The organism is Rhodoblastus acidophilus, assembly GCF_009720655.1.
Lineage (GTDB): Bacteria > Pseudomonadota > Alphaproteobacteria > Rhizobiales > Beijerinckiaceae > Rhodoblastus > Rhodoblastus acidophilus_A.
This window is the reverse complement of the sequence record NZ_WNKS01000012.1, coordinates 1-54,937: the sequence shown is the minus strand read 5'-3', so window position 1 is coordinate 54,937 and position 54,937 is coordinate 1. Positions and strand designations below refer to the sequence as shown.

Sequence of the window (54,937 nt, the reverse complement as noted above, 5' to 3'; positions counted from 1 at the left end):
CGATTTCGAGCGCGAGGAATGGGCGAACGCTGTTGCGCAAGCCCGAGCGCGGCGCGAGAGCCCCACCGCCAGCTATCTGCTGGGCGAACCTTTGTTGCCGGAATATCTTGAAGAGGCGCTCGACGCTCTTGGTTATTCCCACAGCGATTTCACGCCCGACGAGGATCGGGAATCCTAAATTTCTTTTGGGCTGTTGCGCGCCGGCGATAGTTTGAGACGGGCGGTCGTGCGAAATGTCAGGCTGGAGGTTCGGCCTGACAATGAACAGAATCCTGTCTTCCCTCGCCCTGTGCGCGCTGCTCGGCGCCTGCGCAGCTCCCACGGAGCCGTATCGCGTGATGGCCGTCGCGAACGAAAAAGTCAGCGACGCCAAATTCGCCAGGGACGACGCCGCCTGCAAGGCCAAAACCCGAGCCGTGACCGACCCCCAGGCCGCCAACGGTCAACTCGACGTGCAGAACGATTTCGACCGGCTCTACGCCGACTGCATGCTCGACAAAGGCTACGAAGTGGAGGAATTGCGCCGCCGCGCCGTGTACTACGGCCCCTATTACGGCCCCGGCCCCTGGGGCCCTTACTGGGGTGCGTCGGGCTTCTATTATGGGGCGGGATGGGGCTTCCGCCGCTGGTGAGCCCCGGGCGAAACAATCACCCGAGGCAGGACACGCAGAAAATCGCCGTCGGCAAGGCTTTCAGCCGTTTGGGGTCGATGTCGTCGCCGCATTTGGCGCAAATCCCGTACTGGCCGTCGGCGATGCGCTGCAACGCCGCGCGAATCTGCTGAATCTCTCTCAGCTTCTGCTTTTCGATGCCTTCCAGCGCGTCCTGGCCCTCAAGCTGGGTGGCCTGCTCCTCCCAATCGGCGGGCAGGGCGCTGCGCAATTCCTGATCGATCTCGGCGACCTCTTTCGACAGCTCCGCGAGCCGGTGTTCGAGCGTCCTGGCGATGTCCTCGTTCATTGTTCTTGTCGCCCGCGTCTGCGGCGTTCGGCGCAAGCCGACCCGCTTCCCCAGCGTCCGCCGGCTTTTGGCCGGAATCCGCCTTTCCAATAGATTAGGACTGAACGAGCCGCTTGCAAGCCCGCTTTTCGTCAAGGCCTCACGCGCAGGGCGGACGGTCGCCCAGGCGTCCCCGCCGCGCGCGAACCACGGCGTCGAGCATTAGCTTGCGCAGCGCGTCGGCCTCCTCGACCACCAGCGCAACCGGCAGGGCTTCCGGCTGCGGCAGATCCTGCCAGACGCCGGGCAGCAGTGGCGCGATCTTCACCATGTCCTTCTCGGTGGTCATCAGCAGCGCATCCATGGCGGCGGCCTGCCGTTGCAGCGCGGCGATCTCCGAGGGACGATAAAGGTGATGGTCGGGCAAGGCGTGGCGGGCGACGATCCGCGCGCCGCAGGCTTCAAGCGAAGCAAAGAATTTTGAGGGCCGTCCGATCCCGGCGAAGGCGACCACCCGCGCCCCCAGGACGCGCAGCGCCGCATGGGCGTCGGGCGCCAGCCGGCCATGGAAGACGGGCTTTCCCGCTTCGCGCAGAATCGTCTCGGCGGCGTCGCCCGCCTCGCCCTCGCCGATGATCAGGCCGGCGTCGGTGCGCGCGAGTTGCACGTCGAGCGGCGCGCGCAAGGGACCGGCGGGAATCAGGCGGCCATTGCCGAAACCGACGCCGCCATCGACGACGGCGAGGGTGAAATCGCGGGCGAGGCTGGGGTTTTGCAGGCCGTCGTCCATCACGATCATGGAGGCGCCGCCCGCCAGCGCCAGCAGAGCGCCGCTCGGCCGGTCGCGCGCCACCACCGTCGAGGCGACGCGGGCGAGCAGCAGCGGCTCGTCTCCGGTTTCGGCCGCGCCATGGCGGCGGCGGTCGACCAGATGCGCGCCGCCGTCCGCGGACAGCGCGCCGCCATAGCCGCGGGTGAGGAAGGCCGGGGTTTCGCCGTTGCGCTTGAACCATTTGGCGACGGCCAAGGCGGTGGGGGTCTTGCCGGCGCCTCCGACGACGAAATTGCCGATACAGATCACGGGCGCGTTGACCCGCGCGCCCTCCTGGTTCATGCGGCGCACGGCCAGCCGGCCGTAGAGCGCCGCGAACGGCGTCAGCGCCGCGCGGACGAGGCGTTGAAAAGGACCGGGCTCCACGGACCACCAGAAATCCGGCGCGCGCATCGTTTCCCCACTTGGCCAAGGCTTTTCAACTTAAACCCGCGCGAAGGGCAAAGGGAATGCGGCGGACGAAAAATAATCCGGCTTGGCCATCCGGGAGATTACTGTCCCGAGACGATCATGGCGGCGATATAGGGCTCGATGGCGCGCATCACCCGGTCCGAGGCCCCGCCGAGCGCGTCCACCGACTGGCGCGAAAAATCGGCCGCCTGGCGCAACAGGCCGGGATTGCTGAACAGGAAGGCCAGACGGCGCGCCAGTTCGTCGGCGTCGTTGACGACGAAGGCGCCGCCGCCCTGATCCAGCGCCGCGTAGACATCGACGAAATTGCCGACATGCGGCCCGTGGAGAATGGCGGAGCCGAGTTTTGCCGGCTCGATGGGGTTCTGGCCGCCACGTCCCGCCAGCGATTTTCCCACGAAAATCACGCTGGCCAGCCGGTAGAACAGCCCGAGTTCGCCCATCGTGTCGGCGACATAGACCTCTGTCGTGCGGGTCGGGGCTTCGTCGCGCGAGCGCTGCGCCGTTTCCAGCCCGGCTTCGCGGGCCAGAGCGGTGATTTCGTCGCCGCGCGCGACGTGGCGGGGCGCGAGCACGGTGAGCAGATGGGGGAACTGCCGGGCGAGCGTCTTGTGCGCCAGCAGCGCCAAGGCCTCTTCCCCAGCATGGGTCGAGGCCGCGACCCAGACCGGGCGCGGCCCGATCGCTGCAACCAGAGCGTCCAGACGCGCGGGGTCGGCCGGCGGCGCCTCCACGTCATATTTGAGATTGCCGGCGGCGTGGACGCGGGGCGCGCCGAGTTGGAGCAGCCGGCCGGCGTCGTCGTCGCTCTGGGCGAGGCAGATGTCGATACGGCCGAGCAGCGCGCCGATGAAGCCGGGCGCCATCTGCCAGCGGCTGAACGAGCGCAGCGACAGCCGCGCGTTGACCGAGGCGATGGGAATGCCGCGCGCATGGACGGCGCAGATCATGTTCGGCCACAGTTCGGATTCCGCCAGCAGGAACAGGTCGGGCCGCCAATGGTCGAGGAAGGTGGCGATGAAGCCGGGGGCGTCGAGCGGGGCATATTGATGGAAGGCGCCTGAGGGCAGGCGTTGCGCCAGGATGCGCGCGGAGGTGACCGTGCCCGTGGTCACCAGCACATGCAGGCCCTTGTCGATCAGGCGGTCGACCAGCGGCAGGAGGGCGAGGCCCTCGCCGACGCTGGCGCCGTGCAGCCAGGCCAGACGGCCCTCGGGGCGTTCGAGGCCGGGCTGGCCGCGCCGCTCGCCGAGCCGGGAAACATCTTCCTTGCCGCGCTGCGCCCGGCGGCGCAGGAACAGGCCGCTGAACGGCGCGAGCGATTGGGCGGCGATGCGATAGACGGGGAGAAACATTCGCGTTTTCATCGCTTCCCCCTTGCCCGGCTTCCCGCCGTGTTGTCAGCCGCCGCGACGGCCTTGGGTTGATGTGTCCGAGCGCCGTTTTTTAAACAAGCGGCTCTCGGCCGTAAAGTCACGCCCCAGTTTCAAGCCTGAGGCCCGAGCGCTGGCCGCTGCCTATCCGCCAGTTGTGGCGAAAAGCGGGCGTCGTTCAAGCGTCCGAGGGGTCGAGCACGCGATGCAGGTGGACGATGAAATAGCGCATCTGCGCATTGTCCACGGTCGATTGCGCCTTGGCCTTCCAGGCGGCCTTGGCGCTGGCGAAATCCGGGAACATGCCGACGAGGTCGATCTTGCTCAGATCCTTGAACTCCGTGGTGGCGAGATCCTTGAGTTCGCCGCCAAAGACCAGATGCAGCAGCTGCTTGGGTTCGACTTCGTGAGACATGGCATTCCTTCCGTTGCGAGACGTTCAGACCGGACGTTTCCCTCGTCGCGCGGCGGCGATCAGTTCACGCTGGAGGCCGGGAGGGCCGGCCGCCAGCGCCGGATGTTTTGTGTCCGCGCGATTGTAGATGGGCGTGCGTCCCTCGAAATCGGTGAGGACGCCGCCCGCTTCATGCAGGATGAGGTCGGCCGCCGCAATGTCCCAGTCGCAGGCGTTGTGCCGGGCCAGCGCGCCGTCCAGGCCGCCCTCAGCGACGCGCAGCAGGCGCATGGCGAGCGAGGGCAGGCGCGGCTTTGGGGCGAAGGCGAGGCCGGAGCGACTGAGATCGGCCAGAAGGCCGTCGGGCGCCGCCAGCCGCGCGCCGGAAATGTCTTCGCGGGTCGAGACCGAGATTTTCTCGCCGTTGCAGGTGGCGCCGCCGCCGCGCAAGGCCATGAAAGTCTGGTCCAAGGCGGGCGCGTGGACGAGGCCCAGCAACGGGCGCCCCTGGCTGACGAGGGCGATGCAGATGGCGAAGCAGGGGTCACCGGAGACGAAGCCGCGCGTGCCGTCAATGGGATCGACGATGAACACCAGATCGCGATCCAGCCGTTCCGGATTGTCGACCATCTCCTCCGACAGCCAGCCGCAGCCGGGCGCGAGCGCCGGCAGGTTTGCGTGCAAAAAGGCGTCGATGCGCAGATCCGCTTCGCTGACCGGGCTGCCGCATGCCTTGTTGGTCACTTCCGCCGCCGCCGTCTGGCCGGGACGGAAGTGGTCGAGCGCGATGCGCCCGGCGTCGCGGAGGATCGCTTCGACGCGCGGCGCCAGTGCGGCGGGATCGAAAGTCTGGGGCAAGTCGCAGAATCGTCGTTGATGTCGAGCTGATGTAAAGGCGCGGCGCCGCGAGCGCAAGAGTTTTCGGCTTTGCTGCGCGAATGCCGACAATTTTTCGCAATCTCTTGGCGTGTTGTTCGCCGCGTCGCGCCGTGGGGGCGATTGCGTACAATTTTCAGCAAATTCTTAGGCCGGCGGAGGCGTGGCGGCGGGAAGATGAGGCCAGACCAAAGTTTTGGGAGCCCGCCATGTCGTTTCACGCCCCTCTCGCCTGCATTGTGGCCATGGATCCGCGCGCTGACGGCGGCCAGCGCCGGATCACCCTGGGCGCCGACACGATCCGCATCGACCGCAGCCTCGCCGGCGTGCGCATGAGGCTCGCTTTGCCGGTGTGCGCCTATCGCGGCGTCGCGCTGTCGGTCGTGGAGGAGGCCCGGGAAACCTGGTATCGCCTCGAACTCGACCATTCGGACCCCGAATTGCGGGTGACGCTGGCGGAAAACCGCGATCCCGAGGCGCTGGTCGCGGAATGGCGCGGCTGGGCCAAATTTTTTGGGCTGCCGCGCCTCGCTCAGGGAGCGGGCGAACTCCAGGTGGCGCTTGATGGCCGCCTGGGCGCGCTGGTGCTCGGCGCCGCGCAGCCGCGCAAGCGCGGCTGGCCGCTCAAGCGCCGGCGCTCGCGCATGTCCGCGTTCCGCAAGCCGGTGCGGACCGGCGCGCAGGCTGTGCATCGCGACGAACGCGAGATCATCTGCTACGAGTGAGCGAAGCGAAGAAATCCGTTTGCCCGCGAAGCCTCCCCATCCGTCAGTGGCGGTGGTGGCGGTGATGACGATGGCGGCGGCAATTGCTCCGCATCGCGCAGGATATGCTCGGGCCCGCCGAGTAGCCGATCACGCCGCCCGCCACGAGGCCGACGGGCCCGCCGACCAGCGCGCCGGCGCCCGCGCCGAGAACGCCGTCCACCACGCGACTGTCGGCGCGGGCCTCGAAGGCGACGAGCGAAAGCGCGAGCGCCGAAGCGGCGAGGCAACCCATCCTGATCATGCCGGACCTTTCATTTTTGAACGTGAACGGCATTGCCGAAAAGCCATGTTCAAAATGAGGCGTCCATCAGGCGGCCAAGCGCTCGGCCCGTCGGTTCAGACGAAAAGGAACAGCAGGTTTTCAGCGAGCAGTCCGCCGAACAGCAGGAAGCCAGCCGCGCCGTTCGACCGGAACAGTTTGAGCGCTTCCTTCTCGTCGGCGCCGACGAGACGACGCACCTGACGGGCGAGATGGACGCCGAAGGCGACCAGCCCGGCTTGCGCCAACAATCCCGCGCCCGCCTTGAGCAGCGCCACCTCCGCCAGAACCACCGCGCCGAAATAGAGCAGGGCGACCACGGGGACGAGGTACTCGCCGAACAGCAAAGCGGTGGATTTCACGCCCGCCTCAATGTCGTCGCGGCGGTCCTGGACGGCATAGATCGTGTCATAGCCGATGGTCCAGAGAATGCACGAAGCGTAAAGCCAAAAGGCCGGCGCGGCGAGCTCGCCGGTCACGGCGGACCAGCCGATCAGCGCGCCCCAGGAGAAGGCGAGACCGAGCACCGCCTGCGGCCAGGAGGTGATCCGCTTCATGAACGGATAGATGGCGACGGGCAGCAGCGAGGCGAAGCCGACGAAGATCGAGAACAGGTTCAGCGACAGCAGCACATAGAGCCCGACCAGGCACTGCGCCATCAGGAAGATCGCCGCGGCCAGGGGCGTGACCCGGCCCGACGCCAGCGGGCGCTGTCGTGTGCGCTCGACCTTGGCGTCGATGTTGCGGTCGATGAAATCGTTGAAGGTGGAGCCCGCGCCGCGCATGGCGATGGCGCCGAGCGTGAACAGGATGAGAAGGTCGAAACGCGGTTTTTCCGCATGAGCGATGGCGGCGAGGCAGGTCGAGGACAGGCAGGGCGCCAGGAGCAATTGCCAGCCGACGGGACGGTCGAGCCGGGCCAGTTGCACATAGGGCATCCACGACGCCGGCAGCCTGCTCCAGATCCCGTGGGCGCTGGAATCGGGAAGGAGGGCCGCCCCCGACATGGTTTAAAGCGGCCCGCCGGGCAGCTTTACGGGCGGCGGCGCGGCGGCGGCGCCCATGCCGCCGTTCTGCTGCATTTGCTTGACCTTGGCGGCGAGGTCGCAGGCCTGCTTGGCCATGCCGCCGGTGCGCGCCGTTCCCGTCTTGAAATTGTTGAGAAAATCTTCGGGAATGTTGCACCATTCCTTGTTCTTGACGAGGTAGGCGCCCATTTGCGCCTCAACCGCGCTCAAGTTTTTCAACGCCGGGCAGGCCGCGATCGGATCGAGCTTGCCGCCATGCGCTTTCGAGATCGCGTTGAGCGCCTGGATGGCCGCGTTGCGCTTCTGGCCGAAGGCGGCGATGTCCTCGTTGCAGCTCTGCGCATGCGCCGAGGGGGCCAGCGCCAACAGCCCGGCAAGAGCGACAAGTGAGAGAGCAAACAGCCGCAGAGCGGCGAAATCGAGCCTGAACATCCGTGATCCGTTTTTTCGCCGCATACACTTAGCTCAAGCGGGCGCAAGCAGGCAAGGACCCTAAAATTTGGGCTTTTCCGGGGCGGGCCGCTTGAGGAAGGGGGCCATGCCCGCCCGCGCCAGGGCGTCGGCCCGCTCATTCATGGGGTCGCCGGCATGGCCCTTCACCCAATGCCAGTCGACATCGTGGCGGTTGGCGGCCTCGTCAAGGCGCTTCCACAGGTCGTCGTTTTTCACTGGTTTTTTGTCCGCCGTGCGCCAGCCGTTGCGCTTCCAGTTGTGCACCCAGCCGGTCACGCCCTGGCGCACATATTGCGAATCCGTGTGCACATCGACGGCGCAGGAGCGGGTGAGGGCCTCAAGCGCCGAGATGGCCGCGAGCAGCTCCATGCGGTTGTTGGTCGTCTGCGGCTCGCCGCCGCAAAACTCTTTTTCCGCCCCGTTGAAGGTGAGAATGGCGCCCCAGCCGCCGGGTCCGGGATTGCCGGAACAGGCGCCGTCGGTCCAGATCGCGACGCGTTTGGTCAAACGTCCAGTCCATATTCGGAGGAGGAGGTTATCCGCTGGTGAAAGCGCAGCCGGGTGAGGTAGTCGAGCGGGTTCTTCGGCTTGACCAGCGCGCCGGGCGGCACGTTGAGCCAGTCGTAGAGCCGGGTCAGCAGGAAGCGCATGGCGGCGCCGCGCGACAGGATCGGCAGGGCGGCGCGCTCCCCGGCGTCGAGCCGCCGCAGGCCCTCATAGCCTTGCAGCAGCGCCCGGCCCTTGGTGGCGTTGAAGGCGCCGCCGGGCTCGAAGCACCAGGCGTTCAGGCAGATCGCCAGATCATAGGCGTAGGAATCGTCGCAGGCGAAGTAGAAGTCGATCAGCCCCGACAGTTTCTTGCCGATGAAGAACACGTTGTCGGGAAACAGGTCGGCGTGAATGATGCCTTTTGGCAGGTCGTGTGGCCAGTCGGCCTCCAGCGCGTCGAGTTCGCGCGTGATCTCACCGGCGAGGCCGGGGGCGACTGTGTCGGCTTTTTCGCGAGCGGCGTCGAACAGGGGCCGCCAGTGGGGCAGCGCCAGCGCATTGTCGCGGTGAAGCTCAAAACCGTCGCCGGCGAGATGAAGCCGCGCCAGCGCGCGGCCGGTTTCGAGGCAATGGTTTGCGTCGGGTTTTCTGGTCGAAACGCCGTCGAGAAACGTGACCAGCGCCGCCGGCCGTCCCGCCAGTTCGCCCAGCGCCCCGCCGTCGCGGCGCTGGACCGGCACGGGGCAGGTGAGCCCTCGCGCGGAAAGATGCTCCATCAGGCCGAGGAAGAAGGGGAGATCGGCCGGGTTCACCCGCTTTTCATAGAGGGTGAGGATGAAATAGCCGGCCTCGCAATGGAGGAGGTAGTTGGAGTTTTCCACCCCCTCGGCGATGCCCTTGAAGGACAGGGCCGGGCCGAGATTGTAATCGGTGAGAAAGGCGTAAAGGGCCTCGTCCGTGACATCGGTGTAAACGGCCATGGCCCCGACTCTTTTTTTGCGCGCTGTCGCCCCCTGTTAAATCCGCGGGGGCGGCGCGTCAAACGTATCATCTCCCTCTCTCCGGGAACGGGGAGAGGGTTGAGGTGAGGGGGAGATTCCGAATTGGGCTCGTTCTTCGTTACTGCTTCCGGCAATCGCAAGGTCGCGGGAAGCCCCTCACCCTGTCCCTCTAATCGCTAAAGCGGGGCGAGGGGACGCGCGGCCGCCGCGAGGGACATGCCCGTTAGCCAACCGGCTTCAAGCTCACCCCCGCCGGAACCGGCGTGTCCTCCGGCACGAAAAAGTCGGGCGCGAGCGGCGAGGTCGGGTCGACGCGGTAAACATCGAAATCCGTCACGCCCCGGCTCGCCAGCAGCACGTCGTCGATGAAAAACTGTCCGGTCGTCTCCCGGCTCGGCGAGACGAAAATCGCATGCGCGGCGTCGCCCATGATCTCAGGTTGGCGCGAGGCGCGCATCAGTTGCGCCCCTCCCAAAAGATTGTTGACGGCGGCGGTGGCGATGGTGGTGCGCGGCCACAGCGCGTTGACGGCGATCCCCTTGGCGCGCAACTCGCCGGCCAGCCCCAGCACCGCGAGGCTCATGCCGAACTTGGCCATGGAATAGGCCGTATGCGCCGCAAACCATTTTTCCTTCATGTCGAGCGGCGGCGACAGCATCAGGATGTGCGGGTTTTCCGCTTTCGCCAGATAGGGAACGGCGAGCTTTGCCGTCATGTAGGAGCCGCGCGCGTTGATCTGCTGCATCAGGTCAAAACGCTTCATGTCGATGGTCTGGCTGTCGCCGAGCGCAATGGCCGAGGCGTTGTTGACGACAATGTCCAGTCCGCCAAATTTTTCCACTGTCTGCGCCAGGGCGGCGGCGACCTGCGCCTCGTCGCGCACATCGACCGCCAGCGGCAGCGCCTTGCCGCCCGCCGCCTCGATTTCTTCCGCCGCCGTGAAAATCGTGCCGGGCAGTTTGGGATGCGGCTCCGTGGTCTTGGCCGCGATCGCGACATTGGCGCCGTCGCGCGCGGCGCGCAGCGCAATGGCGAGGCCGATGCCGCGCGAGGCGCCGGTGATGAAAAGGGTTTTGCCAACCAGCGAGGTCATTGGGACTCCTGTTTGCTCTTGGCGAGGAAGGCGGCGAACACGGCCTGGGTTTGCGGCGAGCGCAGCGCGGCGACGAAGGACTTGAACTCCTCCTCCATGCGCGCGGAAATCTCTGAGGCGTCGCCGCGCAGCAGCCGCCGCGACTCCATCAGCGCCGCGCGCGGTTTTGAGGCCAGCCTTCTCGCCTTTTCGCGCGCGACGCCCGCCAGTTCGTCGTCGGCGACCACGCCATTGACCAGTCCGGCCTCCTTCGCCTCGCGCGCGTCCATTGTCTCGGCCAGCAGCAGCATGGCGCTGGCCCGCGCCATGCCGATGCGGCGCGGCAGCAGCAGCGACGAACCCGCCTCCGGCGGCAGGCCGAGATCGACGAAGGGCAGGGAAAACCGCGCCGCTTCGCTCGCATAGACAAGGTCGCAATGCAGCAACAGCGTGCAGCCGACGCCGACCGCCAGCCCGTTCACCGCCGCCACCAGCGGTTTGGGAAAACTGGCGAGTTTGCGCACGAAATCCGCCGCCGCGAGCCCGTGGCCCTTCTGGACGGCGGAGATGAAATCGCCGATGTCGTTGCCGGCGGAAAACACGTCGCCTTTCGCCCGGATCAGGACAGCGCCGATGCTGTCGTCCGCCTCGGCCTTGGCGAAACCCTCGAGCATGGCCAGATACATGGCCTCGGTCAGCGCGTTTTTCTTCGCCGGCCGATTGAGTGTGAATTCCAGCACGCCGTCGGCGACGGTCGTTTCGATGTCCATGAGCCTCCCCCCGCTTGCCAGCAGCCCGGCCTGATGTCATGCACTTCTTGTCGCCGGATTTGGTTTAGATATGAACCAAGCCTGCCCATCAGTCAATGGATCACGCATGATACACGCCCGAACGACGCTGCGCCTTCAAGCCGATGCGGCGGGCGAGGCGCAGGCGGCGCGAATTCTGCGGGAGGGCGGCCTCGTCGCCTTTCCCACCGAGACCGTTTACGGCCTCGGCGCCGACGCGACCAATCCGCGCGCCGTCGCCGGCATTTACGAGGCCAAGGGCCGCCCGCGCTTCAACCCGCTGATCGCGCACGTCGCCAGTCTTGAGCAGGCGCGGCGCGAGGGCACGTTTTCGCCGCTGGCGGAAAAGCTGGCGCAAAAATTCTGGCCTGGGCCGCTCACCCTGGTCGTGCCGCTGGCCGAAACCGCGAGCGTCTGCGACCTCGCCCGCGCCGGGCTGCCGAGCATCGGCCTGCGCATGCCCGCCGCAAACATCGCGCGCGACCTGATCGCCGCGGCGGGGCGCCCGATCGCCGCGCCGTCCGCCAATCGCTCTGGCCATGTCAGCCCGGCGACGGCGGACCATGTGCTCGCCGATCTCGAGGACCGCATCGACGCGGTCCTGGATGGCGGCGCCTGCGCGGTCGGCGTCGAATCGACCATTGTCGCGCTGCTCGACGACACGCCGCGCCTGCTCCGCCCCGGGGGCGTCGCTCGCGAAGACATCGAGGTCTTTTTGGGAATGGGGCTCGCCGGCGCTGAACCAGGTGATTCGCAGCCGCTGGCCCCTGGCCTGCTCGCCTCGCATTACGCGCCGGGCGCCAGCGTGCGCCTCAACGCCCGCGAACTGGAGCCCGGCGAGACCGGCCTCGATTTCGCCGGCCAGTTCGCCGGCGCCTTCGATCTCTCGCCATCGGGCGATCTGGAGGAGGCCGCGGCCAATCTCTTCAGCGCCTTAAGGACGCTCGACGCGAGCGGCGCGATGCGCATCGCGGTGGCGCCGATCCCCAACCAGGGCCTTGGCGAGGCGATCAACGACCGGCTCGCCCGCGCCGCCGCGCCGCGCCCTTGAAAACCGCCCAAAAGTCCTTACCCTGGCGGCAATGAACCAGATTTCTTGGGACGATTTCCGCCTCGTTCGGGGGATAGCCGAATCCGGCTCCCTGGTTGGGGCGGCGGCGGCCTTGAACCTCAACCATTCCACCGTATTCCGCCGCCTCGGCGCGCTCGAGACGGCGATCGGCGCCAAACTTTTCGAGCGCTCGCGCAACGGCTATGCCGCCACCGCCGCCGGGCAAGAGATGATCGCGCTCGCCGAGCGCATGGGCCGCGACGTCACCGACTTCGAGCGCCGCATCGCCGGCCGCGACGAAAAGCCATCGGGCCTGCTGCGCGTCACCACCAACGACGCCCTGTTCAGCTACCTGCTCGCCCCCGTCCTCACCAGTTTTCGAAAAGCCTATCCCGACATCCATCTCGACGTGCTGGTGATGAACCAGCCCCTGAACCTGTCGCGACGCGACGCCGACATCGCCGTGCGCTCGACCTACGCCCCGCCGGAAACCCTTGTTGGCCGGCGCATCGGCGCGTCGGTGTGGGGGCGCTACATCGCCAAATTTCTGCACAAGCCGGGCTTCAATCCCAATGCGGATGACCATGCTTACATCGGCTTCAACGAGCATTTCGGCGGCGTCGAGGTTTTGGACTGGATTGAAAAAAGCATCCCGCGCCACCGCATCGCCATGCGCGTCAACACGGTCGTCGGCCTCGCCCGCTGCATCGGCGAGGGCCTTGGCGTCGGTTTCCTGCCGCGCTTCGTCGGCGACCAGCATCCCGAAATCGTCTGCATCGACGAACCGATGAGCGGGCGCGGCGCGGACCTGTGGCTGTTGACCCACCCGGACCTGCGCCATGCGGCGCGCGTGCGCGCCTTCATGGACCATGCGGGCGCGGCGCTGAGCAAGCGCAAGAACCTGCTCAACGGCGGCAACGGCGAATAAACTACTCGAACGCCACGTCGCGGCGCCGCGCCAAAAGGTGCTCGCCGCCGTCGAGCGGGAACAGCGCGCCGGGCATGTCGGGATGGTCCAGCAAAAAGCCGATGAGCGCGCAGAGGTCCCCGGGCGGCAGCGCGCGCCCCGTGGGGATTTTGGCTGAATCCGCAACAAAACGCTCGTCGCTCTGCGGCCCCGAGGGAAACATCAGGCCGGGCAGCAGGCCGAAGACGCGCACGTCGTCACGCCCCGCGCGCCCCCAGATTTCGGTCATCGTCATCAGGCCGGATTTGCCCAGCGTATAGGAATAATAGTCCGGATTGAGATTGAGCAGTTTTTGATCGAGGATGTTGAACACGCTGAGTTTTTGTTCCGCGCGCTTTGCCTTGCAGGCCGTCTCCAGAATCATGAAGGGCGCGAGCATGTGGACCAGAAAGCTTTCCGCCAACAGGTCTGCGTTGCCGGCGCCGGGAAAATCGTGGACGAAATTCGAGGCGTTGTTGACGATCGCCTCCGGGAACCCGAACGGTTCGGCCATTCGCGCGCAGAAAATCTCGATATTGGCGCGCTCGGCGAAATCATGCGTCATGACCTCGACCGTCGCGCCCTGGTCGCGCAGGTCCTCGGCGAGGGCCGCAACATTTTTGCGCGGCCGGCGCTGGTGCAGCAGCAGGGCGTAGCCGCGCCCGGCAAAAAAGCGCGCCAGCGGCGACGCCAGCCGGCTGGAGGCGCCGGTTATGAGAGCCGCCTTTACGGCCTTCAAGCCGGAGGGCTCCAGCGTTCGCGCGTTCGAAACAGGTTTATGCCCGCGCCGCGCGTCTCGTTGTAAATGTCGGGCTTGCGCACGCAGACCTGGCAGGCGACGACGCGCTTGTCGCCGAAACAGGCGTCGACCACGCGGTCCGCCACGGTCTCCAGCAGATCGATATGGCCGTCCTTCTCCAGCGCCAGGATGCGGTTGCGCACCTTGTCATAGTCGATGATCTTCATCTGCTCGGCGCGCGCGGTGGCGAGCGGCGCGAACAGGCGCACGGAGATAATCAGCCGCGTCGGGCGCTCGGGATGGCGCTCCCAGGGATGCAGGCCGCAGGACACGTTCACGCTGACGTCGTCGAGAGCCAGAACGATATGGTCTTCGCCGTTGAAAAAATCCTTCATGATGTCCCTATCCTTCGCGCGCCTTCATAAGCCCTGGACCATAGCGTTTTCAAGCGAAGTGGCTGCCGGTTCGCGTGAAGAAAACGCGTCGGACAGGACCAGGCCGAGATCGGTGAACGGAAGTTCGCCGATCTTGGCCGGGGCCAAGCAATTGGGCTTGCTCCTGGGGGCGCCCGGTGGTTCATATGCGCCATGACGGCAAAAATTGTTCTGGCGACTCTCGGTTCACACGGAGACATTCATCCCTTCATCGCACTCGGAAAGGCGCTGCAAGAAAGGGGTTTCGAGGTGGTCGCGGCGACCAGCGGCCACTATCGCCCGCTGTTCGAGCGCGAGGGACTGAGTTTTTCGGGAATCGGCCCTGACGAGGGCGACGCCTTGCGCCTGATGGGCGTGAGCGCCGACGCCTTCGTCAAGGAACTGCTCACCGACGATCTCGCCGTCGTCCGCTTCTCGCAGGACTTTCTCGCCGAAAGCGTGCGCGATCTCATGCCGATCGTCGCCGGCGCCGATCTGGTGGTCTGCCACCACATCGCCTATGCCGCTCAACTGGCGGCCGAAAATTTTGGCGTGCCTTACGTCCATGTGCTGCTGTCGCCGACCCTGCTGCTACAGCCCGAGGACCCGCCGATTCTGGGAACCGCGCCCTTCGTGCGCGCGCCGGGAAAAATCGGCCAGATGTGGAACCGCTCGCTGGCGTCTTCGCTGCGTCTCGCCTTTCGTCCGTTCACCCGGCGCGCGCGCCGCCTGCGCGCCGCCATGGGCCTGCCGTCGGCGCGCGATCTGCCTTTCCTCGATCCGGGAGACGCCCTCGACGTCCTTGGGCTGTTCTCGCCGCTGCTCATGACGGCGCCCAAGGGCTCGCTTGGCCTGGGCGCCACCTTTCACGATGGCGGCGAGACCCAAGAACTCGCCCCGGAGGTCGAAGCCTTTCTCGCCGCCGGGGCGCCGCCGGTCGTGCTCACGCTGGGCAGTTTCGCCGCGCTTGGCGGCGCCGATGTCTTGCGCGATGGCGTCGCGGCGGCCCGCGCGCTCGGGCGCCGCGCGCTGGTGATCGCCGGGCGCGATGACGCCCGCGGCATTGGCGCGCCCGAGGGCGACGACCTGCTGATCTGGGGCTACGCCCCGCATTCCCGGGTTTTCGCCCGCGCCGCGGCGATCCTGCATCATGGCGGCGCCGGAACCGCCGTCCAGGCCTTGCGCGCGGGAAAACCGCAACTGATCGCGCCCTTCTTCGCTGACCAGCCCGACAATGCGGCGCGCATTGCGCGGCTGGGCGTCGCGCGCGTGCTGCCGCGCGCGAAATTTTCAGCTGTTGGGGCCGTCGAGGCGCTGCGCCACCTGCTGGAAACGCCGGATTACGCGCTGCGCGCCGGTGAGATGGCCGCGCGGATCGGCGCGGAGGATGGGGCCGCGGCGGCGGCGGACATCATTGCAAGGCTGATCCAGCAAAAGAAAACGCCGCCGGAAACGGCGGCGCACTCTTCGCGGACCTGAAGCCAGCCTTATTGCGGGTCGCCCTTCTTGGCGCCGGAGCGATCGTACTGGCCGATATAGGCGATGACGTCGGCGATTTCCTTGTCGCTCTTGATCCCGGCGAAGGTCATGTAGGTCTTGGGCACGTCATGCTGGGGCTGGCGCAGATAGGAGGTCAGCGTCGGCACGTCCCAGGTTTTGCCCGAAGTCTTGTTGGCCTCGGAGTAATTGTAGCCGGGCACGGAGCCGGCGGGCCGGCCGATCAGGCCGTTGAGCACCGGGCCATAAAAATTGGTCGCGCCGCGGCCGATGTGGTGGCACTGACGGCAAACGCGGAAAACCTTTTCGCCGGCTGCGGGATCGCCCACGATGGGGGCGGCCGCCGTCGGAGCGGGCGCGGCGCCGGTCTGCGCCAGCGCCCCGGCGGCGCCGCCGAGGATGAGAGACGCGGAAAGGGTGAGAATTTTGCCGTTCATGGCCTGTTTGCTCCGCTAGAATCTTGCGGCCTGACTGGCGTCAAGCTCTTGGTGATCCCGTCGTCCCTCGTTATTGCGCAAGATCGAGCGACGGAAAATGACACGGAGCAATTAAACCACCGCGAGCGCGGCTTTTCCCACTCTCAATAAGTCCTATTTCCTTTGTCGGGCGGTTTTGCGGCGGCGCAAGGGCGCGCGTGTCGCGTTTCGCCTTCAGGGCGTCGATGCGCCTGGACGCTTCACAGGAGCCGGTTTCCCGGTTCAGCGCCGGCGCGCCAGCGCGGCGAGCGCTTCCTCGGCCGCGCGCCAGCCGCTGGCGTAGGCGCCGTGGGCGGCGGTGAAATCCCGGGGGTCGGTGGCCTCGCCAGCGAAAAAAAACCTGTCTTCGAAGGGTCTCGCGAGTTTTTCGCGCGACCCTGCGCAGCCGGGCAGGGCGTAACTGTAGGCGCCGCCGATGCGCGGGTCGCGGCCCCAATGGGTGGCGACAAGCGGCCTCAGCGCGCGGCGGACGTCCGCGCCGAACAGCCGGACGAGCGCGTCCAGCGCGTTGGAAAAAGCGCTGGCGGGGCCATCCCGCTCCATCGCCAGAGCGCTGGCGCCGCCCAAAAAACATTCGATCACGGGCCGGCCAAACGGCCTTATGTCATAGGCGGCGGTCGCGGGATCGCGCGGATCGCCGATCAGATGCGTGTCGGCCTCAAAACAGCGGTCGTCGAGGATTTCGAAGAACAGTTTTTCGTTGCGCCCGAGCGGCAGATGGGCGGCGGCTTCGCGCCAGGGGGCGAATTCGCGGGGCCAGCGGATCGACACGCCCGCGAGCACGTCGGTTGAGACGGTGCAGACCACAGTCCGCGCGAAAATCCTGCCGGCGCGGGTGGAGAGCGCGACGCCGCCCGGCGGCAGCGTCACCGACGTGACGGCGGTCGCCAGCCGCAGCGGAATTTTTTCGGGCCATGCGGCGGCGGTCAGCGCCCCAAAACCCTCGAAGATGCGCCAGTTGTCGGAGGTCGAGGCCTCGTCATAGGCGGCGTAATCGCGCGCCGACATGGCTTCGAGTTCCGCGCCGCTGACGTAACCGGCGATGGCGCGGATATAGCCGCTCCACGCGCTTTCGGGCGCCAAAACTTTCGCCGCGCAATCCCCGGGCGCGCCAGCAAGCGCCTCGCTCCAGGCGGCATAGGCCGCGCCCGCCGCCGCCTGCTCCTCGACGGAAAAGCCGAGGTTTTTGTATTGCATCCACCAGTTGGCGCGGCGCCGGTCGAGCGCGAAGCCCAGGCGTCCGGCCATATCGGTCCAGGGATTGCGGGCGGCTGAATGCAGCCATTCCGCGCCAAAGTCGAGATGCATATCCTTGATCTGGGTCGTGAAGACGCGTCCGCCGACGCGAGGCGCCGCCTCCAGCGCCAGAACAGAAAAATTTTCGCCGGCCAGACGCCGCGCGGCGCCAACCCCCGCCGCACCCGCTCCAATAATGACGAGATCGAATTCAGCGCTCACGCAAAAACTCCCGGCGGCGCAGGATAGCGCCGCCGGGAGACAGTTGGAAGCCTAAGGCTTACGCAGCCTTCTGGATGAACCGCCGCGTCACGGAATCGAGTTGGCTCGACAGCCAGTCCGCCATGGCATGCTCTTCCTCGCAGGATTGCCGCAGCGGTCCGATGGCGCCGGTTTCGCCCAAGGCTTCCGCTATGGAAATCAAGGAGTTATATGCGGCCGTCTCGTAGTTTTCGAAGGCGAAGCTGGCGAAGGCGTTTTTGAGCACCTCGTCGTCCGCGGGCATGTGCGCCACCGCCGCCAGATTGCCGAACAGCGACATGGCCGCGTCCTTCAGCGTGGAGGCGGTTTCGCCATAATTTTCCAGGATCGCGTCGATGCGCCGCTGCTGGGTGTAGGTCTCCTCCAGATGCTCCTCAAGGCGCATCTTAATATCCGGAAAATCGTCGAGGCGCTCAATCTGGCGCTTGAGCAGTTGCTCGGCCTGCGCCTCCATCGCATGGGCGTTGCTCAGTCCGGCGATGAACAGATTTTGTAAGGCTTCATGCGGCATGGACGATTTCCTTCTTTTCAGTGACGGACTTCGGAGCCGAGGTTCGCGCCGGTGGTGGCTGCGTATCGGGATCGGAGCGTGCGGGGGCTGTAGGCCGAGATCAACCGATCCTCTTCCGAACTGAGCTGCGCCTCGGCCCTGCCGCTGCCGCAGCTTCTTGTTGTGAATGACCATTTTTGTCCTCAGCACGCATCCGGTCGCGGGAGAACGGTTGCGGCGCGCCGGCGTTCCCGGAAAACGCAAATTTTTACAGAGGGTTTGGTCGCGGCTGGGGTATAGCGGCGGCGTTCCGGTTTACGACTGACATGCCGCGCTTGCGTTATTTCGACGCCCGAATGGCGTTCTGAACTTGGCGCGTCGATGATATCAGTTGTGCCGAATCAGTCGTGCTCGCCAGGCGGATGGGATCCTCATGAACTCGTGGTTTTTTCGCATCTCGCCAACGGAGATCGACGACGTGGCGCAACACTTGTTGGCGCGGCACGGCGCGGGCGCGCGCGACGAAGCGATCCGCCTGGCCGACGTTGGCCGACGCATAGGGTCACGCCGGAACAGCAGGATGTTTCGACTGGCGGCGCAGCGCCTTGACGGTGAACGCGGCCCGGCCGTCCATGCCCGGGGAAAGACGGATTGGCTGGCAAGGATCAAGGCCAGCATCGCCGAGTTCGGCGCGCCTTTGACCCCGCTGCCCTGAAGCTCACGTCAGCAGAAACGACAGCAGCGACCGCATCTCCGCCGGACGAACCGGCTTGCGCAGCATTTCCAGCCCCGCCGCGCGCACCTCTTCCTCGGACTTCGCCGAATGGTCGGCGGTGACGATCAGCGCGGGGACTTCCGATCCCAGCGTCGCCCGGACCCGCGAAATCGCCTGGGTGCCGCGCTCGTCATTGTTGAGGTGCAGGTCGGCGATGACAATGTGCGGCGCCGTCGGCAGGGCGCGCAAGCGCTCGAGCGCCTCGTCGCCGGAGGTCGCCACCGCCACGTCGCAGCCCCAGCGCTCCAGAAGCGCAACCATGGCCTCGCTCACCGAGGGCTCGTTCTCGATCAGCAGGATTTTCGCGCCCGCGACGGGGGAGTGGAACAGCCGCATCAGCGGCGGCGGGGCGGGCAGATCTTTGGGCGCAGGCGCAGCCCCCGGCAGGCGCACAGAAAAAGTCGAGCCGCGCCCAATGTTCGAGGCGAGCCGGATCGGATGGTCGAGCGCCTGGGCGAAGCGGCGCACGATGGCCAGCCCCAAGCCAAACCCGGTCTCGCCGGGAATGTCGCTGTGGGCGCGCTTGAATTCCTGGAAAATCGCCTCGCGCTTGGCTTCCGGAATGCCCGGCCCGGTGTCGGACACCTGCACCATCACCCGGTCGCCGCGCCGTCGCGCGCCCACCAGGACGCCGCCATGCGCGGTGTAGCGCAAGGCGTTGGCGAGCAGGTTTTGCAGGATGCGCCGCAGCATGGACGGGTCGGAGCGGACATAAAGTTTTGAGGGAAAAATTTTGAGTTTCAGTCCGCGTTTCTGCGCGAAATAGGCGAAATCCCGCGCCAGCGGCTCCAGCACTTCGTTCAGCTCGAAATCGCGCAGATCCGGCTTCATCACGCCGGCGTCGAGTTTCGACAGGTCGAGCAGGGTGCGGATCAAATCCTCCAGCGCGACGAGGCTGCGATCGACCTGCTCGACCAGCACGCTCGCTTCCGGCGCGGCCGGGAGTTCGCCGAGCGCCGACAGGGCGAGCCGCGCGGCGTTCAACGGCTGCAACAGATCGTGGCCGACCGAGGTGACAAACGTCGTCTTCAGCGAGGAGGCGGCTTCGGCCTGGCGCTTGGCCTTTTCCAGCGAGCGCATCGCCTGCGACAGTTCCGCGGTGCGGCGGCGCACCTGATGATCGAGCGAAATGGCCGTTTCGAACAGTGAGAAAGCGTTGAACTGGCTGTCCACCGAGCGCTCAACCCGCGACATCAGCGCGCTGTTGATCTTTTCCAGCTTGGCGATGCGCCGTTGCAGCTCCTCAACACTCTCGCGACCGTGCAGGTTCATGTTCATTCCGCCGCATCCCCCCGGTCGCGTTTGCCCAGCGCGATTCCGGTGAAGGTTTGATTGACGTGCATGGAGCGGAATTGTTCTCCATAAGTGTTGAACCCAATCACTTTTCTGGCGCGGTAGAGCTCGGAAAGGCGGCGCGAAATCTGCCGGCGCTCGGCGTCGAGCCGGCGCAGCACGCAATCGAAGCCGATGTAGAGCGACACCGGGCCGATCTGCTCCTCCATGCTTTCGAACGTCGCGAGCGTGCTTTCATAGGGGTCGCGCGGCCGGGCGACCGTGAGCACCAGTCCCTCGTCGATGGCGCAGAAGAAGGACAGCGAGCCGTCAGGGTTCACTTTTTGAATGGAGCGGGCGTAATATTGGCCGCCGACGCCCACCAGAACGGGATGCGAGGCGAAGGAGGAAGGCTCCAGCTTGCTCTCCATCACCCCCACCGCGCGGGCATATTCGGTCGCCGCCGGTTCGGCGTTGAGTTCGCGGACGATGCGCGCTTCCGTGTCGGCGTCCGTCACCACCATCTTGTTCTGCGTCGGCTCGAAATAATCGCATTTGAACGGCGCGAACCGCAGGTCGGTATGGAACAGCAGCAGCAGGGCGGCGTCCCGGTGCACCTTTCCGCCGCTGATCATGAAAGTCTTGTCGAAGCTCAAGGAGTCGCCCGCCGAACCGCCGACCACGGGAATTTCGTCGAGCGCGGAATAGAGGGCGGAAATCACCGCCTCCTCGCGCCGGCACAGGCCGTCGATCAGCAGCAGGCCGAAACAGTGTTCCGGCTCGATGCGCGGGTTGCTGGCGATCAGCGCGTCGCGCGTCTCGGTGAAGGCGGCGCGCCCCGCCTCGACGGAAAAATGGGACAAGTCCTCGACGAGCTGTGCGGCCAGTGTGAAATCGCGACGCAGGAAACCAAGCGCCACAATGGAATTCGAGGTCCAGCCCTCCGGGGCGAGTTCGCCCGCCGTGGTGCAGCCGTAGATCTCTACGCCCGGCAGCGCCGTTTCGATCTCGGCGGCGAACAGGGCGGCGTCATAACAGGCGCAGACAAAGCAGACGAGGCCGGCCAGCGCCTCGGCCGGCGTCTCGCCGGGCGCTAATTGCGCGACGACCTGCGCGGCGATCTCGCGGGCGGCCCGTTCGGCGCCGACCGCGCCGCTGGAGGCGATCACCACGCCCTCGGCGCGATCCACCACCCTTTCGCTCACTCCCAACCGACGCTCCCTTCGCCCGAAGGCGGATTTTTTGCGTCTTCGGACCCGTTTTGCCGCTGTTGCGGGCGGGGCCGCGCGCAATTGTGAGAAAGTACTATAGGCGATGTTTTCCGCCTCGCACAACCTTTGCCGGCCTGATCCCGGCCCGACTTGGTTCGCCGGATCTGGCGAACAACAGCGCGAAATGCGCGGGTGAGGGTGGGAATGCCGATCAGGAGAAGGCGCGGGGCATGGCTCTCCGCGCGTGTGGGCGCGGCTTTGCTGCTGCTGGGCTGGTGGAGCTCGGCCGTGGCGGGAACCCTTGATCGCGCCGGCGTCGAAACCCTGTTTCCCAAGCCCTTCATCGTCCACGACCGCGATCCCGCCCTGCCGGTCTGGCCGATCTACAAGCAGAGCTACAACGACGACGTCCTCGTCGCCTATCTCTTTGAATCCGAGGATTTCCAGCCGATCCCCGGCTTTTCCGGAACGCCGGTCAACCTGGCCATCGCCCTGCGGCCCAATGGCGCTCTGCTGAGCGTGCGCGTGCTGTCGCAGCACGAGCCGGTGTTCGTCGACGGGCTCGGGCCGGAGCCGCTCAACGATTTCGTCAAGCAATATGAGGGCTTGTCCCTCAACCAGTCGATCAAGATCGTCCCGCCCGGCCGTGTCGCCGCGAAAAACCGCGAGGGCGTGGCGGCGGAAATCGACGGCGTGTCAAAAGCCACGGCCTCCGTGCGCATCATCAACGAGACCATCGTCAATTCGGCCTTGCAGGTGGCGCGCGAAAAACTTGGCTTTTCGAAAGGGCGCGACCCCAACCGGGTCGCCCGCATCAAGGAAGAGATTTTCGAGCCGTTGACTTTTGGCCAGTTGCTGGAGCGCGGCTATGTCCGTCGCCTTAGCGTGAGCAATGCGGAGGTGGAGAACGCTTTTAAGGGCACGGAGGGCGAAAGGCTCGACGACGAGGCGCTAAGAGCCCCGAACGACGCCTTCGCCGACATCTATTTGGCCGAGGCCGATGTCCCCATCGTCGGGCGCAATCTGCTGGGTGAGGCCAACTGGCGCAAGCTGATGGACCAGCTCGACGGCGCCCCCGCCATGATGGTGATTTCGGCGGGACGCTGGACGTTCATGCCGGAAAATTTCGTGCCCGGCGCCACGCCCGACCTGATCGGCCTCGCCCAAGGCGACGCGCCCGTCGCCTGGCGCGATTTCGTCTGGCGCGACCGGCTCGATCTCCCGGAATTTTCGAATGCCGACGCAGCGGTGATGCGCATCGCGCCGGAAGCCGCCTTCGATCCGGCGACGCCTTCGCAATTTTCGATCCGCGTCATTCGCGAAAAGGGCATCGTCTATCCCGAAAAATTCTCGCGTGATTTCAAGCTGGACTACAGCCTGCCGCAAGAGCTTTTCGACCTTCCGCCAGAGGACAAGGGCCTCGGTCTCGGCTCGATCTGGGCGAGCCGGGCGCGCGACATTTCCATTCTGGCGGGCGGTCTCGTCGTGCTCGCCTTCGCCCTGGCGCGGCAAAAATGGCTGGCGCGTTCGCCGCGCGCGTTCAAAATTTTTCGCTTGGCCTTCCTCGCCTTCACGCTCGTTTTCATCGGCTGGATCGCGCAGGCGCAGCTTTCCATTGTCTGGCTGTTCGGCCTGGTCAAGGCGATCAGGGGGGAGGGGACGTTCCAGTTCTTCCTCTGGGATCCGCCGACGCTGATGGTGACCGTGTTCGGTCTCGTCGCCCTGTTCATCTGGGGGCGCGGAACCTTTTGCGGCTGGCTGTGCCCGTTCGGCGCCTTGCAGGAGTTTTTTGGCGAGATCGCGCGCGTGACCAAGCTGCGGCAGTTTTCATTGCCGCAGCGCTACGAGCGGCTGGCGCGGCTGCCGAAATTCTTGGTGCTGGCTGTCATTCTGGTCACAGCGCTCGTCTTCTCGTCTCAGGCGGAAAAGGTCGCTGAGATCGAGCCGTTCAAGACCTCCATCACGTTGATCTTCATCCGCTCCGCGCCGTTCGTGCTCTACGCGGTCGCGCTTCTGATCCTCGGCATGTTCCACTACAAATTCTTCTGCCGCTACCTGTGCCCGCTCGGCGCGACCTTTTCCGCGTTGAGTTTTGTCAGGCGCTGGAACTGGATTCCGCGCCGCAAGGAATGCGGCTCGCCCTGCCAGATGTGCCGGGTCAAATGCCGCTATGGCGCCATCGAGCGCGGCGGCGACGTGGTCTATGCCGAATGTTTCCAGTGCATGGATTGCGTGGTGATCCATGACGATCCCCGGCAATGCGTGCCGCTGGTGCTGGCGGCGAAGAAGGCGCGCGGCGCCGCGCGCAGGCTGGAACACGCGCAATGACGTCGAGACGGCCCGCCGATCACCAGACAGTCGAGCATGGCTCCCTCCCGGGAGCACAACGCTCTCGCCCGCTCTTAAGTCTCACGGAAAGGTTGGCGGCGCGTTTTCCGTCGCGACGGGGATGACGTCCACCGCCACGGACACGTCCTGCCCGCCCGTGAACAGGATCACCCCCTCGATCGGCGCCACATCCGCGTAATCGCGGCCTTCCGCCAGGATGATATGGTCGTCGCCGACCAGAATGTTGTTGGTCGGGTCGAGGCCGACCCAGCCGTCGAACGGGCCGCACCAGATGGCGACCCAGGCGTGGGTGGCGTCGGCGCCCTCAAGCCGCTCCTTGCCGGGCGGCGGCACGGTGCGCAGATAGCCGCTGACATAGCGCGCCGGCAGGCCCAATCCGCGCAAACCGGCGATCATGATGTGAGCGAAATCCTGGCACACCCCCTTCTTTTTCATAAAAGCTTCGCCGAGCGGGGTCGAGACCAGCGTCGCCTTGGGGTCGTAATCAAAATCCTCCCAGATGCGCCGCATCAGGTCGCGGGCGCCCGCCAGAATTTCGCAGCCGGGCGGAAAACTTTCGCGCGCATAGGCGACCACGGGCTCGTCGAGCGACACGGTGCGGCTGGCATAGATGAAATGGGCGGGCGATTGCGCCCCGAGGTCGTGAACGCCAAACGCCTGCTGGCGCACCTCTTCCCAGGGCGGGGTGACCGCGGGCGGCTCCGGCCGCGCCACCGCGATCCGCGCCGTCGCCGACACCTTCAGGGCGCGATGTTCATCGTCGATGCGGACGATTTCAAAGGAATTGCCGAAAAAGCAGGAGCGCGACGTGCGCTGCGCGGCCGGCGGATCGAGCTCCACCGCCACGGACAAGACTTTTTGGCCGGCGCGGCTGGTCGGGCGCAGCCGCAGGGCGCAGAGGGAAAAGGCCACCGGCGACTGGTAGGCGTAGGTGGTGATGTGGCGGATGTCGTAAATCACGCGAGGCCCACCTGTTTTTCGGCCTGCGCCGCGTTCGCGCCCTGCAGGAAGTAGCGCGCGCCGATGGCGTCGGCGAGCGCCATCAGCCGCCGCTCGACCGACAGCACGAATTCGCTCGTCACTTCCGCCGCCTTGGTGGTGCGCAGGTCGGCGTCCACATTGACGGCGATGCGGTTCGGCTCCTCCATCATGCCGTCCTGGCGCAGCAGCGGCAGGGTGGCGATGTGCTCGGCCAGACGCTCCACCTGAAACGCGACGGAGCGGGGATTGTAGGGGTCGAGCAGGGCGATGTCGCGCACGGGATAGGGGGCGACGCCGATGAGATAGCGCGAGCGATAGGTGATCTGGGAATCGATGAGATCCAGGAGCACGTCGAAATCGGCGCCGCGCGCCTGCTCCATGCCGAAGATGCGGATGAAGCGGCAGGTGTTGACGCCACGCTCCAGCCTGCGCCCCATTTCCAGGAAGCGCCAGCCGGCGACGCGGTTCATATTCTCCTGCGCCAGCCCGGAAATGCTGGCGATCGCCTGAAGCGCGATGTCCGCCTGCTCCAGAAGCTCCGCCTCGTCGAGCGGCGGGCGGCAGTTTTGCAGGCCCTGCACCAGCTCGACAATGATGCGCCAGGTGTCGGCGGACAGGCGCTCGCGGATCACCGCCGCGGTGCGCTGCGCGTTCTGCGCCAGCGAGATGGCCGAGCCGAATTCGTCGACATTGAACAGGGAGGTGTTCAAGAACCCCTGTGGCGTCAGCGCGATCTTCGGCTTCGCGGGAACGGACCCCCAGTCGGTGAGCAGTTTGCGCAAGCGCGTCACGGTGGCCGCGCCCTCGGCGGTCAAATCCTCGTTCTCGATGACGCGCTTGCCCAGGCAGCGGATCAGCCGCAGCGTCGCCTCGGCGCGCTCCAGATAGCGGCCGAGCCAGAACAGATTGTCGGCGGCGCGGCTGGGCAGATTGCCCATGATGCGGCGAATGGAAACGTTTTCGGTCTGCGGCAGCAGCGTGGTCTGCTCCACCGGCCTGTTGGCGACGATCCAGACGTCGGTGGTCTGCACGCCCGCGCCCATGGCGACGGCGCGGGAATCGAGCCGGTCGGAAATGCGGCAGAACCCGCCGGGCATGACGTGGAATTTCCCGTCCGCGTCGAGCGCGGCGAACACGCGCAGCACGAAGGGGCGCGGTTCGAGTTTCGAGCCCACCCAGGTGGGCGTGGTGGACAGGCTCGCCACCTCCTGCCCGACGTAATCGGCGCCGCGCGCCCGGATCGCGGCGGCCAGCCGTTCGCGCTGGGCGGGCGTCAGTTCGCCGCCGACCACGGAGCCGCCGAGGAACGAGCGCGTCGGCGCCGCGCCAAAGGCGGGGGCGATGGCCATGTCCTGCAAGCGCGACAGCACATGTTCGCGCTCGCGCGCCTGCCCGCACCACCATGTGGCGATATTGGGCAACAGCAGTTTTTCACCGAGCAACCGGCCGGCGAGCGCTGGGATAAAACCGAGCAGGGCGGGGGTTTCGGCGACGCCCGAGCCGAGCGCGTTGGCCACGGCGACATTGCCCTGGCGAATCGTCTCGACCAGACCGGGCACGCCGAGCTGCGAGCGGCTTTTCAGTTCGAGCGGGTCGGCGAAATCGGCGTCGATGCGCCGCCAGATCACATCGGCGCGCTTCAGGCCGGCGATGGTGCGGACATGGGCGAGCCCGTCGCGCGCGACGAGATCGGCGCCCTCCACCAGCACGAAGCCCAGGTAACGGGCGAGATAGGCCTGTTCGTAATAGGTCTCGGAATAGGGGCCGGGGGTATAGAGGCAGATGCGCGGGTCCGAGCGCGAGGCGAGCGCGGCCAGGCCGCCGCGAAACGCCTGGAAGAACGGGGCGAGGCGGCGCACGTTCATGTCGCGATAGATGGCCTGGAAGGCGCGGGTCAGGTTCAGGCGGTTTTCGAGCGCATAGCCAAGGCCGGAAGGGGCCTGAACGCGGTCGGACAGCACCCACCATTGCCCGTCCGGCCCGCGCCCGAGGTCGGCGGCGTAGAGGCTGAGCCAGCGCCCGCCGCGCGGCTTCACCCCGACCATGGGATGCAGGAAATCGGAGCTGCCGGTGACGGCGGCGGCGGGCAGGAATCCGTTGCGGACCAGATCGCCCTTGCCATAGAGGTCGGCGAGCAGGGCGTCGAAAATTTCGGCGCGCTGGGTGACGCCGGCCTCGATGACCGCCCAGTCCCGTTCCGAGATCAGCAGCGGCATGTGGCTCAGCGGCCAGATGCGCTCGGTGGTTTCGCCATAGGCGCGGTAGGACACGCCCTGTTCGCGGATGGAGCGTTCGATGGTTTCGAATCGGCGGGCGATGTCGGCGGCGCCCAAGCCGGCCATTTTGTCGAAGAATTCGAGCCAATGGCCGCGCGGATGGTCATCGGCGCCGATGAACTCATCGGGCGACCCCTCGAACGGCCGATAGGCCGCGGTCATCTCCACCAGCCGCCGCGCTTTGGCGCTGGAGGATTTTTCGGTCGCATGGCCAGCCATTCCCACCCCGGAAGATACGCTGCGCAGTCTGACGCAAGTCTTGAAAGAAAAAAACCCGTTTGGACCCCGGATTTCAGCAAGTGATGCAATGCAGCAACAGATTTGCAGCTCCGCGTCTCAGATGTCGTGCGTTCCCTCACCCCGCGCAAGCGGGGCAAGGGGCAGAGCGAAGGACAATACGGGTGAAAATATGTTCATGATATGTTCCACGTGAAACAATGTTTTGCAAGCCTCTGATTAAGAATAATTTTATGCGAAAAACAGCCCCGCCGCCGCAGCGCAACCCAAAGGTTGTATCTATGAAAACACTCAGGAAATTCGCGCCGTTTTGCACGAAACCTGCAGAAAAACGCGCGAAATACGTCGTTTTTTCACATCGATTCACAACCTGGAATTGATTTTCTTCTATGGCTCGGGGTCGCCTTCCTTCTCCCCTTGCGGGAGAAGGTGGATCGGCGCGCAGCGCCGAGACGGATGAGGGGGCGCGCTTCAATCGGCTTCAGTTTCGTCCGAAAACGTCGCCGTCCCGTCGTCATGCGCGGCGCGTCGCAAGTTCAGACTCGCCCCGGGAACGCCTTTCCAGTCCACGCGTTCCCGCCATATCTCGCCTAAGCTGGATTTCCGAAAAGTGGCTACCGGTTTTCGGATGAAAATCCTGCGAAAACAAAGGAACCTGAGCAATCATTCGTTGGGCGACCAACGAATGATTGCCTAGGCCGATGTCTTCGGCCGCACCGTCCGCACGACCTCCGGATTGGTATCCAGCCACGCCCCGCCGATCAGCTCCACGCAATAGGGCACGGCGGGAAACACGGCGGACAGGCACAAATCGATGGAGCGCGGACTTCCCGGCAGGTTCACCACCAGACATGCCCCGCGATGGGCGGCGGTCTGGCGCGACAGAATCGCGGTCGGCGTCTGCTCCAGGCTCTTCGCCCTCATCAACTCGCCGAAACCCGGCAGTTCGCGATGGCAGGCGGCGAGCGTGGCCTCGGGGGTGAGGTCGCGCGGCGCCGGCCCGGTCCCCCCGGTGGTCAGCACGAGGCAGCAGCCGGAGACATCGGCCATGTCGATCAGCGCATCGCGCACGCGCTCAAACCCGTCGGGGATGACGCGCATGTCGAGTTCAAAAGGCACGCTCAGCGCCCGGGCCAGCCAATCGCGAATGGCGGGTCCCGAAACATCCTCGTAAACCCCGGCGCTGGCGCGGTCGGAAATGGTGAGAACGCCGATCTTGGCGGGCGTCATGCTGTGTCCTGGTTCGTGACTCGTAGGTTTCGGAAGAGTATCCTGCGCCCGGAACGAGGAAACAAGTCATGGCCGAGCCCCTCCACCGCAAATGGACAGTCCGGGAGTTCTTCGCCTGGCAGGAGAAGCAGGCCGACCGCTACGAACTGGTCGACGGATTCCCGCTCAGGATGATGGCCGGCGCCAAAAACGTTCATGATGATATCGTCGTGAACCTCGTCGCCGAACTCCGCACGCGACTCAGGGGCGGACCATGCCGGCCCTTCACCGGCGACGGCGCCGTCGAAACGCGACCCGGACAGATCAGGCGGCCCGATGTTGGCGTCGATTGCGGCTCACGCGACCCCGAGGGAACCACAGCCGCGCTGCCGAAACTCATCATCGAAGTGCTCTCGCCAAGCACGCGCGATTTCGACACGTTCAAGAAACTTGACGAATACAAAGCGTTGACGAGCGTGGACGCGATCATTCTGATCGAGCCCAATGAGCCGCTCGCGCTGGCTTGGATGCGAGACGACGCGGCGCAATGGCGTGAACAGCGCGTGCGCGGCATGGAGGCGGTCATCGACTTGCCGAATCTGAAAATCAGCCTGCCGATGGCGGCGATTTTTGATGGCGTCAAATTCCCGTCCGCCCCGCGTCTCGTCGCCGACGAAGCGGCCTCTTGAACTAACCATCCGCCTGCGTCCTCGGCGGCCCCATCAACGCAGGCTGAAAAAACACGGCGGCGCACAGCGTTGTCGCCAGCGACAGGGCCAAAAGCTTGCCCATGCTCGACGTGCCCGGATGGTTCGACAGATAAAGACTGCCGAACGCCGTCGCCGTGGTCATGGCGGAGAAGAAGATCGCCCGCGTCAGGCTGGTTTGCAGCAGTTCGGCGGCCCCCGCGCGCCAAGCCATCACATAATAGATCTTGAAGGCGACGCCGAGCCCCAGCAGCAGCGGCAGGGCGATGATATTGGCGAAATTCAGTTTGAGATCGATCAGGACGCAGATTTCCATCGTATAGACGCCCGCGAGCAGCAGCGGCGCCAGGGTCAGCGCCACGTCGCCAAAACGCCGCAGCGCCAGCCACAGCAGCAGCGTGATCGAGATCAGCGCCAGAGCCCCGGCCTGCGCGAAAGCCTTGATCACCGTGTCGCCGGACTCGAGGATCGACACCGCCGCGCCCGCCGCCTCCGGCGCGACTTTTCGAACCGCGTCCGAAAATTCGCGCAGGTTGTTAAAATCGTTGCGGTCGCCGCGCGCCCAAAGCTCGACCCGCGCCCGCCCGTCCCGGGCGATCCAGTCGCGCGAAAACGCGTTGGGAAGATCCTCGACCGCGATGGGCGCGGCGTCCAGCGCCTTTTTCAAGTCGCCGAGCAGCGCCAGCATTGGCGCAATCACGTCGCGGCGCGCCCGTTCGCGCGCCTCCGGCGGCGAAGCGGCGAGATCGCCGAGCGCCCGCGCCATCGGCTCCAGGCCGGGCGCCAGCGCCAGGTGTTGGGCCGCCTGCCGCAACGCCTCGACATCCTCGGAATCGCCGGGCGCCGGCAGCGGTTTGACCGACAGGCTCGTTCCCAGCAGGTCGCGCGCGTCCCAAATGGCCGCGAGTTTTGTTTGCTGGTCCTCGGGCACGAAGCTCGACAGCGTGGACACGGTTTCGACTTCGGGCAGGGCGCGCAGTCTTGCCGCCAGCGCGTCGGCCTCCGCGAGATTTTGCGCCAAAATTTCGATGGAATTGGGCGCGTTGCGCGGGTCGCTGGCCAATTCCAATATGGTGGCGACGGATTCGACCTTGGCGCTGCGCAGGTTCAGCGGATTGATGTCGAAGCGCACTTGCGTCAACAGCGGCGCGCCCAGAACCGCGAGGCCGAGCGCGGCGCCGACGATCAGCTTTCGGTGGCTGGTCTGAAAGCGGTCGATCGGAGCCAAAAACGCGTAGCCCACGGGCGCCGTTTCCGCCGGCGGCTTTAAAATCGCCAGCAGGGCGGGGAGCAGCGTGACAGACGAACAAAACGCCAGGATCATGCCGACCCCGGCGATCAGGCCGAGTTCGGACACGCCGCGATAGGCGGTGGGTATGAAGGAGAAAAAGCCCGCGGCGGTGGCCGCTGCGGCCAGCGACAGCGGCAGGCTCGCCCCCGAGCCGGCCCTGTCGAGCGCCTTGTCCAGGCCCAGATGCTGGAACCGCTCCTCGCGGTAGCGCACGGCGAATTGGATGCCGAAATCGACGCCAATGCCGACGAACAGCACGGCGAAGGCGACGGAAATCGGATTGAGCACGCCCACCATGGCCAGGCCGGCGGCGGCGGTCAGCGCGAGGCCGACGATCATGTTGGCCATGACCGCGACAATGAGCCGCCCCCAGCGCAAGGCGCGCCACAGGATGAGCAGCACGGCGGCGACCATCAGGCCATTGTTGAGCGCGGCGCCCTCGGCGAGCGTGCCGAATTCCTCGTCCTGCATGGCGACGTCGCCGGTCAGGCGCAGGCGATAGCCGTGCTCGGGCGTGAGCTCCAACCGCCGCGCGGTCGCGCGCAAGGCGTCGCTTGCGGCGGCGCCCGGTTGCAATTCCGAATAGTCGAGTTTCGGGCTGATCTGGAGAAACCGCCGCTTGTCCTGGACGCTGGGCGGCGCGCCCGAAAACAGCGCGGACCACGAAAACTCACTCGCCTTGCCGGCGCGCGCGGCTTGCAGCGCCTCGGCCACGGCGGCGAGCGGCTTGGCCAGGTCAGCCGTTCCGGACAGCGATGCTTCAGCCGGCGGCTTCGCCATCAGCCCGAGCGCGCCGGAAAGGCCGCGCAAGCTGGGGTCCCGCGCCAGCGCGCCCAAAAAAGGCTGGGCGTCGATCAACTGCGACATGCGCGCCGACACATCGGCCGTCGGCAGATACAACAACCCCTGGCGCGCGAAAAAATCCGAGGTTTCGAGCGAGCGAACGTCGGAAAAATGCTCGGTTTGCGCCTGTAGGGCGGCCTGCAGCCCGCGCGCCGCCTCATTGGCGTGTTCGGGGCTCGGCGCGTCGAGCACGGCGAGCAGCGTGTCCTGCCGCTGCGGAAACGCCTTGCTCAGCGCCATCTCGCGTTTGCGCCAGGGCAAATCCTGCGAAATCAGCGTGTTGAGATCGGTGGACATGGCGAAATGCCCGGCCGTGTACCAACTCGCGGCAAAAGTCAGCGCCAGCGAAACCAGCAGGGTGATCCACTTGCGCCGGGCGCAGAGGGCCACCAGCCGCGCGACAAGACGGATTTCCTCGGGCTTGGGCTGCGGCGCGGGGGAGGGCGAATTCATGAACGGGCGTTTCGAGTCATTCCAGCCCAACCTGCGATATTTCCTTAGGAAAGAAAACCATGTCGCGGCGTTTTTCCCCGTTGTCCCCCGGCGTGGGCCGGTTTTTGCTTGCGACCAAACCGGGGTGAGCCTATGGCTTTGCCCGAACTTTTTTCAGGCGGCGTTGTTTCAAAAGCGCCGCGCATCGCTAGCAATCCGTGTCGATTTGGCATCGTCACAGGAGAAACCGGAGAGACAAACCGTATGGGTATACCGGTGCTCGAGGGCGCGCGCATTGGCGCCTATATCGTCAAGCAGCATCTTTTGGGACGCAAGCGCTATCCTCTCGTCCTGATGCTGGAGCCGTTGTTCCGCTGCAATCTCGCTTGCGCGGGGTGCGGCAAGATCGATTATCCCGACAAGATCCTCAACCAGCGCCTGCCCTATGAAGATTGCATGGAGGCGATCGACGAGTGCGGCGCGCCCGTGGTCGTGATCGCCGGCGGCGAACCGCTGCTGCACAAGGACCTGCCCCGCATCGTCAGGGGCGCCCTCGACCGCAAAAAATTCGTTACCGTCTGCACCAACGCGCTGCTGCTGGAAAAACGGCTCGGCGAATTCGAGCCGAGTTCCGCCTTCAACTGGTCGGTCCATCTCGACGGCGACCGCGAGATGCACGACAAGTCGGTGTGCCAGGACGGGGTTTACGACCGCGCGGTGAAAGCCATCGCCGCCGCTAGGGCTCGTGGGTTCAAAGTCAGCATCAACTGCACCCTGTTCAACGACGCCGATCCCGCGCGCGTCGCCAATTTCCTCGACACGCTCAAGGGCCTGGGCGTCAACGGCGGCGCCACGGTCGCGCCGGGCTACGCCTACGAGCGCGCGCCCAACCAGCAGCATTTCTTGAACCGCGCCAAGACCAAGGAATTGTTCCGCGCCATTTTCAGGCGGGGCAACGGCGGCAAGAGCTGGGATTTCTTCCAAAGCTCGGTGTTCCTCGATTTCCTCGCGGGCAACCAGACCTTTGAATGTACGCCCTGGGGCAATCCGGCGCGCACCGTCTTCGGCTGGCAGCGGCCCTGCTATCTGCTCAACGAAGGCTACGCCAGCACTTTTAAAGAGCTGATGGAAACCACGGATTGGGACGCCTATGGCGTCGGCAATTACGAGAAATGCGCGGATTGCATGGTGCACTGCGGCTTCGAGCCGAGCGCGGTCAAGCACGCCATCACCCGTCCCTGGGACGCGATCCGGACGGCTCTGTTCGGCGTGAACACCGAGGGCCCGATGAAGCCCGAAATTCCGCTCGACAAACAGCGGCCGGCGCAATTCATCTTCGCCGCCCAGGTCGAGGAGCAGCTGAACGCCGTGGTCGAAGCCGAAAAACTCGCCAAGCAGGCGGCGGAGTAGCGCTCCGCCCTATACGATTTCCGAACGATCCGTTCGGAAATCGTATTCCAATCGCGCAGAAATCCGCCCTTCGCCTGGAGGATTTCCGCGCGATTGCGTTTTCGCGGATCGCGAAGCGGTCTTGCGGAAACCGTATCAGGCCGGGCGGATCGCCCGGCCGCGGCGGACTTTATTCGGCGTCCAGACCGAGGGCGCCGGGAAGCCCGAAATTGCCTTCGGCGAACAGCGGCCGGCGCGCTTCATTCTTGCCGCTCAGGTGGAGATGCGGCTGGACGCCGTGGTCGAAGCCGAAAAACTCGCCGAGCAGGCGGCGGCAGCGGACGAGCGCCCGCATGGCGGCGCCGGCCTCGCGCGCCGTCAGGATCAGGCCGGGCAGATCCCCCGGCCGTCGCGCCAAAGCGCGCAGCACGGCCGGCACATTGGTGGAGCCGTCGGGATTCATGCCGACCAGAGCGGAGCCGGGCAAGGCCCGGTGGTGCGGATCGGCCACGGCGCGCAGGGCGATGAACGGAATGCCGCGCTCTTGCGCATAGCGCGCCGCGCCGTGCGATTCCATGTCGACGGCGAGACCCCCGGTTTCCTTGTGCAGCCGCGCCTTGTGGTGGCGGCAGCCGATCATTTCGTCGACGCCGACCAGGGCGCCGACGCGCGTGTCGGGAATTTTCCGCGAAAGGGCCGCGAGCCAGCGGGGATCGGCGGAAAAAATCTCGCCGGCGATCACCTTGTCCGCCAGGATGACGTCGCCCGGTTTTTGGCCGGGGGCGATGCCGCCGGCGATGCCGAAGCTCATCACGGCGTCGATCGGTCCGGCGCGATCGAGAAGCTGGTAGGTGCGTTTGGCGCACCCACCGCCGACGACGGTGAGAGGGGTGGCTGCGGCTCGAGCTTCTTGCTTGAGGCCGACGACGAGGGCGATGCGTGGGGGCACGAGACTCTCCGTTCCCCCAAACCTTTCACAAAAGAGTGTAATCCGGTCAAGCCTTAGACAGATATTAACCCGAATTTGGACATCGAGTCGCAGTCCCGGCGCCTTTCGCGGCGGCGCTATGCCCAAGGTCTCGGCAAGACGCCTTTGTCATGTGCGTCGTGAAAACCTGCGCGCTTGGCGGCGAATGGCCTTCGTTCCCGAAAATTCCTCTTGGCGCGCCTTTGTTCGGCAACTTATAAGCGAAGCGGCGCGGGCGTGGCGAAATCGGTAGACGCAAGAGACTTAAAATCTCTCGGCCGCAAGGCCATGCCGGTTCGAACCCGGCCGCCCGCACCACATTGATCCGGAAGTTCGGCGACGCGCCCTTCACGCGATCAAGGCGGCGGCCACCGCCGCCATCGACCGGAACAGGACCAGTGGATCGTCCCTTGAGGGCGAAAACCCGCGTCGTCTCCAAAAATCACCGGCTTCCGCGTCAATCGCGTTCACCATCAAGGCGCGACCGCCGATCAGTTGCGCCGCCGCCACGCTGCGGTGGAATGCGTGTTTCAGCAAGCCTGTGCCGACGCCGCGTCCCGCCCATTCAAGATTGGTCGCCAACTGGCCGAGCAAGATGCACGGGACCGGATCGGGCGGTTGGCCCGTGCGGATCGACCGGGGCAGCTTACCGGGAATGACCGCCGTCGGCGACAAGCCGTAATATCCCGCCACGCGTCCAGCCTCGTGAACCACCATCACTGCTGTAAAACCCTTGTCCTGGTTGCCAAGCGCGCGCGTTTTAAGCCAATGATCCAATTGTGGTTTGCCGCAAGCGAATCTGGAGATGTCGTGAGCCGACGTGAGCGGTTCCGGCGCTGACAGGCCCATGTCAGCCCTTGGGCTTGTAGCCAGGCTCCCAGGGCGCCGGGCGTTTCACGACCTCAACCATCTCGGGCGGCGGCGTCGGCGGCGCCGAGAGGGCGGCGAGAAAATCCGCGAAGCCTTCTTCGCTCATGCGGATCACCCGGTTTTCAAGAAGCGCCGTTTCAGCCGCGCTCACGGCGGCGTCGCGCACAAATTCCGTTCGCGATCGTCCACGCAGAGCGGCGGCGCGGTCGATCAGGGCGATATCGGCTTCTGGGAGCCGCATCGAAATCGGATGGTCCTTACGGGATTGCGTTTGTGCGCTCATGGTCGGCTCCTGAACAAAGGATATCCCATGTAGCGCATTTTGCAATACAGGTTACTTCGCCAGCTCCACCCTGGGATCATAGGGCTGCTTCGCCTGCATCGTCTTCGCCACCTCCTCCAGTTCGGCCCAGTCGCCGTCCGGCAAGGTGATGCGCAGCGTGATCAGCAGGTCGCCCGCAGGCTGTCCGCCCGACGCCGGCAGACCTTTGCCGCGCAGACGCAGAGTCTTGCCCGAATTGCTCTTCGGCGGCAGGGTCAGCTCCACCTTGCCGCCGAGCGTCGGCGCCTCGATTTTGCCGCCCAGCACCGCCTCATAAAGGGTCACGGGCAGGTCCAGCCTGAGGTCGCGGCCGTCCACGCGGAAATGCGGATGTTTCTGGATGTGCACCGTCACCAGCGCGTCGCCGGCCGGACCGCCGCCGGGACCGGGCTGGCCCTGGCCGCGCAGGCGGATCTGCTTGCCTTCCTCGACGCCGGCGGGAACATTGACTTCCAGGGTTTTTCCAGCGGGCGTGAGCACCCGCGCCTTGCCGCCGCGCAGGGCGGTTTCGAGCGACACATGGGTGTCGAGCGCGACGTCCGCGCCAGGCTGCGGGCGCGCATGCCCGCCGCCGCCGCGTCCGCGCCCCATGCCGAACAGGTCGGAAAAAATGTCAGCCGCGTCGAAGGGCGCGCCGCCGCCGAAATGGAATTCGGAATGCGCGCCGCCGGGACCGCCGCCGGGACCGCCGCGCCGAAAACCGCCGCCGGGAAAGCCCTCAAAACCGCGCGGCTTGCCTTCCGCGTCGATCTCGCCCCGGTCGAAGGCGCCGCGCTTTTTCTCGTCGCCGAGGATTTCGTAAGCCGAATTGACCTCGGCGAATTTCGCCTGGGCCTTGGGGTCGTTCGGATTCTGGTCGGGATGGTGCTGCTTGGCGAGTTTTCGAAACGCCTTCTTCACATCCGCCTGCGAGGCGTCCTTGGCCACGCCGAGTACTTGGTAGGGATCGCGCATTGTCCTAAAGCCCATTTGGCAGCCGGTCCGCGAGCGGCCCCGGCGTCCTGTCTTCCCTCATCATGTGGTCTTGAACGCAGCCGTCCGCAAGGGGGGCGACAGCTCATCCGCCCTTGCGAAAGTCCGTCAGCGTCCACATCGCGTCCTTGTCGCGGCAGGCGGCGCCGGAATCGGCTTCCGCGCCGGCCGCCGTCTCGAATCGCGCGGAAAACTTTCGGCAGATCAGCCCGTTTTCCGGAAAAGCGAAGCCGACCGGGGTGACCATGCCATGGGCCTTGCTCACCGGATTGTTCCAGGCGACGCTCGCGCCATTGCCCTGGGGATCGAGCGCGATGCCGAGCGCGCCCATGGCGCGGCGCCTGTCCTCCTCGTCGAGCCCGGCGGGCAGGGCGGGGCGCGCCGGCGCGGCGGCGACGGGCGCAATCGCGCCGGTCGCTCGCATATCCACGTCGGGACTGAGCGGGGTTGCGACCGAGCAGCCGCACAGCGCGAACGGGATCAGGGTCGCCGCGCGGAAGACCACAAAAAAATGCAGCCCGCGCGTCGGCGTTTTGCTAGGAAGTAGGCGCGAACGTGCAAGCAAGCGGGCGTAATCCGGACACAGACTTGAGCATCATCCAATGAACGCGTTAATGGCGGGTAATCATAAGCTGGAGCACGAGCCTTTTGGTCTGTTCGCGCGCTGGATGGAGGAGGCGCGGGCCAAGGAGATCAACGATCCCGAGGCCATGTGCCTGGCGAGCGTGGACGCCAACGGCCTGCCCAACGCCCGCATGGTGTTGTTGCGCGGCTTCGACGAGCGCGGCTTCGTCTTCTACACCAACCGCGAAAGCGCCAAGGGGCAAGAGCTCGAATCGCATCCCATGGCCGCCGGCGCGCTGCACTGGAAAAGCCTTCGAAAACAATTCCGTTTCCGCGGGCCGGTCGAACACGTGTCGGAGGCCGAATCGGACCTTTATTTCGCCGGACGCCCGCGCGACAGCCGTATCGGCGCCTGGGCCAGCGCGCAATCGCGGCCGCTGGAGAGCCGATTCGCCCTTGAGAAAGCCGTGGCGGCGCAGGCCGCGCGCTTCGGCCTCGGCGACGTCCCGCGCCCGCCGCATTGGGGCGGCTACCGCATCCGCCCCGTCGAAATCGAATTCTGGACGGACAAGCCTTTTCGCCTGCACGAGCGCCTGTGCTACCGCCGCCCCGAGCCTCGGGGCGACTGGACCTGCGAGGCGCTGTATCCATGAGCGGATCGCGCCGTCATTATCCTGACCAGCCGGCGCTGGCGGTGAGCATCGCCGTGTTTCGCGACGACAAGGTTTTGCTCGCGACCCGCACCGCCGCGCCCTATGCGCACGTCTTCACCCTGCCGGGCGGGCTGGTCGAGACCGGCGAATCGCTGGAGCAGGCGGCCTTGCGCGAATTGCGCGAGGAGACCGGCGTGGTCGCGGAAATCGCCGCCTTCAACCAGCCCGTCGAGCATATCGAGCGCGATTCGGCGGGACGGGTGGAGCGCCATTACGTCATCCTGTCCTTCGCGGCGCGCTGGGTCGCGGGCGAAGGCCGCCCGAGCGCCGAGGCTGGCGAAATCCTTTGGCGGCGTCCCGACGATTTGTCCGACCTGGCGCTGACGCCGCGCGTCGCCCATGTGATCGCGGACGCGCACAAACTGCTGGAACACCGCCGATGAGGGCGCGATTCGTCTTGCCTGTTCTGATCGCCGCGCTGCTGGCGCCCGCGCCGGCGTCGGCGCAATTTTTCCAGTTCTTCAATCCGCAGCCGGCGCGGCCTCCGGTTGCGGCGCCGCAATACCGAGAGGTCAGGCCAAAGCCGAAGAAGCCCCGTCCAAAACCGGAGCAGCGCCGTCCCGTCGCCAAGGCCGAACCGCAGAAGCCGCCCGCGCCCAAGGTGGAGGGGCCGCCGCCCCCGTTTGAGCCGCAGCTCTTGCGTCTCTCCGAGATCATGGGCGCGCTGGCGGTGCTCGACCCGCTCTGCGGCGACAGCGGCACGACCGGCTGGCGCGAAAACATGCAGAAGCTGATGGAGGCCCAGGAGTCCGGACCGATGCAGCGGGAGCGCCTCGCGGGCGCCTACAATCGCGGCCTGCGCGGCTACACCTACTTTCATCGGCGCTGCACGGCCGGCGCGGATCTGGCCCGGGTCCGGCTCATGGACGAAGGCGGGCGCCTCGCCCACGACGTCGCCACGGCCTACCGCGAAAGATAGGCGGACCAAGGGCTTGGGCTGTCTGCTCCGGGGCTGCGGCCGTCGCCGGCGCGCGCGAAAAAACGTTAACCGTTTCTTAAGACCCCGCTCGCCACCGCCGGTTTTGGCGGCTAAGCTTTGTCCATGATGACCCCGAACGATTCTGAAGACGATGTCGAGCTGACCGGCGCCGAGGACGAGCGTCGCGCGGCGCTGGCCTTTGTCACCGAGGCCTTTGCCGAAGCCATTCTGTCTGGGGTCGAGAGCGAAAGTTTCGCCCATGCCGCCCTGTTCGCCGCCTTGCAGGAACTGGTCGAGACCTATGGCGAGGACGCGGTCTCGGCCTTCGCCTCCCGCTTGCCGCAGAGGATTTCCGCTGGCGAGTTCACCGTCGCGCTGAAGCACTGAGCCGCGGGCGCGCGTCTCGAGCCCCGCATTCGCGCGGCTCAGCGCGCCGCGGCCGACCGGGGCGCGCCCGCGAGCCAGGCGAACACGCTTTTCAACGACCCTTTCGCCCGAAACGCGGGCGGAGCCGGCTTGCGCCGCGAAAAATCCAGCGTCGCCGGAAGCGGTTCGGCCTCCAGCGTGGCGAAGGCGCCGCGCAGGCGCTCCGCGCCCCGGCGCCATTCGTTCACCCGACGCGCCGCCTCCTCGTCTTCGTCCAGCAGGGCGGCGATTTCGGCGCGCCGCGCCGGTTCGAGCAGATCGTCGGCATAACGGTGCAAATCCGCCTCGCGGACCCCGGAGGCGATCCGCAGGCGCTGCTGGCGCCGCCCGGTGGTTTCGCACGACAGTTCGGCGCGGGCGCGGGCCAGCCCCGCCAGCGCTTGCGCGGCGCTGATGTCGAGCACGGCGCCGATGTCGTCGTAATCGAGCCGCTCCAGCGCCGCCAGGGCGAGCAGCGCCCGCGACTCGAACGACAGCCGCGGCAGCGCCCGCGCCTCGGGCGACCAGGGGAAATGGCGGCTCGCCGCGCCCGCCGCCGCGCCTTCGTCGTATCTGGAAAACTCTCGGGCGAGTCGGGTGAGACAGCGCAGCAAGGCGAGTCGCAGCGCGCCGGACGACTGGACCGGCGACCCGGAGCCTTGCAGCAGTCCGGCGCGCCAAAAGCCAAGTAGGGCCGCCTGCGCGAGATCGTCTGCGTCCTGGTCGGCGCGGCTGCGCGCGCGCCCCCGAGCGCCCGCGACGGGCCAGCGGCCAAGCAGGGCGTGCGCATACCGCCGCAGGGAAAGCGTCAGACCGACCCTTTCGCGCATGGCGCAAACCCCTCCTTTTCGCCCTCGCATCCAGGCGGGGCCGAAACGCGGTTCACAAATCGTTAATAACTAATAAACTGATTCACGTTCCCTCGCCAGACGGCAAAAGCACGGGCGCGTGTTTTCGGGGATCCGGAGCTTGACCGCGCCGGGCTCCCGCGTCCCCGCTCTTGCTTCCGGCGCACGGCGCGGGTAAATGCCGCGAACGCGCAATTGTGGACCCGATGCGGCGAATCGGACGACGCCCCAAAGGCGCCGCTCGCGCGTCGCGCGGAACCGACGATCAGGATTGTTCATGACGATGATTACAGCGGACCCCGCCCCTCTCGCCGCGACATCGGGCGTCTTGCGCGGCAAACGCGGGCTGGTGATGGGCCTCGCCAACAACCGCTCGATCGCCTGGGGCATCGCCAAGGCGGCGCGGCTGGCCGGCGCCGAGATCGCCCTGACCTACCAGGGCGAGGCGCTGGAGCGGCGCGTGCGCCCGCTCGCCGCCGAACTCGACGCCCATGTGGTTGGCGAGTGCGACGTCACCAACGGCGAATCGATCGACAAGGTTTTCGCCGAAGTCGAAAAGCTCTGGGGCAAACTGGACTTCCTGGTCCATTGCATCGCCTTTTCCGACAAGGACGAGCTCACCGGCCGCTACATCGACACCAGCGAGCAGAATTTCACCACCTCGCTGTCGATCTCCTGCTATTCCTTCACAGCCATCGCGCAGCGCGCCGAAAAGCTGATGAAGGACGGCGGGTCGATGCTGACCCTGACCTATTACGGCGCCGAGAAATGGATGCCGCATTACAATGTGATGGGCGTCGCCAAGGCCGCGCTGGAGGCGAGCGTGCGCTATCTCGCCGCCGACCTCGGCGAGAAGAACATCACGGTCAACGCCATTTCCGCCGGCCCGATCAAGACTCTGGCGGCGTCCGGCATCGGCGATTTCCGCTACATCCTGAAGTGGAACGAGTATAACGCGCCGCTGCGCCGCACCGTCACCATCGAGGAAGTGGGCGAAAGCGCGGTGTTCCTGCTCTCCCCCATGGCGCGCGGCGTCACCGGCGAAATCCTGCATGTCGACGCCGGCTATCATGTCGTTGGCATGAAGAATCCCAAGGCGCCCGACATCGGCGACATCGCCAAGAAGGACTGAAGGCGCTGACGCTCTACTTCCTGCGCCACGGCGAAACCGATTGGAACGCGGAAGGGCGGTTGCAGGGCCAGAAGGATATTGTGCTCAACGCGCTGGGCCGCCGCCAGGCGACCCGGGCCGGCCAAAAACTGAGGAAAATCTTTCAAGCGGGACGGATCGACGCGGCGGCGCTGCTTTGGCAGGTCTCGCCGCTGTCGCGCACCCGCGACACAATGACGCTGGCGCGCGCGCAACTGGGCCTTCCCGCCGAGGGCGTGCGCCTGGAAGACCGGCTGAAAGAGTTCACCTTCGGGCGCTGGGAAGGAAAGACCTGGCCGGAGGTCATGGCCGAGGACCCCGAGGGCGCGGCGGCGCGGAACCGCGACAAATGGAATTTTTGCCCGCCCGGCGGCGAATCCTACGCCCATCTGGCGGAGCGGCTGCGGCCCTGGCTCGCCGAACAGCAGGCGCCGACGGTCGTGGTGTCCCACGGCGGCGTCGCCCGCGCGCTGATGCATCTGATCGGCGGCCTCCCCATCGAGCGCGCCCCCACCGCCGACATTTGGCAGGGGCGTGTGCTGGTGTTTTCGACCGCGCGATTCGACTGGGTGTGATAGGATTTCCGAACGATCAGTTCGGAAATCCTATTCCGCTCGCGCGAAAATCCGCCCTTCGCCTGGAGGATTTCCGCGCGATTTCATTTTCGCGGATCGCGAAGCGATCTTGCGAAAACCGTATGATAGGATTTCCGAAGGATCAGTTCGGAAATCCTATTCCGCTCGCGCGAAAATCCGCCCTTCGCCTGGAGGATTTCCGCGCGATTTCGTTTTCGCGGATCGCGACGCGATCTTGCGGAAACCGTATGAGTCATGTTGGAATCCGGCCTAGAGCTTTTTCACGTTTCATGGAAACGTGAAAAAGCTCTAGATTCTTGTTTTGACGCATATTCGCTAACGCGGCCCTGCGGGTCTTCACGCGAACCGGCATCCGCTTCGCTTGAAACTCTAGAGGCCGTTCCGAGCCAGAACCGCAGAGATGCTCCTCCGGGCGCCCCCGCGTGACGGCGGCGAAGTCTTGCCGGTTTCCGCCGTCAGCGAGCGGTGGAACCGGCTATCGGGTCAAAGCTGTCCTGAACGACCCCGGATCATCTCGCCGACGTCAATTGGGGGACCGGCTCTAACCGACCGTCGTTCTGTTTGCGAAACAGCTTGACGGTCGCGCTCCCGGAATTGTTGGCGTAGAAATCCAACACGTCGACGCCAAGGAACGGGAAACCGATCATCGCGTCGTTGACGTAAAGATACAGGACGCCGTCCGCGGGCGCCGTGAAGTCTGACACGAAACGCTTGTAGCCTGAGTCGGCTGGTCCCTCAGTGTCGGAGACATTCACGCAATCCGAGTCGCGTCCGGTTGCTTCAGAAGGCGCGGGCGCGGCGTGTTTCATCTTCTCTTCGCGGCAGCCGAGATTTTGAAGCGACGTCCGGTTCTGAAGGATGCGCCGCCAATCATCGGGCGGCAATCTCTCCTTGAGAACTGTATAAGGTTCACGAAAATCGAGAGCGGCGCCCAAAATATCGAGCGTATGTGCGGCGTCGCCGGGAATGACGGGAGGCTCTTCGAACGGCTCCAACGGAAAGTGCGCGGCGGCGTTGTCGCCGATCTGAGCGATCGGCGCGAACCATTGGGCGCGCCACCACCGGCGGAAAGGCAGACCGGCAAGGTGAGCCCAGCTCCTTGTTGCGAAGCCGGCGGGCGAGGCGTAGGTCGTCAGGTCGAAGAAGGGGTCCTGGTGAACGATCTCGATGTGATATTTCGCACCTTTGAGCAGTTCAAATTTCGTATTCGTACAACGCGAATTCGGGCTGAACGCGATGCCGTTGGGACCGGAAGAGGCCGTCTCGGCATCCTTGCAAATCGCTCCACTCCCAAGAGAACTGTTGACCGTTGTTCGGCTGATGACAACCGCCATTGCGCCAAAAATGGCGATAATGCCGAGCGCGGTTATCAGACCCGACCACAACCGATGTATTCCGCGCGAGATCGGACCTTTGCGGAACGCCTCCGTGAAGCGGTGCCACAGGCTCGCGGGAGCGGAACGTGACAGGTCATCGAACGAGCCCGTACGCCTCGCTTCGCGCGCTTGCGCGCCGTCCCAGTGTCCGGATTGCGCGCTCTTCTTCCGGTACCACGCCAGCCGCATATAGTCTTGAATGCGGTCCCGCAGCCAGCCATTCAGCCAGAACATGGCGCCGAGCGCGACCAAAGCGCTCGTCACCAGGACGGGACTCGCTTTGGCATAGTTCAGCCAGAACAACCCATAACTCGGAAAGAAAGCACCAATGAAGCTGATCAAACTCTCGAGGCAAACCCTCAACAGGGCGTTCAAATAGCCGACACTTGCGACCTGGGACGAGTCAAAGACCGAATCGCCCCATAAGGGGATCGTTACGGTGGCGACGATCGCCAAGAGTAACCAAAAATAGGCGTGGCGCCGCCACCAGACGAGGTTGTGCGCACGCGCGCTGAATTTCGCATGGGGCACGCAAATCTGTTTCAGACACGCGTCGCTCACCGTCTCCGCTTCGGAACGCGGGTGACCGGAGGAACTTGTGGCCTGAAGTTCCTTTTTGACGTCGCACAGGTTCCTGACCCTCCCGTCGGGCAGCCAGACTTGGAACAACTCCGCGTCATCGTCCTGATCCTCCAGACAGAGGTTCAGCGGCGCGTAATTGTCCGGGCCCATCACCATGTGCTCGAAAACCGAGTGATGGATGATTGGCAAGCCTCCATTGGCGGCTCCCGCCGCGATCGTGCGCGGGTCATACCGATAGAGAACGCCAGCGCCCGACCGCGAGTCGTGCAAGGCGGCGATCGCGCAATCTTTTGCGGCATAGGCCTCGATGGCGCCCGGGATAAAAATATCCTTGGAGGCAAAATTGATGAATTCTTGCGCCATCCACAAAAGGGGAATGTAGCTGACGCGTCCATCGGGATAGCCGCCCCCAACGTCGGAATGGCTCCCGGCGAACCAAACTTCCCGCACCCGCTTGGTCTCGTCGGAGTTCCCGGGAGCGTGCTCGATCCTCAGCGGATGAAAGGATGTCCGCTCGTCATCGATGGAGAGCGCGTGCCTCGCGAATTGGACATTCTCCGCGAGTCGATTGTTACGGAAGGAAACCGGCCACAGCGTCCAGTCGATTGCCTTGCGCAGTTCCTCGACAGGCACGCCATAAGCTTCCACCGTGTCGAACAACCCGAGGAACGTGATGGACGGACGCCGACGGAACGCCTGCTCCTTATTGTTTTCCGCAAGATTGTTACGTTCCGCGACAACCTCCGCGTGTTGCCGCGCGCCCGACGCCCATCTCCAGAACCGAACCAGGATGTCGCGGATCACGCGCGAGCCAACGACAATCGGACCAAGATGCAAGAGACCGCCGGGCGCCGTGTTCTTGCGATAGGCGCGCCAGGCTCCCATCGCGTTCCGCGCCATGGCGGCGGTTGAAACAAGGTCGCCGTTGGCTTCAAACGCCGGCATCAACCCTTGGTTTTTCACCAGGGCGGCAAGCGTCCTTGCTGTGAAGGCGCCTCGGCTGAATCCGAAGATGAAGACCTCGTCCTCTTCCTTGTCCCAGTTCCAGCAAAGAAATCGATAGAGCTTGCGCACGTTCGCGGGAACGCCGACGCCCGTCGCCGCATCGAGAAAGGCGAATGGCTTGAATTTCGACGTTCCCACGCCGGGAATATAATGGGTGACGAGATTGGGCTGGTTGAGATCGAGCGCTTGGTAGAGGCGCCAAACGTTGGATTCCTGCGCGCTGAACGCGTTGCCGGTCCCGTCGGCGAAAATGATGATCCGCTTTCCCGGAGGCTTGCTTTGAACGTTCTCGGACATGTCGGTTCCTCGTGATCCCCGCGCGACGGCGCCATCAAGGCCGGTCAGCTGCTTCAGGAGACGTCCGACGCAAGGTCGGATTTAGGAATGGAGTGGAATTTCTGCCGCCGTTGATCATCGGGGCTGCGCTTAAAGTTTTCGCGGATCAGAATCCGGCGTAGAGACCATGTGGCCAGGAAAATTATCAATATTTTAATTAGAATGCCAAGTTTGCCTATTTGTCAACATTTTCGGTATACGGTTTTATACTGAGTGACGCCGTGCGAGACGCGCTGAGCGCCAGGCGCGCTGCAGGAGAGAGTAAAGGCAAGCGGAACCGATGGCCGAATAGCGCAGGCGCCGCCGCCGCCGTGTCAATGATTTCGATTCCCGGATGTTTATGCGTTCATACTCGGCTTTCGCCATTCTGCTCCAGTTGCTCCGCGAGTTCCGCCGCCAGGCCAAAAAACTTGCGGCGCACGTCCGGCGCATAGGGGTTCATGCGCTCGATGGCGTAAAACACTTCCGGCGCGTCGTACCTCACCATTTCGACCACGCGCATCAGCAGATCGAAACTGACGGTGGTGATGGTGCGGGGCAGGGGCTCCATCTCCACCAAAACCTTGGCGATCAGATGGACGAGGCCCTGCACCATGGCGGCGTCGCGGTCGTGCTGCTCCGGCGTGGCGATGAGCGCGTCCAGCGCCAGCGTCTTGCGCAGCCAGCCGGCGAGCGGCCGGTGCAAACGGCCGCGAATCGGGCAAAGCACGATTTTCAGCCCCTTGACGCCGCCGCGCGCGCTCTGCGGGCCGAACATCGGGTGCGTCCCGATGATGTCGACGTGCTCGGGCAATTCCTCGCGCATGATTTGCGCGGGCAAGACTTTGACCGAGCAGACGTCGATGACCAGCGCGCCCGGACGCAGGTGCGGCCGAATCGCGCGGCAGGTGTCGCGCAGCGCCGGCACGGGCACGGCGAGGATCACCACGTCGCAGCCGGCGACGTCCGCCAGGCTGGCGAACGCAACGCTCTTGATGGGCTCTTTCGGAGCGGGATCGTAGCCGAGCATCGGCAATCGGGCGCCGACATGGGCGGCGATCAGCCGGCCGAAGGCGCCGAGACCGATCAGCCCGATGCGCGGCGGCCCGCCTTTTCTCCCGACCGGATTTTTGGAACCCTGGCTCACTTTCACCCCTGCGGCGCTTGACTCGGCGATCGCCCCGTCAAGCCGTTCAGCTGGCCAAAGTCAAGCGCTGCGCGTCGCGCGCCGCCCGGGCGCGACGTGCGGGAAATGAGACGAGTTGGCTATTTCACCGAGCCCGGCGCATGGCAAACGCCGGGAAAACTGTTGAATTTCGACCAGTCGCCGCAGGCCGTGCAGCCGGAAACGAGCAGACAAACGGCGGCGATACTCAAAAACTTGCCCATGGCGCTTGATCCAGCAGTGGCGTACCAGCACGAACTTGACGGGAGCGCCCAGCAAGAGTCAAGCGGGCCAAAGCCGGACCGGGACTCACTCGGGAAAGTCGCAGGCGGCGGCGATCTCGGCGCCGGCCTCCAGCTCCCGCACAAAGGCTTGCGTGCGCTCGCTGATCGCCTTCTGCGCCACGGAGCCGAGCACAAGCCGCAGCGGCGGGTTGTCGCTCTGCGCCGCCTCGATGATCGCGCGCGCCCCGCGAACGGGATCGCCCGCCTGCGTCCCGCTATAGGTCTGGACGGCGTTGCGCCGGGCGATGGCGGTCTCGGCATAGGCGTCGATCGGGGTTTTGGGCGTTTTCAGCGAGCGCCCCGCCCAATCCGTGCGGAACGGGCCGGGCTCGACAATCAGAACCTTGACGCCGAGCGGGGCCAGCTCCTTGGACATGGCCTCGGAAAGACCCTCCACGGCGAATTTGGTGGCGTTGTAATAGCCGATGCCGGGAAAGCCGCAGACCCCGGCCATGGAGGAAATGTTGACGATCACGCCCGAGCCTTGCGCCCGCATGATTGGCAGCACGGCGCGGCACAGGGCGGCGAGCCCAAAAACATTGGTCTCGAACATGGCGCGGATGTCCGCGTCCTCGCCTTCCTCCACCGCCGCCAAATAGCCATAGCCGGCATTGTTGACGAGGACGTCGATCCGCCCGAATTTTTCCTGGGCCGCTTTCACGGCGCCGGCGATCTCGCCGGCCTTGTCGACGTCGAGCGAAAGGCCGAGCGCGTTCTCGGGCGAAAGCGCCACGAGGTCGGCGATTTTATTGGCGTCGCGGGCGGTGATGACGACCTTTTTCCCCGCTTCCAGCACTTGCCGGGCGAGTTCGCGGCCAAACCCGGTGGAACATCCGGTGATGAACCAGACGGAGCGATCCGTTTGCGCCATATTTCCGCCTCCGCTTGCCTGCGCGTGCAGGTTTAACATCTTCGCGCCGTCCGGAAAACCGGTCGCGGAAAGGTCAAACTTTGCGGGTAGGACGCCGCTGGAAACCATGATAGACCGGCCCGCCGCTCTGCGCGCGCCGGGCCTGGGTTGCGACTGGGGAATAGCGACCCGCCCAAAAATCAAGCGGATTGAGAAAATGAGCGAATTGGACGCCGAAACCATTGCCGTGTCCGAGGCGGGCGCCTCGGAGTCGCGCTCGCGGCCTTCCGTGCTGCGCGGCGCCCGGCGTCCGGAATTTTTGCGCGACGAAATTTTGGCGGAAATATTCGCCGCCACCGTCGAGGCGGCGCCGCAGGCCATCGCCATGACGACGATGGAGCGCAAGATTTCCTATGCCCGCGTCGACCACGAGGCGACCGCTTTGGCGCGCGGCCTGGTGCGCCGGGGCATAGGCCCAGGCGACGTGGTCGGCTTGTGGGGCGCGCGCGGCCCCGAACTCCTGATCAGCCAGATCGCCATCGCCAAGACCGGCGCGGCCTGGCTGCCGTTTGACGCCGACGCGCCCGTCGAGCGCATCGACACCTGTTTACGCGACGCCGAGGCCAAGGGCCTGCTCACCTCCGAAACCTTTGCGGCCAAAACCAAAGGCGGGATCAGCGTCGCCGTCTTGACCGAAGCCAACCTGATCGACCCGAGCGACCAAACCCCGGTTGACGCGCGGAAGAACGGGGCGACGCCCGACCATCCCGCCTACATGATCTACACCTCGGGCTCGACGGGCACGCCGAAAGGCATTGTTATCACCGGGCGCAACATCTGCCATTACCTGCGCTCCGCCAACGAGAGCTACAGAATCACCCCCGACGACGTCGTGTTCCAGGGCGCCTCCATCGCCTTCGACCTGTCGATGGAGGAGATCTGGATTCCCTATCTGGTCGGCGCCGAACTGTTCGTCGCCACGCCGGCCGTTCTGGGGGAAGCCGAAAAGCTGCCCGAACTGATGGAAGAGATCGGCGTCACCGTGCTCGACACGGTGCCCACCCTGCTGTCGCTGCTGCCGCGCGACATTCCCAGCCTGCGGGTCATCATCCTCGGCGGCGAGGCCTGTCCGCCGGCGGTCGCCGCGCGCTGGTGCAAGCCCGGCCGCACCATTTTTAACTCCTACGGCCCCACGGAAGCCACGGTGGTCGCCACCATGGCCGAGGTCCACCCGGACAAACCCGTGACCATCGGCGGCCCCATCGCCAACTACACCTGTTATGTCGCCGACGAGGCCAACAATCTGCTGCCGCGCGGCGTCGAGGGCGAACTGCTCATCGGCGGCCCCGGCGTCGCGCGCGGCTATCTCAAGCGGGACTCGCTGACGGCCGAAAAATTCATCAAAAATCCGTTCGAGGCGACCGGGGACGATCCGATCCTGTATCGCTCCGGCGACGCCGTGGTGATGGAGGCGGACGGAAGCATCAGCTTCCACGGCCGCATCGACGATCAGGTGAAAATTCGCGGCTTTCGCGTCGAGCTGGGCGAGATCGAGTCAAAGCTTTCGGTCCAGCCGGGCGTCAAACAGGCGGCGGTGGTGCTGCGCAACGACGACGGCATGGACCAGCTGGTCGCCTTCCTCGTCCCCGAGCCGGGCGCGACGCTGGATCACAAGATCCTGCGCACGAATTTGCGCGCGACCCTGCCGCCTTACATGACCCCGGCGCGTTACGAGACGCGCGAGGCGCTGCCGCGCCTGTCTTCGGGAAAAGTTGACCGCAAGGCGTTGAAAAAGGAGACGCTGACCGCGCCTCTGACGGCGGACGAGGCGCAGGAGGAGCCGCAGACCGAGACCGAGGCCATCCTGCTCGACGCGGCGAAAAAGGTGCTTCCGCCGCAGAGCGTGCCGTTCGAGGCCGACTTTTTCACCGATCTCGGCGGCCATTCGCTGCTCGCCGCGCGCTTTGTCTCCATCGTCCGTCAGACGCCCCACCTCGCCGGCGTCACCTTGCAGGACATGTATGCGGGACGCACGCTGCGCGCCATCGCCGCGCTGCTCGACGACAAGGCGACCGTGTCGGGCGGGCCAAAGGACCTGTCGTTCGAGCCGCCGCCCTTCGCCCGCCGCTTCTTCTGCGGCCTCGCCCAGGCCATCGCCCTGCCTTTCATCCTCGCGCTGTCCACGGCGCAATGGCTCGGCATTTTCGTCTCCTATATGCTGCTCACCGACACCGACGCCAGTTTCCTGCAGGAAATGGCCTCGCTGCTCGGCGTCTATCTCATCGTGCAGATCCTCACGGTGTTCATCGCCATAGCGGTGAAGTGGATCGTCATCGGCCGCTTCAAGCCCGGCCGCTATCCCCTCTGGGGCGTCTATTACTTCCGCTGGTGGCTGGTGGTGCGCGTGCTCATGCTCACGCACATCAAATGGTTCCAGGGCTCGCCGCTGATGCGGGTTTATCTCCAGGCGCTCGGGGTCAAGGTCGGCGCGGACGCCAACATTTCCGAACTGGAGATCGGCGCGCTCGACCTCGTCTCCATCGGCGCGGGAACGACGATCGGCCAGCGCGTCAACCTTTCAAATGTGTCCTTCGTCGGCAACGAGATGATCGTCGGCCCGATCGACATCGGCCCGGATTGCTACATCGGCACAAGCTGCGTGATCGAGGAGCATTGCGTGCTGGAGGAGGGCGCGGAGCTTCGCGACCTCACGGCGATTGCGCCGCACACGCGGATCGGCGCCTGGGAAATCTGGGACGGCTCGCCTGGCAAATGCGTCGGCTCCGTCGACAAGGAGTCGCTGCGGCCCTTCGCCACCGTGTCGGCCGGCAAGCGCAGCCTGCAAACCTTCCTCTATACCCTTCTGCTGCTGTCGATCCCGCCGGTCGGCCTGCTGCCTTTGTTCCCCGCCTTCTGGGTGTTCGACCGCATCGACGAATTCTTGGGGCTGGCCGCCACCAGCCGGCAGCTCTACATGGCGGCGATCCCGATCATGGCCTGGCCCACCTCCTTCGTCATGGTGCTGGTGACCGTGGGCTTCATCGCCGCCGTGCGCTGGATCGTGCTGCCGCGCGTGCGCGAAGGCTATTATTCGGTCTTTTCCTGGTTCTACATGCGCAAATGGGCGGTGGCGCTGGCGACCGAGGTGACGCTGGAAACCCTTTCGTCCCTCTACGCCACCATCTACATGCGCGCCTGGTACCGGCTGATGGGCGCGAAAATCGGCAAGGATTCGGAGATTTCGACCAATCTCGCCGGGCGCTACGACCTCGTCGAGATCGGCGACAAATGTTTCATCGCCGACGAGGTGGTTTTGGGCGACGAGGACGTCCGGCGCGGCTGGATGCACTTGGAGGCGCTGAAGACGGGGTCGCGCGTGTTCGTCGGCAACGATGGCGTGGTGCCGCCCGGCGCCGTGATCCCCGACGACGCGCTGATCGGCATCAAATCGAAACCGCCGGCCAATGATCTGATGTCGGCGGGCGACACCTGGTTCGGCTCGCCGCCGATCAAACTGCCGGTGCGCCAGCGGTTTGATGGCGGCGGCGCCAACTGGACCTATGAAGCGCCGAAATGGCGCAAGTTCGCGCGCGGCGTCTTCGAGGCGGTGCACATTTCGCTGCCAACCATGCTGTTCATCACCTTCGGCACCTGGGCGATCGAATGGTTCGGTCCGGCCCTGCTCGAAGGTCATTACGGCCAGGTGGCGTGGATGTTCGTCGTCGTCTCGGTGCTCATCGGCTTGGCCATGACCGCCGTCGTCATCGCGGTGAAATGGCTGACCATGGGCCGCTACGAGCCGGTGACCAAGCCGATGTGGTCGTGGTGGGCGATGCGGACGGAAGCCGTGGCGGTGCTCTACTGGGGCCTCGCGGGCAAAGCCCTGCTGGAGCCTTTGCGCGGCACCCCGTTCCTGCCCTGGGTGATGCGGCTGTTCGGCGCCAAGATCGGCAAGGGCTGCCTGTTCGAGATGACCGACATCACCGAATTCGACTGCGTCGAGGTCGGCGATTTCTGCACGCTGAACTCGCTCTGTGCGCTCCAAACCCATCTTTACGAGGACCGGGTGATGAAGGTGGGGCGCGTCAAGCTCGGCTCGGGCGTGACCGTCGGCGCGGGCTCCACGGTGCTCTACGATTCTCATGTCGGCGATTTCGCCCGGCTGGGGCCGCTGACCATCGTGATGAAGGGCGAATCGATCCCGGCGCACACGGAATGGGAGGGCTCCCCGGCCGTCCCCGCCAAGCCGAAAGCGGCCTGAGATTCGCCATGACGGAAATGCGAAGCGATCTTGCGCAAACCGTATGAACGGTTACGGTTACTCGCGGGAGGCTAGCGCCTGAGAATGAACCATCAAAACGAGGCCTTGCGGGTCTGGTTCCGCCTGATCCGTCTGCACACGCGTAGCCGCATGGCGATCGCCAACCGATTGCGCGCCTTCGAGCTTTCCGTACCGCAATGCGACGTGCTGACCACCCTCACCGAGCGCGAGGGCATCTCGCAGCAGGAGCTGGCGGCCCGGCTTTATGTCACCAAGGGCAACATTTCCGGTCTGGTCGACCGTCTCGTCGCCAGTGGCTTGGTCGAGCGCCGCTCCTTGCAGAGCGACCGGCGCTCGCACGCCATCCACCTCACCCCGGCGGGACGGGAACTGGCGCGAAAAGGCATCGAGGCGCAGCAGGCTTTCGTGTCCGACACCTTTGGCCGCATCGCGCCGGAACGCCTCGCGCTGCTCGACGATTTGCTGCTGGAGCTGCGCGAACACGTCCGCGCCACGGGCGACGCGGTGGAGCAGGAAGCCTGATGAATCGAGGGGACTGGATCGCATTGCGCCCACGCAATGGCCTGATACGATTTCCGAAGGATCAGTTCGGAAATCGTATTCCGCTCGCGCGGAAATCCGCCCTTCGCCTGAAGGATTTCCGCGCGATTTCGTTTTCGCGGATCGCGAAGCGATCTTGCGGAAACCTTATGATTTGCGCGACCGGGTCGCCGGCGCAATGCGTTCCTGTCCCCGTGGACACGAGCCTGACTTGACCGACTTCACCGATTTAGACGAGGCGTTTTTTGCCGCGCCGGCGCTCGCCTGGCGCGACGCGTTGCGCAAGCGGGATTTTTCGGCCAGCGAACTGTTCGACGCCCTGTGGGGCCGCGTCATGGAGCGCAACCCGCCGCTCAACGCGCTGATCGCCTGGGACGAATCTTTCGCGCGCCGGGCGGCGGAGGAGTCCGACCGCCGGTTGGCCCGCCGTGACGGCCTGCCGCTCGACGGGTTGCCGCTGTCGATCAAGGACAGTTTTGCCGTCACCGGCATGCCCACCACCTGCGGCGCCGAGGAACTCGCCGATTTTTTTGCCGAAGAGGACGCGCTCGCCGTGGCGCGGCTGCGCGCCGCCGGCGCGATCATTTTCGCCAAGAGCAACGTGCCGAGGCTGACGGGCGATTTCCAGACGCATAACGTCCTGTTCGACGCGACCAGCAACCCGTGGGACCTCTCGCGTTCGCCCGGCGGCTCCTCCGGCGGCGCCGCGGCGGCGGTGGCGGCCGGTTTTTGCGCCTTCGAACTCGGCTCGGACCTCGGCGGCTCCATCCGCTGGCCGGCGCATTCCTGCGGCGTCTATGGTCTGAAGACCAGCTGGAGTCAGGTTCCGATGCTGGGCCACATCCCGCCGCTGCCATCGATAAAACTCAAGAATCCGCCCGACATGGGCGTGGCCGGCCCGATGGCGCGTTCTGCGCGCGATTTGGAGCTGGCCCTGTCGATCATCGCCGGCCCGATCAACGCCGCCGGCCCGGCCTTCCTGCAAAAACCGAGGCGCCGCGCGCCAAAAGACTGGCGGATCGCCCTCTGGCTTGAGCCGGGTTTCGCCCCCGTCGACCCGGAGGTGGAACAGGGCGTTTTGCGCGCCGCCGACCTTTTTCGCGAGGCCGGCGCGCGCATCGAGCCGGAGAAGCCGGATTTCTCCTTGGCCGAGGCGCTGGAAATTTACGCCCTGCTCAATTTCGCCATCGGTTTTGCCGGGTCGCCGCCAAAGGCGCGGGAAGAGGCTATGGCTCAGGCCGGGGACTCCGAATGGTCGGCGCTGCGGGCGCGGGCCGCCCGGATGGACGCGGGCGCCTATGCCGATCTGACGACGCGCCGCGCCGCGATCAAGCGCGCCTTTGCGGCCTTTTTCGAGCGCTGGGACGCCATTTTGTGCCCGCCGGCCCCGTGCCTGGCCATCGAGCACGATTTTTCGCCCGACCCGTTCGCCCGCCGGCTCGCATTGCGCGGCGGCGACCTGCCCTACCACGACCTGCTCAAATGGGCGTGCCTCGCCGCGCTCGCGCATCTCCCGGCGGCGGTGGCGCCCATGCCGCCGGGACCCTCGGGCCTGCCGCGCGGGGCGCAGATCATTTGCCCCTATGACGAGGACCGCTCGGCCATCGCCCTGGCGCAGATTCTGGAAGAGGCGGGGCCGCGGTTTTTGGCGCCGCCATTCCCTTTTGGCACAGGGGGCGAAACGCCGGCTTAACCCCGGTTTTACGCTGATCGTTCAGATTGCGGGCGTGGTCTTCGCTCTTCGCTAACGTTAACGGAGCGGCGGGACCAGCAGTCCGTGCGTAACGCGTAAGCCGCGAGTTGACCCATGAGCGAGTTGTTCCCCAATCCCGTCCCCGCCCAGCCGCCTCGCGAGGACGCGCGCGATCTGCAATCGCGGCTCTATCGCGACATCGGCATCGCGGCCGTCGAGGCGGCCCTGTTCGCGCCGGACCTGCTGCTGGCCGAGATCAACCAGCGCCGCGGCGCCGAGACGAGGATTCTCCCGTTCCCCGCCAAGGCGGCGTGAAAAACGCCTCGCCCCGCGCGCGCGGGGCGAGGTTTTTTGGTTCCCCGCCAAGGCGGCGTTTTTGTTTTCACGCGTTTCTTCACGCGAACCGCATCCGCTTCGCTTGAAAACGCTTTAGCCAATCTCGACCACGATGCGCCCGCGCACTTTGCCGGCCAGGATTTTTTCCGCCGTCTCAATCACCTGATCGAAAGCAATGGTGGTGCTCAGCGCCGCCAGTTTCGCCGGGTCCAGGTCGCGCGCCAACCTCGCCCATGCCTCCAGCCGCTTCGCCTTGGGCTGCATCACCGAGTCGATGCCGAGCAGCGACACGCCGCGCAAGATGAACGGCGCGACGCTGGTGGGCAAATCCATGCCTTGCGCCAGCCCGCAGGCGGCCACCGCGCCCTCGTATTTGGTCTGCGCCAGCACATTGGCGAGCGTGTGCGAGCCGACGCAGTCCACCGCCGCCGCCCAGCGCTCTTTCCCCAGCGGGCGCCCCGGTGCGGACAATTCGGCGCGGTCGATGATTTCCGCCGCGCCCAAATTTTTCAAGAAATCCGCCTCCTCGGGGCGCCCGGTCGAGGCGATCACATGCCATCCGAGTTTCGCCAGCAGGGTGACGGCGACGGAGCCGACGCCGCCCGCGGCCCCGGTCACCAGAGCCGGCCCGCGCGCGGGGGTGAGGCCGTGTTTTTCCAGCGCGAGCACGGCGAGTTGAGCGGTGTAGCCGGCCGTGCCAATGGCCATGGCCTGCGCGGGGGTGAATTCTTTGGGCAGAGGAACGAGCCACTCCGCCTTCACCCGCGCCTTTTGCGCATAGGCGCCCAAATGCGTCTCGCCCAGTCCAAAACCGTTGAGGACGACGGCGTCGCCCGGCTTGAATTCGGGATTTGACGAACTCTCCACCACGCCGGCGAAATCGACGCCGGGAATCATCGGAAAGCGCCGGACAACAGGGCTCTTGCCGGTGATGGCGAGGCCATCCTTGTAATTGACGGTGGAATGGCTGACCCGCACGGTGACATCGTCGTCCATCAATTCGGATTCGTCGAACTCCGAATAGGAGGCGGCATAGGCCGGCTCCTTGACGATGCGAATGGCCTTGAATTTCGACATGAACGCCCTCCCTTTTCAGGGATCAGAGCTTGCTGCGCACGTGGCGTCAAGCTGGGGCGGCTTGAAAGCCCGCAATCTCCACACGGAGCTGCGTCGTTAGCTCTCCCTCGCCCCGCGTGCGGGGAGAGGGCAGGGGTGAGGGGGATTTCGGCATGAGCCCCGGCCTTTTCATACGGTTTCCGCAAGATCGCTTCGCGATCCGCGAAAACGAAATCGCGCGGAAATCCTCCAGGCAAAGGGCGGATTTCCGCGCGAGTGGAATACGATTTCCGTTTGATCACTTCGCATTTGCGATTTCGGGCCACCAGTGAAATCCGGCTCGGCTTTTGATGGTGCCGCGTTC

54 protein-coding genes and 1 tRNA gene (1 of these 55 cut by a window edge) are annotated in these 54,937 nt (G+C 65.5%); 21 read left to right on the top strand and 34 right to left on the bottom strand.

Going from position 1 to position 54,937, the window contains the following annotated elements; translation table 11 throughout:
* Positions 1-178 carry the 3' portion of a DUF3775 domain-containing protein gene (locus GJ654_RS13340; RefSeq protein ID WP_246664741.1) on the top strand. The gene continues 263 nt to the left of window position 1, outside the view, so the window shows 178 of its 441 coding nt (coding positions 264-441); its start codon lies off the left edge, out of view; its stop codon occupies positions 176-178.
* An 82-nt stretch (positions 179-260) separates the two neighbouring features.
* Positions 261-632, top strand: a complete 372-nt coding sequence (locus GJ654_RS13335) for a hypothetical protein (RefSeq protein WP_155446663.1) — start codon at positions 261-263, stop codon at positions 630-632.
* A 16-nt stretch (positions 633-648) separates the two neighbouring features.
* Here the strand turns inward: GJ654_RS13335 and GJ654_RS13330 are convergent, their stop codons facing one another.
* The 5 genes from GJ654_RS13330 to GJ654_RS13310 form a co-directional block, all read right to left on the bottom strand.
* Positions 649-960 carry a TraR/DksA family transcriptional regulator gene (locus GJ654_RS13330; protein WP_155446662.1) on the bottom strand — a complete coding sequence of 104 codons (312 nt, stop codon included), beginning with the start codon at positions 958-960 and terminating at the stop codon, positions 649-651.
* Positions 961-1,099: 139 nt separating this feature from the next.
* A complete protein-coding gene (gene lpxK, locus GJ654_RS13325) occupies positions 1,100-2,164 on the bottom strand; it encodes a tetraacyldisaccharide 4'-kinase (protein ID WP_155446661.1) in 1,065 nt (354 codons plus the stop codon).
* Positions 2,165-2,262: 98 nt separating this feature from the next.
* Positions 2,263-3,549, bottom strand: coding sequence for a 3-deoxy-D-manno-octulosonic acid transferase (locus tag GJ654_RS13320; RefSeq protein WP_155446660.1), 1,287 nt, complete (start codon positions 3,547-3,549; stop codon positions 2,263-2,265).
* A gap of 184 nt (positions 3,550-3,733) precedes the next feature.
* Positions 3,734-3,970, bottom strand: coding sequence for a DUF4170 domain-containing protein (locus GJ654_RS13315; RefSeq protein ID WP_155446659.1), 237 nt, complete (start codon positions 3,968-3,970; stop codon positions 3,734-3,736).
* 24 nt (positions 3,971-3,994) lie between these two features.
* On the bottom strand, positions 3,995-4,807 hold the full coding sequence (locus GJ654_RS13310; protein WP_155446658.1) for an inositol monophosphatase family protein: 813 nt from the start codon (positions 4,805-4,807) through the stop codon (positions 3,995-3,997).
* Positions 4,808-5,034: 227 nt separating this feature from the next.
* Between GJ654_RS13310 and GJ654_RS13305 the strand changes: the two genes are divergently transcribed.
* The gene (locus tag GJ654_RS13305; protein ID WP_155446657.1) at positions 5,035-5,550 is read left to right on the top strand and encodes a DUF6101 family protein; all 516 of its coding nucleotides are present in this window, start codon (positions 5,035-5,037) and stop codon (positions 5,548-5,550) included.
* A gap of 43 nt (positions 5,551-5,593) precedes the next feature.
* On the opposite strand, the gene GJ654_RS13300 is transcribed toward GJ654_RS13305, so the two are convergent.
* The 7 genes from GJ654_RS13300 to GJ654_RS13270 form a co-directional block, all read right to left on the bottom strand.
* Positions 5,594-5,833, bottom strand: a complete 240-nt coding sequence (locus GJ654_RS13300) for a hypothetical protein (protein WP_155446656.1) — start codon at positions 5,831-5,833, stop codon at positions 5,594-5,596.
* A 95-nt stretch (positions 5,834-5,928) separates the two neighbouring features.
* On the bottom strand, positions 5,929-6,858 hold the full coding sequence (gene ubiA / locus GJ654_RS13295; RefSeq protein ID WP_155446655.1) for a 4-hydroxybenzoate octaprenyltransferase: 930 nt from the start codon (positions 6,856-6,858) through the stop codon (positions 5,929-5,931).
* Between the two features lie 3 nt (positions 6,859-6,861).
* Positions 6,862-7,311, bottom strand: coding sequence for a hypothetical protein (locus GJ654_RS13290; protein WP_155446654.1), 450 nt, complete (start codon positions 7,309-7,311; stop codon positions 6,862-6,864).
* A 60-nt stretch (positions 7,312-7,371) separates the two neighbouring features.
* Positions 7,372-7,839, bottom strand: a complete 468-nt coding sequence (gene rnhA, locus GJ654_RS13285) for a ribonuclease HI (protein WP_155446653.1) — start codon at positions 7,837-7,839, stop codon at positions 7,372-7,374.
* Entirely contained in the window at positions 7,836-8,801 is a 966-nt protein-coding gene (thrB, locus tag GJ654_RS13280) for a homoserine kinase (RefSeq protein ID WP_155446652.1), read from the bottom strand. The genes rnhA and thrB overlap by 4 nt, the downstream gene beginning before the upstream one ends.
* Before the next feature lie 244 nt (positions 8,802-9,045).
* Positions 9,046-9,915 (bottom strand): SDR family oxidoreductase, encoded by an 870-nt coding sequence (locus GJ654_RS13275; RefSeq protein ID WP_155446651.1) that lies wholly within the window; start codon positions 9,913-9,915, stop codon positions 9,046-9,048.
* Complete coding sequence (locus tag GJ654_RS13270; RefSeq protein ID WP_155446650.1) at positions 9,912-10,664, bottom strand: enoyl-CoA hydratase; 753 nt, start codon at positions 10,662-10,664, stop codon at positions 9,912-9,914. The genes GJ654_RS13275 and GJ654_RS13270 overlap by 4 nt, the downstream gene beginning before the upstream one ends.
* Positions 10,665-10,770: 106 nt before the next feature.
* Between GJ654_RS13270 and GJ654_RS13265 the strand changes: the two genes are divergently transcribed.
* The gene (locus GJ654_RS13265) at positions 10,771-11,733 is read left to right on the top strand and encodes an L-threonylcarbamoyladenylate synthase (RefSeq protein ID WP_155446649.1); all 963 of its coding nucleotides are present in this window, start codon (positions 10,771-10,773) and stop codon (positions 11,731-11,733) included.
* Between the two features lie 31 nt (positions 11,734-11,764).
* Positions 11,765-12,661 carry a LysR family transcriptional regulator gene (locus GJ654_RS13260; RefSeq protein ID WP_155446648.1) on the top strand — a complete coding sequence of 299 codons (897 nt, stop codon included), beginning with the start codon at positions 11,765-11,767 and terminating at the stop codon, positions 12,659-12,661.
* A gap of 1 nt (position 12,662) precedes the next feature.
* On the opposite strand, the gene GJ654_RS13255 is transcribed toward GJ654_RS13260, so the two are convergent.
* Both GJ654_RS13255 and GJ654_RS13250 read right to left on the bottom strand, forming a co-directional pair.
* On the bottom strand, positions 12,663-13,418 hold the full coding sequence (locus tag GJ654_RS13255; protein ID WP_196305551.1) for an SDR family NAD(P)-dependent oxidoreductase: 756 nt from the start codon (positions 13,416-13,418) through the stop codon (positions 12,663-12,665).
* The gene (locus GJ654_RS13250) at positions 13,415-13,813 is read right to left on the bottom strand and encodes a dihydroneopterin aldolase (protein WP_155446646.1); all 399 of its coding nucleotides are present in this window, start codon (positions 13,811-13,813) and stop codon (positions 13,415-13,417) included. The genes GJ654_RS13255 and GJ654_RS13250 overlap by 4 nt, the downstream gene beginning before the upstream one ends.
* Before the next feature lie 192 nt (positions 13,814-14,005).
* Here GJ654_RS13250 and GJ654_RS13245 point away from each other — a divergent pair, with 192 nt between their 5' ends.
* Positions 14,006-15,310 (top strand): glycosyltransferase, encoded by a 1,305-nt coding sequence (locus GJ654_RS13245; RefSeq protein WP_155446645.1) that lies wholly within the window; start codon positions 14,006-14,008, stop codon positions 15,308-15,310.
* 8 nt (positions 15,311-15,318) lie between these two features.
* Here GJ654_RS13245 and GJ654_RS13240 read toward each other — a convergent pair whose 3' ends face one another.
* The 3 genes from GJ654_RS13240 to GJ654_RS13230 all read right to left on the bottom strand — a co-directional run bounded on the left by GJ654_RS13240 (position 15,319) and on the right by GJ654_RS13230 (position 17,812).
* On the bottom strand, positions 15,319-15,765 hold the full coding sequence (locus GJ654_RS13240; RefSeq protein WP_155446644.1) for a c-type cytochrome: 447 nt from the start codon (positions 15,763-15,765) through the stop codon (positions 15,319-15,321).
* A 261-nt stretch (positions 15,766-16,026) separates the two neighbouring features.
* A complete protein-coding gene (locus tag GJ654_RS13235; protein WP_264586246.1) occupies positions 16,027-17,262 on the bottom strand; it encodes a flavin monoamine oxidase family protein in 1,236 nt (411 codons plus the stop codon).
* Positions 17,263-17,320: 58 nt separating this feature from the next.
* Positions 17,321-17,812, bottom strand: coding sequence for a ferritin-like domain-containing protein (locus GJ654_RS13230; protein ID WP_155446643.1), 492 nt, complete (start codon positions 17,810-17,812; stop codon positions 17,321-17,323).
* Positions 17,813-18,182: 370 nt separating this feature from the next.
* Between GJ654_RS13230 and GJ654_RS13225 the strand changes: the two genes are divergently transcribed.
* Positions 18,183-18,506, top strand: coding sequence for a hypothetical protein (locus tag GJ654_RS13225; protein WP_155446642.1), 324 nt, complete (start codon positions 18,183-18,185; stop codon positions 18,504-18,506).
* A gap of 3 nt (positions 18,507-18,509) precedes the next feature.
* Here GJ654_RS13225 and GJ654_RS13220 read toward each other — a convergent pair whose 3' ends face one another.
* The gene (locus GJ654_RS13220; RefSeq protein ID WP_155446641.1) at positions 18,510-19,844 is read right to left on the bottom strand and encodes a hybrid sensor histidine kinase/response regulator; all 1,335 of its coding nucleotides are present in this window, start codon (positions 19,842-19,844) and stop codon (positions 18,510-18,512) included.
* The gene (locus GJ654_RS13215) at positions 19,841-21,043 is read right to left on the bottom strand and encodes an FIST N-terminal domain-containing protein (protein WP_264586247.1); all 1,203 of its coding nucleotides are present in this window, start codon (positions 21,041-21,043) and stop codon (positions 19,841-19,843) included. The genes GJ654_RS13220 and GJ654_RS13215 overlap by 4 nt, the downstream gene beginning before the upstream one ends.
* 210 nt (positions 21,044-21,253) lie before the next feature.
* On the opposite strand from GJ654_RS13215, the gene GJ654_RS13210 reads away from it, so the two are divergent.
* Positions 21,254-23,377: a 4Fe-4S binding protein gene (locus tag GJ654_RS13210; protein WP_155446640.1), complete on the top strand. Its 2,124-nt coding sequence runs from the start codon at positions 21,254-21,256 to the stop codon at positions 23,375-23,377.
* A gap of 81 nt (positions 23,378-23,458) precedes the next feature.
* Here the strand turns inward: GJ654_RS13210 and GJ654_RS13205 are convergent, their stop codons facing one another.
* From GJ654_RS13205 to mog, 3 genes are all read right to left on the bottom strand, one after another.
* Complete coding sequence (locus tag GJ654_RS13205; RefSeq protein ID WP_264586248.1) at positions 23,459-24,358, bottom strand: transglutaminase family protein; 900 nt, start codon at positions 24,356-24,358, stop codon at positions 23,459-23,461.
* Positions 24,355-26,874: a circularly permuted type 2 ATP-grasp protein gene (locus GJ654_RS13200; RefSeq protein WP_155446639.1), complete on the bottom strand. Its 2,520-nt coding sequence runs from the start codon at positions 26,872-26,874 to the stop codon at positions 24,355-24,357. Before GJ654_RS13200 ends, GJ654_RS13205 begins: the two co-directional genes overlap by 4 nt.
* Before the next feature lie 711 nt (positions 26,875-27,585).
* On the bottom strand, positions 27,586-28,122 hold the full coding sequence (mog, locus tag GJ654_RS13190) for a molybdopterin adenylyltransferase (protein ID WP_155446637.1): 537 nt from the start codon (positions 28,120-28,122) through the stop codon (positions 27,586-27,588).
* 68 nt (positions 28,123-28,190) lie between these two features.
* Here mog and GJ654_RS13185 point away from each other — a divergent pair, with 68 nt between their 5' ends.
* Complete coding sequence (locus GJ654_RS13185) at positions 28,191-28,790, top strand: Uma2 family endonuclease (protein WP_155446636.1); 600 nt, start codon at positions 28,191-28,193, stop codon at positions 28,788-28,790.
* Between the two features lies 1 nt (position 28,791).
* On the opposite strand, the gene GJ654_RS13180 is transcribed toward GJ654_RS13185, so the two are convergent.
* A complete protein-coding gene (locus GJ654_RS13180; protein ID WP_155446635.1) occupies positions 28,792-31,395 on the bottom strand; it encodes an MMPL family transporter in 2,604 nt (867 codons plus the stop codon).
* Between the two features lie 243 nt (positions 31,396-31,638).
* Between GJ654_RS13180 and hpnH the strand changes: the two genes are divergently transcribed.
* A complete protein-coding gene (gene hpnH / locus GJ654_RS13175) occupies positions 31,639-32,784 on the top strand; it encodes an adenosyl-hopene transferase HpnH (protein WP_155446634.1) in 1,146 nt (381 codons plus the stop codon).
* Positions 32,785-32,953: 169 nt separating this feature from the next.
* On the opposite strand, the gene GJ654_RS13170 is transcribed toward hpnH, so the two are convergent.
* Positions 32,954-33,712 carry a hypothetical protein gene (locus GJ654_RS13170; protein ID WP_196305550.1) on the bottom strand — a complete coding sequence of 253 codons (759 nt, stop codon included), beginning with the start codon at positions 33,710-33,712 and terminating at the stop codon, positions 32,954-32,956.
* 249 nt (positions 33,713-33,961) lie between these two features.
* On the opposite strand from GJ654_RS13170, the gene GJ654_RS13165 reads away from it, so the two are divergent.
* Positions 33,962-34,048 (top strand) — tRNA-Leu (locus GJ654_RS13165).
* Positions 34,049-34,078: 30 nt separating this feature from the next.
* Here the strand turns inward: GJ654_RS13165 and GJ654_RS13160 are convergent.
* The 4 genes from GJ654_RS13160 to GJ654_RS13145 all read right to left on the bottom strand — a co-directional run bounded on the left by GJ654_RS13160 (position 34,079) and on the right by GJ654_RS13145 (position 36,399).
* Positions 34,079-34,507 (bottom strand): GNAT family N-acetyltransferase, encoded by a 429-nt coding sequence (locus tag GJ654_RS13160; RefSeq protein WP_425540392.1) that lies wholly within the window; start codon positions 34,505-34,507, stop codon positions 34,079-34,081.
* Positions 34,508-34,580: 73 nt separating this feature from the next.
* On the bottom strand, positions 34,581-34,883 hold the full coding sequence (locus tag GJ654_RS13155; RefSeq protein WP_155446631.1) for a DUF1778 domain-containing protein: 303 nt from the start codon (positions 34,881-34,883) through the stop codon (positions 34,581-34,583).
* 51 nt (positions 34,884-34,934) lie between these two features.
* On the bottom strand, positions 34,935-35,876 hold the full coding sequence (locus GJ654_RS13150; RefSeq protein WP_155446630.1) for a DnaJ C-terminal domain-containing protein: 942 nt from the start codon (positions 35,874-35,876) through the stop codon (positions 34,935-34,937).
* 103 nt (positions 35,877-35,979) lie between these two features.
* Positions 35,980-36,399, bottom strand: a complete 420-nt coding sequence (locus GJ654_RS13145; protein WP_264586249.1) for an RT0821/Lpp0805 family surface protein — start codon at positions 36,397-36,399, stop codon at positions 35,980-35,982.
* Positions 36,400-36,496: 97 nt separating this feature from the next.
* On the opposite strand from GJ654_RS13145, the gene pdxH reads away from it, so the two are divergent.
* The 4 genes from pdxH to GJ654_RS13125 all read left to right on the top strand — a co-directional run bounded on the left by pdxH (position 36,497) and on the right by GJ654_RS13125 (position 38,477).
* Positions 36,497-37,111: a pyridoxamine 5'-phosphate oxidase gene (pdxH, locus tag GJ654_RS13140; protein WP_155446629.1), complete on the top strand. Its 615-nt coding sequence runs from the start codon at positions 36,497-36,499 to the stop codon at positions 37,109-37,111.
* On the top strand, positions 37,108-37,554 hold the full coding sequence (locus GJ654_RS13135; RefSeq protein ID WP_155446627.1) for an NUDIX hydrolase: 447 nt from the start codon (positions 37,108-37,110) through the stop codon (positions 37,552-37,554). Before pdxH ends, GJ654_RS13135 begins: the two co-directional genes overlap by 4 nt.
* Positions 37,551-38,090, top strand: a complete 540-nt coding sequence (locus GJ654_RS13130; RefSeq protein WP_155446625.1) for a TIGR02301 family protein — start codon at positions 37,551-37,553, stop codon at positions 38,088-38,090. The genes GJ654_RS13135 and GJ654_RS13130 overlap by 4 nt, the downstream gene beginning before the upstream one ends.
* 123 nt (positions 38,091-38,213) lie before the next feature.
* A complete protein-coding gene (locus GJ654_RS13125; protein WP_425540391.1) occupies positions 38,214-38,477 on the top strand; it encodes a hypothetical protein in 264 nt (87 codons plus the stop codon).
* Between the two features lie 38 nt (positions 38,478-38,515).
* On the opposite strand, the gene GJ654_RS13120 is transcribed toward GJ654_RS13125, so the two are convergent.
* Complete coding sequence (locus tag GJ654_RS13120) at positions 38,516-39,325, bottom strand: anti-sigma factor family protein (RefSeq protein WP_155446624.1); 810 nt, start codon at positions 39,323-39,325, stop codon at positions 38,516-38,518.
* 295 nt (positions 39,326-39,620) lie between these two features.
* On the opposite strand from GJ654_RS13120, the gene fabI reads away from it, so the two are divergent.
* Both fabI and GJ654_RS13110 read left to right on the top strand, forming a co-directional pair.
* The gene (gene fabI, locus GJ654_RS13115; protein ID WP_425540390.1) at positions 39,621-40,475 is read left to right on the top strand and encodes an enoyl-ACP reductase FabI; all 855 of its coding nucleotides are present in this window, start codon (positions 39,621-39,623) and stop codon (positions 40,473-40,475) included.
* Positions 40,472-41,068 carry a histidine phosphatase family protein gene (locus GJ654_RS13110; protein ID WP_342394935.1) on the top strand — a complete coding sequence of 199 codons (597 nt, stop codon included), beginning with the start codon at positions 40,472-40,474 and terminating at the stop codon, positions 41,066-41,068. Before fabI ends, GJ654_RS13110 begins: the two co-directional genes overlap by 4 nt.
* A gap of 530 nt (positions 41,069-41,598) precedes the next feature.
* Here GJ654_RS13110 and GJ654_RS13105 read toward each other — a convergent pair.
* The 4 genes from GJ654_RS13105 to GJ654_RS13095 all read right to left on the bottom strand — a co-directional run bounded on the left by GJ654_RS13105 (position 41,599) and on the right by GJ654_RS13095 (position 46,687).
* A complete protein-coding gene (locus GJ654_RS13105) occupies positions 41,599-44,349 on the bottom strand; it encodes a DUF2235 domain-containing protein (protein ID WP_155446620.1) in 2,751 nt (916 codons plus the stop codon).
* A gap of 385 nt (positions 44,350-44,734) precedes the next feature.
* A complete protein-coding gene (locus tag GJ654_RS13100; protein WP_264586250.1) occupies positions 44,735-45,514 on the bottom strand; it encodes a prephenate dehydrogenase/arogenate dehydrogenase family protein in 780 nt (259 codons plus the stop codon).
* 119 nt (positions 45,515-45,633) lie between these two features.
* Complete coding sequence (locus GJ654_RS21495) at positions 45,634-45,756, bottom strand: hypothetical protein (RefSeq protein ID WP_264586251.1); 123 nt, start codon at positions 45,754-45,756, stop codon at positions 45,634-45,636.
* Between the two features lie 85 nt (positions 45,757-45,841).
* Positions 45,842-46,687: an oxidoreductase gene (locus GJ654_RS13095; RefSeq protein ID WP_155446618.1), complete on the bottom strand. Its 846-nt coding sequence runs from the start codon at positions 46,685-46,687 to the stop codon at positions 45,842-45,844.
* 196 nt (positions 46,688-46,883) lie between these two features.
* Here GJ654_RS13095 and GJ654_RS13090 point away from each other — a divergent pair, with 196 nt between their 5' ends.
* The 4 genes from GJ654_RS13090 (at position 46,884) to GJ654_RS13075 (ending at position 53,496) form a co-directional block, all read left to right on the top strand.
* Positions 46,884-50,927, top strand: coding sequence for a Pls/PosA family non-ribosomal peptide synthetase (locus GJ654_RS13090; protein ID WP_155446617.1), 4,044 nt, complete (start codon positions 46,884-46,886; stop codon positions 50,925-50,927).
* An 84-nt stretch (positions 50,928-51,011) separates the two neighbouring features.
* Complete coding sequence (locus GJ654_RS13085) at positions 51,012-51,470, top strand: MarR family winged helix-turn-helix transcriptional regulator (protein ID WP_155446615.1); 459 nt, start codon at positions 51,012-51,014, stop codon at positions 51,468-51,470.
* Positions 51,471-51,699: 229 nt separating this feature from the next.
* Complete coding sequence (locus GJ654_RS13080) at positions 51,700-53,181, top strand: amidase family protein (protein WP_196305549.1); 1,482 nt, start codon at positions 51,700-51,702, stop codon at positions 53,179-53,181.
* Between the two features lie 114 nt (positions 53,182-53,295).
* Entirely contained in the window at positions 53,296-53,496 is a 201-nt protein-coding gene (locus tag GJ654_RS13075) for a hypothetical protein (protein WP_155446612.1), read from the top strand.
* A 114-nt stretch (positions 53,497-53,610) separates the two neighbouring features.
* Here the strand turns inward: GJ654_RS13075 and GJ654_RS13070 are convergent, their stop codons facing one another.
* Complete coding sequence (locus GJ654_RS13070; protein ID WP_155446610.1) at positions 53,611-54,594, bottom strand: MDR family oxidoreductase; 984 nt, start codon at positions 54,592-54,594, stop codon at positions 53,611-53,613.
* Positions 54,595-54,937 lie beyond the last annotated feature (343 nt).

What these genes read in the sequence shown, in the direction of transcription:
- hpnH (WP_155446634.1), top strand. Translation starts at nt 31,639, where the DNA reads ATGGGTATACCGGTGCTCGAGGGCGCGCGCATTGGCGCCTATATCGTC.
- GJ654_RS13155 (WP_155446631.1), bottom strand. Translation starts at nt 34,883, where the DNA reads ATGAGCGCACAAACGCAATCCCGTAAGGACCATCCGATTTCGATGCGG.
- GJ654_RS13300 (WP_155446656.1), bottom strand. Translation starts at nt 5,833, where the DNA reads ATGATCAGGATGGGTTGCCTCGCCGCTTCGGCGCTCGCGCTTTCGCTC.
- GJ654_RS13260 (WP_155446648.1), top strand. Translation starts at nt 11,765, where the DNA reads ATGAACCAGATTTCTTGGGACGATTTCCGCCTCGTTCGGGGGATAGCC.
- lpxK (WP_155446661.1), bottom strand. Translation starts at nt 2,164, where the DNA reads ATGCGCGCGCCGGATTTCTGGTGGTCCGTGGAGCCCGGTCCTTTTCAA.
- GJ654_RS13240 (WP_155446644.1), bottom strand. Translation starts at nt 15,765, where the DNA reads ATGAACGGCAAAATTCTCACCCTTTCCGCGTCTCTCATCCTCGGCGGC.
- GJ654_RS13070 (WP_155446610.1), bottom strand. Translation starts at nt 54,594, where the DNA reads ATGTCGAAATTCAAGGCCATTCGCATCGTCAAGGAGCCGGCCTATGCC.
- fabI (WP_425540390.1), top strand. Translation starts at nt 39,621, where the DNA reads ATGACGATGATTACAGCGGACCCCGCCCCTCTCGCCGCGACATCGGGC.
- GJ654_RS13095 (WP_155446618.1), bottom strand. Translation starts at nt 46,687, where the DNA reads ATGGCGCAAACGGATCGCTCCGTCTGGTTCATCACCGGATGTTCCACC.
- GJ654_RS13150 (WP_155446630.1), bottom strand. Translation starts at nt 35,876, where the DNA reads ATGCGCGATCCCTACCAAGTACTCGGCGTGGCCAAGGACGCCTCGCAG.
- GJ654_RS13200 (WP_155446639.1), bottom strand. Translation starts at nt 26,874, where the DNA reads ATGGCTGGCCATGCGACCGAAAAATCCTCCAGCGCCAAAGCGCGGCGG.
- mog (WP_155446637.1), bottom strand. Translation starts at nt 28,122, where the DNA reads ATGACGCCCGCCAAGATCGGCGTTCTCACCATTTCCGACCGCGCCAGC.
- GJ654_RS13220 (WP_155446641.1), bottom strand. Translation starts at nt 19,844, where the DNA reads ATGAACATGAACCTGCACGGTCGCGAGAGTGTTGAGGAGCTGCAACGG.
- GJ654_RS13135 (WP_155446627.1), top strand. Translation starts at nt 37,108, where the DNA reads ATGAGCGGATCGCGCCGTCATTATCCTGACCAGCCGGCGCTGGCGGTG.
- GJ654_RS13315 (WP_155446659.1), bottom strand. Translation starts at nt 3,970, where the DNA reads ATGTCTCACGAAGTCGAACCCAAGCAGCTGCTGCATCTGGTCTTTGGC.
- ubiA (WP_155446655.1), bottom strand. Translation starts at nt 6,858, where the DNA reads ATGTCGGGGGCGGCCCTCCTTCCCGATTCCAGCGCCCACGGGATCTGG.
- GJ654_RS13245 (WP_155446645.1), top strand. Translation starts at nt 14,006, where the DNA reads ATGACGGCAAAAATTGTTCTGGCGACTCTCGGTTCACACGGAGACATT.
- GJ654_RS13305 (WP_155446657.1), top strand. Translation starts at nt 5,035, where the DNA reads ATGTCGTTTCACGCCCCTCTCGCCTGCATTGTGGCCATGGATCCGCGC.
- pdxH (WP_155446629.1), top strand. Translation starts at nt 36,497, where the DNA reads ATGAACGCGTTAATGGCGGGTAATCATAAGCTGGAGCACGAGCCTTTT.
- GJ654_RS13330 (WP_155446662.1), bottom strand. Translation starts at nt 960, where the DNA reads ATGAACGAGGACATCGCCAGGACGCTCGAACACCGGCTCGCGGAGCTG.
- GJ654_RS13265 (WP_155446649.1), top strand. Translation starts at nt 10,771, where the DNA reads ATGATACACGCCCGAACGACGCTGCGCCTTCAAGCCGATGCGGCGGGC.
- GJ654_RS13250 (WP_155446646.1), bottom strand. Translation starts at nt 13,813, where the DNA reads ATGAAGGATTTTTTCAACGGCGAAGACCATATCGTTCTGGCTCTCGAC.
- GJ654_RS21495 (WP_264586251.1), bottom strand. Translation starts at nt 45,756, where the DNA reads ATGGGCAAGTTTTTGAGTATCGCCGCCGTTTGTCTGCTCGTTTCCGGC.
- GJ654_RS13290 (WP_155446654.1), bottom strand. Translation starts at nt 7,311, where the DNA reads ATGTTCAGGCTCGATTTCGCCGCTCTGCGGCTGTTTGCTCTCTCACTT.
- GJ654_RS13275 (WP_155446651.1), bottom strand. Translation starts at nt 9,915, where the DNA reads ATGACCTCGCTGGTTGGCAAAACCCTTTTCATCACCGGCGCCTCGCGC.
- GJ654_RS13210 (WP_155446640.1), top strand. Translation starts at nt 21,254, where the DNA reads ATGCCGATCAGGAGAAGGCGCGGGGCATGGCTCTCCGCGCGTGTGGGC.
- GJ654_RS13180 (WP_155446635.1), bottom strand. Translation starts at nt 31,395, where the DNA reads ATGAATTCGCCCTCCCCCGCGCCGCAGCCCAAGCCCGAGGAAATCCGT.
- GJ654_RS13125 (WP_425540391.1), top strand. Translation starts at nt 38,214, where the DNA reads ATGATGACCCCGAACGATTCTGAAGACGATGTCGAGCTGACCGGCGCC.
- GJ654_RS13130 (WP_155446625.1), top strand. Translation starts at nt 37,551, where the DNA reads ATGAGGGCGCGATTCGTCTTGCCTGTTCTGATCGCCGCGCTGCTGGCG.
- GJ654_RS13105 (WP_155446620.1), bottom strand. Translation starts at nt 44,349, where the DNA reads ATGTCCGAGAACGTTCAAAGCAAGCCTCCGGGAAAGCGGATCATCATT.
- thrB (WP_155446652.1), bottom strand. Translation starts at nt 8,801, where the DNA reads ATGGCCGTTTACACCGATGTCACGGACGAGGCCCTTTACGCCTTTCTC.
- GJ654_RS13185 (WP_155446636.1), top strand. Translation starts at nt 28,191, where the DNA reads ATGGCCGAGCCCCTCCACCGCAAATGGACAGTCCGGGAGTTCTTCGCC.
- GJ654_RS13335 (WP_155446663.1), top strand. Translation starts at nt 261, where the DNA reads ATGAACAGAATCCTGTCTTCCCTCGCCCTGTGCGCGCTGCTCGGCGCC.
- GJ654_RS13270 (WP_155446650.1), bottom strand. Translation starts at nt 10,664, where the DNA reads ATGGACATCGAAACGACCGTCGCCGACGGCGTGCTGGAATTCACACTC.
- GJ654_RS13085 (WP_155446615.1), top strand. Translation starts at nt 51,012, where the DNA reads ATGAACCATCAAAACGAGGCCTTGCGGGTCTGGTTCCGCCTGATCCGT.
- GJ654_RS13090 (WP_155446617.1), top strand. Translation starts at nt 46,884, where the DNA reads ATGAGCGAATTGGACGCCGAAACCATTGCCGTGTCCGAGGCGGGCGCC.
- GJ654_RS13320 (WP_155446660.1), bottom strand. Translation starts at nt 3,549, where the DNA reads ATGAAAACGCGAATGTTTCTCCCCGTCTATCGCATCGCCGCCCAATCG.
- GJ654_RS13120 (WP_155446624.1), bottom strand. Translation starts at nt 39,325, where the DNA reads ATGCGCGAAAGGGTCGGTCTGACGCTTTCCCTGCGGCGGTATGCGCAC.
- GJ654_RS13230 (WP_155446643.1), bottom strand. Translation starts at nt 17,812, where the DNA reads ATGCCGCATGAAGCCTTACAAAATCTGTTCATCGCCGGACTGAGCAAC.
- GJ654_RS13075 (WP_155446612.1), top strand. Translation starts at nt 53,296, where the DNA reads ATGAGCGAGTTGTTCCCCAATCCCGTCCCCGCCCAGCCGCCTCGCGAG.